The organism is Streptomyces sp. M-16 (assembly GCF_052114405.1).
In the GTDB taxonomy this organism is placed as follows: domain Bacteria; phylum Actinomycetota; class Actinomycetes; order Streptomycetales; family Streptomycetaceae; genus Streptomyces.
In genome coordinates, this window is record NZ_JBFRER010000053.1 from 1 (window position 1) to 45,925 (window position 45,925).

Below are 45,925 nucleotides of genomic sequence, written 5' to 3' on the forward strand. Positions count from 1 at the left end.
CCGCTGGCGGAGGCCGAGCTGGCGGCGGTCGCGGCGCTGCGCGGGTGAGCGGTGCCGCGGGGGGCGCGTCCCCCGCGGGTGGGCCGCGTCCGTGCGGGTGAGGGGCGTCCGGGTCAGACCGGCGGGACGAGCGTGAACCAGTGCGGGAGCAGGGCGGGATCCCCGGTGACGCGCGGTTCCCGGGCGGGCCTGCGCTGCCAGAGGTGGAGCAGCAGGTCCGAGGCGGTGGCGGCGAGCTCGACGTGCGCGGGGCCGTCGTCGCCGGGCTCCAGGCGGACCTCGTCACCCCGGAACTCCACCGTCCAGGTCTCGGGGCCGTCGGTGCGGCGGAAGCGGTAGCGCTCCCCGTCCCCGGCGGGGGCCGGCTTCCAGCCGCGCCGGGCGGGGGCCATCACCTCGAAGGTCTGGCTCACGGCGTCGGCCGCCAGGTCCGGATCGAAGGGGGCCGGTTCCCCGGTGACGTCCTCGGCGTCCCAGCGGTGGACGGCCTGTTCGATGGTCTGCATCCGCAGCCAGAAGCCACTGGTCCGCTCCGCCGACCAGCTCCACACGGGGACGTCGGGGCCGAGCCCGCCCAGTACCTCCGCCAGGCCGCGGGCGGCCTCCGCCGACCAGTCGAACAGTTCCCCGGGCACGGGGCCCAGGGTCGGGGTCCGGTCGGGCAGCGGCCAGGCGGCGCGGACCGCCGGGTCGGCGGGGAGTTCGTAGAGGGACGGGTCGGTGGGATCGGGTGGCGTGGTGAGCCGCTCGCGCAGGATGTGGGTGAGGAACCGCTGGACGCTGCCGAGGTGTCCGGCGAGGTCGGCGACCGACCAGCCGGGGCAGGCCGGGACCAGGGGCGGCCGACCGCCCGCGCCGGCCGCGCGCCGCAACGCCCGGTCGAAGGCGGCCGCTTCGGCCAGGAAGATTCCGATACTGGTGGAGTGATCCATACGGGCCACTGTGCCCGGCGGCGGGTCCCGCGGGCCCGGCTTGCGCCACGGGTGAACGCCCCGGACTCAGTGTCCGCCACGGGCGAACGCCGCGAGTGCGTCGGGCAGGCCGTTCAGGTCGGTGCCGAGCTTGCGGCAGATTGCGGACAGTTCGGGGCCCGGCGTCGGCCCGCCGCGGACGGCGTCCTCGGCGGCGCGCAGTTCCTCCGGGGTCGGCTCGTCCTCCCAGGAGGAACCGCAGGGCAGGGCGCCTCCGAGGGCGAGCAGCCGTTCGGCGGTGCTCGCCGCGAGTGCGTCGGCGCCGCAATCGCGGCTGGTGATCAGCGCCCGGGTGAGCAGTTCCCGGTCCCCGCGCTCGGCGCCCAGGGCTGCCAGGGCGCGGGCGAGTTCGTATCCGGCGGGCGAGCACGACAGCAGGGCGACGGCCTCCTCCAGGAGGGCCGCCCGCTCCCCCGGGGCGTCCGCCACCTCGGCGCGGACGCGCAGGGCCTGGCCGATGGCGGAGGGGGCGCCGAAGGCACGGGCACGGCCGAGGGCCTCGGTGGCGAGGGCGCGGGCCGCGGCGGGGTCCTCGGCGGCCACGGCGCGGGCCAGGTGGAGCTGCCAGGGGCACCAGGCCGGGTTCTGGATGCCGCGCGGGGTCAGCCGGCGGCCGACCGCTTCGAGTGCGGCGACCGCCGCCTTCGTCTCGCCCCGGGCCAGCAGCAGTTCGGCGTGCACGGTCTGCGAGTCGGGGAAGACGACGGCGGCGGGGAAGGGCTCGCCGTAGCCGTGCTCGCGCGCGAGCGCCCAGGCCTCGTCCACCCTGCCCCGGGCCACCAGGGTGGTGAGGAGGATGGCGATGGCGTACCAGTGCACCGGCGTACGGCGGCCCACGCGTTCGGCGAGGCGCAGGCCGGCGCGGGCCAGTTCCTCGGCCGCGGCGAGCTGCCCGCGCCGGTAGCGGATGTAGGCGCGCAGCCCGTACGCGAAGGACAGGTGGGCCCCGCGCCAGCCCTGCCGTTCGAACTCGGCGGTGCCGGCGGCGAAGAGCTCCTCGGCGCGGCCCGGCCGGTCGGCGTACATGTGGACCATCGCGGTCAGTACCGGGACCTCGAAGCCGCGGTCGGCGTAGGCCCAGCTGAAGGGTTCCCCGAGGACCCGGCGCGCGTGGTGCAGGACCGTCTCGACGCTCTCGCCGCGCAGGCAGGCGTCCCAGGCGCGCAGGCCGATGACGTACCGCTCGGTGAGGTCGCGGCCGCCGAGGCGGTCGGCCAGTTTGGCGAGCCGGCGCGAGCGGGCCGGGGAGTCGGCTTCGGCGGCGTCGAAGGCGTCCCACATGAACTGCTCGGACTGCAGGCGCAGCCGGGCGCGGGCGTCCGGGGTGTGGGGGATCTCGCGGGCGAGGAGTTCGGAGGCCTCGGAGAGGTGGTCGCTGTGGGCGAGGACCTGGGCGAGCCGGATCACGATGCCCTGGCGCAGGGCCGGGTCGTCGAAGGGTTCGGCGAGGGCGGCCCGCAGGTGGTTGACGGTGTTGGCGGGTTCGGTGAGCAGGGAGGCGCAGCCGAGTTCGTAGAGCACGGCTGCGCGTTCGTCGAAGTCCGGGGGTTCCTGGAGGGCGCGGTCGAGCTGGCGGCGGGCGGCCTCGGGGGCGCCGGCGCGCAGGTTCTCGGCGGCGGCCTCGCGCAGGGTGCGCACGACCCAGGGGTCGTTCTCGGGCTGGGTCTCCAGGAGGTGGCGGGCGGCGGCGGCGGGTCCGAGTCCGGCGTCGACGACTGCGGCCGCGGCCTTGCCGTGGAGGGCGACGCGCAGGGCGTCGGGGATGCCCCGGTAGATGCCGGTGGCGAGCAGCGGGTGGACGAACTCCAGTGGGGGGTCGCCCTCGGGGTCGCCGTCCTCGGCGGGCGCGGACAGGATGCGGGCGTCGCGCAGCCGGGCGGTGGCGTCGGCGGCCTCCTCGGCTCCGAGGCCGGCGACGCGTGCGGCGATCCGCTGCGGGATGGCGGTGCCGAGGACGGCGCAGGCCCAGGCGAAGCGGACGGTGGAGGGCCCGAGGCCGTGCAGGCGGGCGATGAGTCCGCTGCCGCGCTGGGCGGCGGCGAGGTCGCGCAGCAGGGGGGCGCTGGCCGAGGTGGGTTCGAGGCCCTTGGCCCGGACCCTGGCGGTGAGTTCCACGGCCTCGAAGGGGTTTCCGGTGGTGACGGCCCAGGCCTCGCGGCAGAAGGCCTCCTCGGCGTGTTCCCCGACCGTCTCGCGGACCAGGGTGGAGACGGCGGCCGTGCTGAGCGGGGCGAGGCTCAGCGGGCGGCGGCCTGCCCGGCCGGCCAGGCCGCGGAAGGCCTCGGCGTGGGCGGGCAGTTCGTCGGGACGGTAGGCGACGACGAGGAGCAGCGCGAGGTGTTCGGCGCGCGGGGCGAAGGCGGCGAGCCAGCCGAGGGACTCGGGGTCGCCCCAGTGGGCGTCGTCGAGGACGAGTACGACGGGGGCGCGCCGGACGGCGAGCCGGGTGAGCACCCAGTCGAGCCCGTCGCGCAGGCCCTGGGGGTCGGGCGGGGCGCCCTGCCCGGGGGCGCAGAGGCCGAGGGCGGGGCCGACGATCGGGTACCAGCCGCCGAGGGCGGCGCGCAGGGCGGCTTCGGAGCGGCCGGCCAGCCGGGGCTGGATGAGCTGGCGGGCGACGTGGAAGGGCTGGCTCTGTTCTTGTTCGCCGCCGCGGGCGGCGAGGAGGGTGCAGGAGCGGGCGAGCGCGCTGCGGCGCACTTCGGCGAGGAGGGAGGTCTTGCCGAGGCCGGCGGGGCCGGAGAGGGCGAGCAGTCCGCCGCCGGCGTCGGGTCCCGATCCGGTGAGCCGGTCGAGGGCCTCGTCGACGGCGACGAGTTCCGTTTCGCGTTCGAAGAGCGTGTGCCGCGTGCGGGCGTGACGATCCGTCATGGCTGGAACCCCCCTGGCCGGTTCGGGGCCTCAGCGTACGCCCGCCCGCCTGCGGAGGGGGTCCTCCGGCCGGGAAAGATCGATTTGTTTTACCGATTTCCCTGTTCCGCCGAACGTGCGGCCAGTTCTTCCAGTACGGAGACGGCTTCGGCAGCCCGGTCGGCGGCCACGAACAGGTGGTCGTGGTGGTATCCGGCGATCACGTTGCAGCCGAGTCCGCGCTCGGCCGGCGCGGCGGCGAAGGCTCCGGTGAGGCCCACGGCGTCGAGGGCGGAGTGGACGCGCAGGGTGATCCAGCCCGCGGTGTACGTGTAGGCGAGTCCGGCCGCGTCGGCCTCGTCCTGGCGCAGGACCAGGGTCAGTCCCTCGGCTTCGCGGACGGTGGCGACGGGCGCGAGCCCGGCGGGGACCGCCGCGGTGTCCGGGAGGGTGCAGAACACGTACCGGCCCTCGTTCAGCTCCGGGCGCATGCCGCTCAGCAGCTTCCGGAGGTCGCTCTCTGCGCTCATGGGCACACCCTGGCCGCCGCCCGGACAGGAGCGGTTCGACGGCTCCGCCCGGCGCGCGGCAGGCCGGCCGCGCGCCGGGGGGAGCGTCCCGTCAGGTCCCGTCAGGTCAGGCCGAACTTGCCGCCCCGTGCGCCCAGGACGAACTTGCGCCATCCGCCCGGCGCGAAGACCAGAGAAGGGCCGTCGGGGCGCTCGCCGCTGCGCATCGCGATGAACCCCTCCACGAAGGCGATCTGGACGTCGCCCACCCCCCGGCTGCCCGACCGCCAGTCCGCCCCGCTGAGATCGAGCTCGGGCTTTCCCCACACCGTGCTGCCGTTCGCCACGCGCGTGCTCCTCCCGGTACGTCGTCCGGGGGCCCAGGGTAGCCATCGCGACGGCCGCCGCACAGGCCCCGCCGGGCCGGCGGTGACCGGCCCGGCGCAGCCGCCCTCCCCGGCAACCCTCAGGACGCCGGGAGTTCGGCCCCGACCAGCCACATCGCGAAGAACTGCGCGCCGCCGCCGTAGGCGTGCCCCAGGGCCCGGCGGGCTCCGGGGACCTGGTGTTCCCCGGCCAGCCCCCGTACCTGGAGGGCGGCCTCCGCGAAACGGATCATGCCGGAGGCGCCGATCGGGTTGGTGGACAGCACTCCGCCGGAGGGGTTCACGGGGAGGTCCCCGTCGAGTTCGGTGACGCCGGCCTCGGTCATCTTCCAGCCCTCGCCCTCCTGCGCGAAGCCCAGGTTCTCCAGCCACATGGGCTCGTACCACGAGAAGGGGACGTACATCTCGACCGCGTCGATCTCCCGGCGCGGGTCGGTGATCCCGGCCTGCCGGTAGACGTCGGCGGCGCAGTCCTTGCCGGCCTGCGGGGAGACGAAGTCCTTGCCCGCGAACAGGGTCGGCTCGCTGCGCATCGCCCCGCCGTGCACCCAGGCGGGCGGCTTCGGCGAGCGGGCCGCACCGGCCCGGTCGGTGAGGACCATCGCGCAGGCCCCGTCCGAGGAGGGGCAGGTCTCGGAGTAGCGGATCGGGTCCCACAGCATCGGGGACGCCTGGACCTTCTCCAGGGTGATGTCGTGCTCGTGCAGGTGCGCGTACGGGTTCTTCAGGGCGTTGCGCCGGTCCTTGTACGCCACCATCGAGCCCACCGCGTCGGGGGCGCCGGTGCGCCGCATGTACGCGCGCACGTGCGGTGCGAAGAAGCCTCCGGCGCCGGCGAGCAGCGGCTGCTGGAAGGGGACGGGCAGGGAGAGCCCCCACATGGCGTTGGACTCCGACTGCTTCTCGAAGGCGAGGGTCAGCACGGTCCGGTGGACGCGGGCCGCGACCAGGTTGGCCGCGACCAGCGCGGTGGACCCGCCGACGGATCCCGCCGTGTGGACGCGGAGCATCGGCTTGCCCACCGCGCCGAGGGCGTCCGCCAGGTACAGCTCCGGCATCATCACACCCTCGAAGAAGTCGGGGGCCTTGCCGATGACGACGGCGTCGACGTCCGCCCAGGTCAGCTCGGCGTCGGCGAGGGCGCGGGCGGCGGCCTCGCGGACGAGGCCGGCGAGGGAGACGTCGTGCCGGGCGGCGACGTGCTTGGTCTGGCCGACTCCGACGACGGCCACGGGCTCCTTGCCGGATGTGCTCATGCCCGATCCCCTTCCAGGACGGCGACCAGGTTCTGCTGGAGGCAGGGGCCGGAGGTGGCGTGGGCGACCGCCCGGTCGGACGCGCCGCGGTGGATGCGGGCGGCGGCCTCGCCGATGCGGATCAGGCCCGCCGCCATGACGGGGTTGGCCGCGAGGGCCCCGCCGGAGGGGTTGACGGCGACCTCGTCGCCGAGACCGAGGGCCTTGCGCAGGACGACCTCCTGGGAGGAGAACGGCGCGTGCAGTTCCGCCGTGTCCACGGGCGCCTCGAAGAGCCCGGCGCGCTCGGCGGCGAGCCGGGTGGACGGGGAGTCGGTCAGGTCCCGCAGCCCCAGGCCGTGGGCCTCGATGCGGTGGTCGATGCCGGTGATCCAGGCGGGCCGTTCGCACAGCCGGCGGGCCGTGTCCCCGGCCGCGAGGACGACCGCGGCGGCGCCGTCGCCGATCGGCGGGCAGTCCCCGGTGCGCAGCGGTGCCACCTGGTACTCGCCCTGCGGGACGGCCCCGCGCAGCTGGGCGTGGGGGTTGTCCTCGGCGGCGGCCCTGCTGCGGGCGGCGACGCCGGCGAGTGCGGCCTCGTCGGTCTCGCCCGCGTCGATCAGTGCCCGGGCCTGGAGGGCGGCGAGGGCCACCGAGTCGGGCCAGAGGGGGGCGAGGTAGTACGGGTCGAGCTGGCGGGTGAGGACGTCGCGCACCGGTCCCGGGGAGGACTTCCCGTAGGAGTAGACGAGCGCGGTGTCGGCCTCACCGGTCTGGATCTTGACCCAGGCCTCGTACAGCGCCCAGGCGCCGTCCATCTCGACGTGCGACTCGGAGATCGGCGGCCAGGCGCCGACCCCGTCGAGGGTCATGGTGAAGGAGAAGGCGCGGCCGGCGAGGTAGTCGCTGGAGCCGGAGCAGGTGAAGCCGATCTCTCCGGCCTTCAGCCCGGTGGCGGCCAGCACCTCGTGCAGGACCGGCATGACCATCTCGACTTCGCTGAGTTCGTCGGTGCGGCGCAGGTGGTCGCTCTGCGCGAAGGCGACGACGGCCACGTCGCGTGCGTACCTGCTCGTCCTGGGCATCAGATGAGCTCCTTGTACGCGTCGTAGTCCGCGTCCGGCTCGCCGGTGGGCCGGTAGTGGTCGGGGTAGCGTCCGCCGTCGGTCCACACCGGTTCGACGCGCAGGCCCATGCGGACCTGGTCGTACGGGATGCCGCCGATCCGGCCGTGCAGGGCGAGGTCGGCGCCGTCGAGGGCGATGTGGGCGTAGACGTAGGGGACTTCGATGCCGTCGCTCATGGCGTTCCGGGCCTTGATGTTGACGATGCAGTACGTGGTGACGGTGCCGGCGGGGCCGACCTCGACCCGGTCCGTGGTGGCGACGCCGCAGGTGGGGCAGGCGCCGCGCGGGGGGACGTACACCTTGTGGCAGGACGGGCAGCGCTCGCCGACGGTCCGGCGTTCGGCGAGGGCGTTGATGTAGGCGCTCTGGGCGCGGCCGGGGCTGTAGGTGTAGTCCAGGCGGGCCTCCGCGACGATGCCGGTGACGGGGTCGGCGAAGGCCCCGTCGTGGGGGGCGGCCGGGCGGGCGGCCGGCTCCTCCCCTCCCCGCGCCTCCGGCTCGAAGCAGGCGATGTCGGTGATGGCGCCGGTGCGGTCGGCGGCCCAGCGGATCCGTACCCGCATGCCGGTGCGGACGGCGTCGGGGCCGGGGGCGTCGAGGGCGTGCAGGATCGCGGTGTCGGCGCCGTCGAGCCGGACCAGCACCCAGGCGAAGGGGGTCGCGAGGGGCTGCTGGGGGCGGGGGTCGCCGTTCCAGGCCCAGGTGGTGACGGTGCCGGCGGGGGCGACCTCGACGAGCTCGCGGATCTCCTCGGCGGTGACGGGGTCGTACTCGACGGGCGGCACCATCACCCGCCCGTCGCCGGTCCGGACGCCGAGCACGACGCGCTCGCGCAGGCCGGTGAGGAAGGCGCTCTGCACGGGGCCGAGGGAACGGGTGAAGGGGAACTCGACGACGAGGGGCGCGCGGAGCACCTGCGGTGGGGACGCGGCGGTCATGGTGGGTCTCCGATTCTCGCGAGGAACGGCTCCGGCGGCCGGGTGTCCGGCCGGGGGAAGTACGGGCGGGCCGGGAACGGGGTTCGGGGGTCCGGGGCGCGCGGCCCCGGTGAAGGGGGAAAGGGCGGGCGGGGGACCGCCCCGCGGGGCCGCCTCCGAGGCGGCCGCGGCTCCGCTCAGGCCCGCCGGTACACCGGCGCCCGCTTCTCCGCGAACGCCCGTGCCCCCTCCTTCGCGTCGGCGGTGTCGAAGACCGGCCATCCCCGCACCAGTTCCGCGGCGAGCCCCTCCGCCTCCGTCAGCCCGGCGGTCTCGTAGACGGACGCCTTCACCGCCTCGACGGCCAGCGGCCCGCACGCGTTGATCCGCTCCGCGGTCTCCAGCGCGGCGTCGAGGGCCGTCCCGTCGGGTACGACCCGGCCGACCAGCCCGATCCGCGCCGCCTCCTCGGCCGCGTACGGCCGTCCCGTCAGCAGCATCTCCAGGGCGTGCGTGCGCGGGATCTGGCGCGGCAGCCGCACCGTGGAGCCCCCGATGGGGAACAGCCCCCGCCTGACCTCGAACAGCCCGAAGGTGGCACCCTCCCCCGCGATCCGGATGTCGGTGCCCTGGAGGATCTCGGTGCCGCCCGCCACGCAGTACCCCTCCACCGCCGCGATCACCGGCTTGCGCGGGCGGTGGTGACGGAGCATCGCCTTCCAGTGGAGGTCGGGGTCGGCCTTGAGGCGGTCGCGGTACCGCTCGCCCTCCATGCCCTTCCCGGCCAGCGCCTTGAGGTCCATCCCGGCGCAGAAGTCCCCGCCCGCGCCCGTCAGGACCACCGACCGGACCGTGTCGTCCGCGTCGGCCTCCAGCCAGCCGTCGTAGAGCCCCACGAGCAGGGGAAGCGAGAGCGCGTTCTTCGCCTCCGGCCTGTTCATGGTGAGCACCAGCGTGGCGCCGTGGCGGTCCACGGTCAGGTGTTCCGTCCCACCCATTGCCGTCCTCCCGTCTCAAGACCTAGAACAGGTTGCAGGAGGGGAGGGTGCAGTTCAATAGTTTTCTGACACTCAGTCAGATTCTTTGGCCGGCACCCTTCCCAGTTGGGCCGGGCGCGGCTCTAATGACCGCCGAGCAGCCCAGCCATGGGATCTTTCGGGTCAGGAGGAACGGTGGAGTACAACCTTGCCGACCTGTTCGAGTCGGTCGTGGACGTGGTCCCGGACCGCGAGGCCCTGGTGTACGTGGACCACCCCGGAACCGGCGCCGAACGCCGCCTGACGTACGCGGAACTGGACGCGGCGGCCAACCGCCTCGCCCACCACCTGCTCGGCAGCGGGCTGGGGCCCGGCGACCACCTGGGACTGCACCTCTACAACGGCGTCGAGTACCTCCAGACCGTCCTGGCCTGCCTCAAGGCCCGCCTCGTTCCGGTGAACGTCAACTACCGCTACGTGGAGGAGGAGCTGGTCTACCTCTACAACGACGCCGATCTCGCGGCGCTCGTCTTCGAGGGCGAGTTCACGGAGCGGGTGGCCGCCGCGCTGCCGCAGACGCCGCGGCTGCGGCACCTGATCCGGGTCGGGCCGGCGCCCGAGGGCGCCCCGGAGCCGGCGCTCGCGCCGGTGGCGTACGAGGACGCCGAGGCCGCGGGCTCCGCGGAGCGCGGCTTCCCCGAGCGCAGCCCCGACGACCTGTTCATCATCTACACGGGCGGCACGACCGGCATGCCCAAGGGCGTCATGTGGCGGGCCGAGGACCTGTTCTTCGCCGGCCTGTTCGGCGGCGAGCCCTCGGGCGAGCCGGTGAAGCGGCCCGAGGAACTGGCCGAGCGGGTCGCGGCGCGGGGGGCGGGCCTGACCTTCTTCCCGGCTCCCCCGCTGATGCACGGGACCTCGACCCTGACCTCGTTCATCGCCTTCAACTACGGCCAGCGGGTGGTCATCCACCGCAAGTACGTGCCGGAGGAGGTGCTCCGTACGATCGAGAAGGAGAAGGTGTCGAGCGTCTCACTGGTGGGCGACGCAATGCTGCGGCCACTGATCGACGCCCTGAACGGCCCGCTCGCGGGGACCGACCTGTCCTCGCTGTTCAGCGTCTCCTCGTCCGGGGCGATCATGTCGGAGACGGTGCGCGCGGAGTTCCAGCGGCTCGTGCCGAACGTGGTGCTCCTGAACAACTTCGGCTCCTCCGAGTCCGGTTCCAACGGCCGGGCGACGGACGACTCCGGTCCGGAGAAGGGCTTCCGCCTCCAGGTCAACGACCGCACGCAGGTGGTGGACCCGGTGACGCACGAGCCGGTGGGGGTGGGCGTGCCCGGCCGGCTCGCCCAGCGCGGGCACGTACCGCTCGGGTACTACAACGACCCGGCGAAGACCGCGGAGACCTTCTTCCGGAAGGGCGCGGAGCGCTGGGTGCTGCTCGGCGACATGGCGACCGTGGACGAGCAGGGCATCGTCACCGTGCTGGGGCGCGGTTCGCAGTGCATCAACACGGGCGGCGAGAAGGTGTACCCGGAGGAAGTGGAGCAGGCGCTGAAGTCGCATCCGGACGTGTACGACGCCCTGGTGGCGGGCGTCGCGGACCCGACGTGGGGCAGCCACGTGGCGGCGGTGGTGCAGGTGCGCGAGGGTGCGCCGGAGCCGACGCTGGAGGAGATCCAGCGACACTGCCGCACCCGGCTGGCGGGGTACAAGATCCCCCGTCAGCTGGTGCTCGCGGACGCCATCCAGCGCTCCCCGAGCGGCAAGGCGGACTACCGCTGGGCCAGGACGGTGGCCGCGGAGGCGGACTCGGAGGCGGACTCGGCACGCTGAGCACCCCCGGGGCAGGGGGACCCGGGACGGCGGTTCCGGACCGGCCGGCGGCTTCCCGGGCACGCCTCAGCGCTGGGCCCTCAGTTCCGCCGCGAGGGTGCGGGCCCAGCCGGCCAGTTCGGTGCGGCTCGCGCTCCCGCCGAGGGCGTCGGCCTGCCCGTCTGTCATGCGGTGCGGGCCGGGGTCCTCCAGCAGGTGGGCCGCCTCGGCCAGCAGCGCGGACAGGCGTCGGGCGTCCGACGCGCTCAGTCGTACCGATACCGCCGGGTCGATGACGGACATCGCCGCCGCCTCCCTTCGCGCTCCTCGGCCGGGGGCGCCTCCTTCGACCGTACGCCTCCGGCGGGGCGGCCGCCGCTCAGCCGCCGGTGGCGAGGAAGCGCTCGACGCGCTCCGCGAACCGGGCGGGGTCGTCCAGCCACGGGAAGTGGCCGGCGCCCGGCTGGACGTCGACGGCGCCGTGCGGGAACAGCTCGGCGAGCCGGGCCGCCAGGGCCGGGGCCGGGTTGCCGTCCAGGCCGCCGGCGAGCACGAGCACCTCGCCCGCGACCTGCCGCAGGGCGGCCCGGGTGGCGGGCGGGTCGAAGGCGTCCGGATGGGCGTAGGCGCGGGCCGCCCGCTCGTTCTGCTGATCGGCGTTGGCCGCCCAGTGCGCGCGGGCCGCGTCGTCCCAGCGGCCGTAGAACAGCGGTGCGGCGAGGTCCCAGTCGGCGTCGGAGCCGTCACCGCCGGCGTCGCCCGCGAGGATCCGCGCGTAGGCCGTGATGGCGGTGTCGTACGGGGCGCCGCCCGCCCGGAGCCGGGCCGCCGCCATCCGCTGCTCGTCGGTGGCGGGGAGTTCCACCGCCCACGACGTGGGCGTGACCAGCACGATCCGGCGCGGCCTGTCGGGGTGGGCGGCCGCGTACAGCTGGGCGAGGTTACCGGCGGCCGAGTGGGCGAGGAGGTCGAAGCGTTCCAGTCCCAGGTGGAGGCGGAGGGCCTCGACGTCGGCGACCTGGTGGTCGACGCGGTACGTGGACTCGTCCGCCGGTATCGCGGAGTCGCCCGTACCGCGCAGGTCGAGGAGGACCAGGCGGCGCCCCGCGGTCAGGCCGCCGAGGTCGCCCAGGTACTCCGAGGCCCGCATGGCGCCGCCGGGCAGGCACAGCAGCGGCTCCCCCTCCCCGCGGACGTGGTAGGCGAGTTCGGTTCCGTCGTAGGTGGTGAAGGCAGGCATGGGCGCCATCACACCAGACGATCACTCGTTCGAGTCATTGATTTACGGGGCGGGGTCCGGCAGTCTACCGAATGAACGTTCGGTTGGCCCTGGATGAGGTGACGACGATGACGGCGTACGCGGATCTCCACGACGATGGCGAGCGGCTGAGCCCCGACGAGCTGGCGGCGCTCCAGCTCAAGCGGCTGCGGGCCACCCTGCACCGCGTGTACGACCGCGTGCCCTTCCACCGGCAGGCCTTCGACAAGGCGGGGGTGCATCCCGACGACTGCCGCTCGCTGGCCGACCTCTCCCTCTTCCCCTTCACCACCAAGACCGACCTGCGCGAGCAGTACCCCTTCGGGATGTTCGCCGTGCCCCGCCCCGAGGTGCGCCGCATCCACGCCTCCAGCGGCACCACCGGCCGGCCCACGGTGGTCGGGTACACCGAGGGAGACCTGTCCACCTGGGCCGACGTCGTCGCCCGGTCGCTGCGCGCGGCGGGCGCGCGGCCGGGCCAGATCGTGCACGTGGCGTACGGGTACGGGCTGTTCACCGGAGGCCTGGGAGCCCACTACGGCGCGGAGCGGCTGGGCTGTACGGTCGTGCCCGCCTCCGGGGGCATGACCGACCGGCAGGTCCGCCTGATCCAGGACTTCCGGCCGGAGGTGATCATGGTGACCCCGTCCTACATGCTCACGCTGCTGGACGAGATGGAACGCCAGGGCCTGGACCCCCGCTCGACCTCCCTGCGCACCGGGGTGTTCGGCGCGGAGCCGTGGACCGAGGAGATGCGCCGCGAGATCGAGGAGCGGCTCGGCATGGACGCCGTGGACATATACGGGCTGTCCGAGGTGATGGGGCCGGGGGTGGCGCAGGAGTTCGCCTCGCACAAGGACGGCCTGCACATCTGGGAGGACCACTTCTACCCGGAGGTGGTCGATCCGCTGACCGGGGCGGTGCTGCCGGACGGGGAGCTCGGGGAGCTGGTGTTCACCTCCCTCACCAAGGAGGCCATGCCGGTCGTGCGCTACCGCACCCGGGATCTGACCCGGCTGCTGCCGGGGACGGCGCGGCCCGCCTTCCGACGGATGGAGAAGGTGACGGGCCGCAGCGACGACATGATCATCCTGCGCGGGGTGAACCTCTACCCCACCCAGATCGAGGAGATACTCCTGCGCATCCCCGGGCTCGCCCCGCACTTCCAGTTGAGGCTGACCCGGGAGGGGCGGATGGACACCCTGACCGTGCGGGTGGAGGCCCGGCGGGAAACCGGTGCCGGGCGCAGGCGGGACGCGGCGGCGGAACTGGTGCGGGCCGTCAAGGAGTCCGTCGGGGTGTCGGTCGGCGTCGAAGTGGTGGAGCCGGAGAGCCTGGAGCGGTCGGTCGGCAAGATCAAGCGGGTGAAGGACCTCCGCGACGGCCGGGCGGGCTGAGTCCGGCCGCCGGGCGGCCGAAACGACCCCGTTCGGGCCCACTTCGGCGCCGCTTCCGGGAAACGGCGGGCCCGTACGGGTAGGGGATGGGGCGTGACCTCGTTCCTCCGGCAGCTCCACGACCGTCTCCAGAGCTCGCCCGCAGGGCTGGCCTGGAGCCGTGGCCGGGAGATCGAGCTGATGCACCGGGCGATGGGGTTCGCCGCCCTCGGGTTCCTCACGCTCGTGCCGCTGCTGGTCGTCGTCGCGGCGGCCGCGCCGGGCAGCGGCTCGGGCTTCGGCCGCTGGCTGGGCCAGGCCCTGGGGGTGACGGCGCCCTCGCGGGCCCGGGTGGAGCTGCTGTTCGGGGCGGCGGACCTGGCGCTGGAACGGACCACCGCCTTCGGCCTCGCGGCACTCGCGGTGTTCGGCCTGACCTTCGGCTCCGCCGTGCAGACCGGTTACGAGAAGGTGTGGGACCTGCCGACCGCCCGCTGGCACACCATGTGGCGGCACGTGATCTGGCTCGCCCTGCTGGTCTGTTACCTCGGGCTGCTCGTCGGGATCCCGACCCCCTCCCACGACTGGCTGGGCACGGCCCTGGGCACCGTCAGCGACATGACCGGCACCTGCCTGTTCTTCTGGACCTCGGGGCGGCTCCTGCTGGGCGGCCGGGTCCGCTGGCGCGCGCTGCTCCCGGGGGCCGTGGCCACCAGTCTCGGGCTGCTCGGCCTGAGGGTCTTCTCCCAGCTGGTGTTCTCCCCCCTGATCGCCTCGAACGCCGTCACCTACGGCCCCTTCGGCACCCTGCTGGTGGTCCAGTCCTGGCTGGTCGGTGTGGGGTTCGTGGTGTACGGCGGGGCCCTGGTGGGCCGTCTGGTGCACGAACACCTCACCTTGCGCCGCCTCCGCGCGAACGGCACCCTCCCCACCGAGCCGCCCCCGCCACCGCCCCCCGACCCGGGACCGGCCTGACGGGCCGGACGGGCGTCAGGGGCCTGCCGGGCCCCCCGACACCGCCCGCGCCACGGGGCTCAGGGAGCACGGGGCCGACCGGCCCGCCCACCGCCGAAGCCGGCGGACGGACGTGCCCACCCCGAGGGAGCCCTGCTGGATCCCGGAGCGAGCGCCTAGACTCGGCCCGGCCGCCAGGGTGTCGCGCACCCCTCGGCCGGCCGGACCGCACCCCGGCCGGCCGCACCGCCGCAGACCCAGGGAAGCCGTGTGACCACCAGCTACCGCCAGCCCGGCGTCGTCCTCACCGACCACCACTTCACGGTCCCCCTGGACCACGACGACCCCGGTGGCGAGCGGATCGGGCTCTACGCCCGCGAGGCCGTCGCCACCGGGAAGGACCCCGAGGGCCTGCCCTGGCTGCTCTACCTGGAGGGCGGCCCCGGCTTCGGCGCCCGCCGGTTCACCGGCCGTCAGGCATGGCTGGAGCGGGCCCTGCGCGACCACCGCGTGCTCCTCCTGGACCAGCGCGGCACCGGCCGTTCCACCCCCGCGAACCGGCAGACCCTGCCGCTGCGCGGTACGCCCGGCCGGCAGGCCGAGTACCTCTCGCACTTCCGCGCCGACTCCATCGTCCGCGACTGCGAGGCCATCCGGCCCGCCCTCACCGGCGGCGCCCCCTGGACGGTGCTCGGTCAGAGCTTCGGCGGATTCTGCACCACCCACTACCTCACCACCGCGCCCGAAGGTCTGCGGACCGCCCTGATCACCGGCGGCCTGCCGTCCCTCACCGCCACCGCCGACGAGGTGTACGCCGCCGCCCTCCCCCGCGTCGAACGCAAGAACCTCGCCCACTACGCCCGCTACCCCATGGATGTGGAACGCGCCCGCCGCATCGCCGCCCACCTCACCGAGCACCGCACCACCCTGCCCGGCGGGCACCGCCTGACACCCGAGGCGTTCCAGTCCCTCGGCATCCTCCTCGGCACCGGGGACGGCAGCCACCAGTTGCACTACCTGCTGGAGGACGCGTTCGTCCGCACCCCGGCCGGCCACGCGCTCTCCGACTCCTTCCTGGAGGCCGTCCGCGAACAGCTCTCCTTCGCCGGGCATCCGCTCTACGCCCTGCTCCACGAGGCCATCTACGCCCAGGACCCGGCCGCCCCCACCGGCTGGGCCGCCGAACGGGTCCGCGCCGCGCACCCCCGCTTCGACGCGGCCGGGGCGCTCGCCGGGGACGGACCCCTGTTCTTCACCGGCGAGAGCATCCACCCCTGGCACTTCACCACCGACCCGGCGCTCGAACCGCTCCGCGAGACCGCCGAACTGCTCGCCGCGCGCACCGGCTGGACCCCGCTCTACGACCCGGCCCGGCTGGCCGCCAACGAGGTACCGGTCGCCGCCGCCGTCTACCACGACGACATGTACGTCGACACGGCCCACTCGTTGGAGACCGCCCGGACCGTGCGCGGCCTGCGCACGTGGGTCACCGACGAATTCGAACACGACGGCGTCCGGGCGGGCGGCCCCCGCGTCCTGGACCGCCTCCTGGCGCTCGCCCACGACGACGCCGTCTGACCGGGCGGGCCGGGCCGGGCCGACCGGGTCAGTACGGACCGGACGGGAGTTCGCCGCCGTCTACAGCAGCCCGCTGCCCGGGCCGTTCGGACGGCCGAGCCGGCGGGTCCGAGCGGCGCGGGGTCCGACGCCGGCCTGGTCGAGTGGGACTGCGGCCGCTACGAGGGGCTGACCGCCGAGCGGATCCAGGAGCTCAAGCCGGGCCGGGAGTCGTGGCGCGACGGCGTCGACTCCGGCGAGGACCTCGGGCACGCGACCGTGCGGGTCGACGCCTTTCCCGGCCGGGTCCGGCCGGTTCTGGACGAGGGTGACGTGGCCGTTGTCGCGCACGGCCACCTGTCACGCATCCTCACCGCGCGCCCGCTCGGGCTCGACGCTCGTCCTCCTCCGGGACGACCTCGCCGTCAGCGATCGCGTACCGGTGCTCCACCCGCGCCTTCGTCACCGCATGGTCCGGGTCCCTCGACGCCTTCCAGGTCTTCAGCCGCTGGAAGGAGACGTCTCCTTCACGCAGCAGAACCGCGCAGGCCCTCGTGGGAGATGTCGTCGACCCCGCCCTCGGCCACCAGGAAGTCCGCCAGCTTGGTCAGGCTCCAGGTGCTGAACGGCAGGCCACGCTGCGCCGTCTGGACCGAGCGCGCCGACCGGGCGTGGATCCGGCCCGGCGCGTCGCCGACTGCGGGGCGAACGTTGTCTGACGCGGCCCTGGCTCCCCCCATCAGACCCCCGGCGGACCGCCGAGATCAGTCCGCCGGGCCGCTCCTCGGGCTGCGGCGGGGTGCCGATCGGGCGGCCGTAGGCGGCAGCGCGCTCGCGCAGGGTGTGGCTGTCGGCCTCCCAGCCGTGCCCGGCCAGCCAGCCCACCGGGTCGTCGGGCATCTCCGAGATCCACAGGGACGCCGCCGATCCCGGCGCCGCGTCCGCGCCGAAGCGCTCGATCACGCCGCGCGAGCCCAGTGTCAGCCCCATCCGACTGCCTGCCGCCGACCGCGTGCTGATCCGGGCCATCAGGAGCTCCACCGCGTCCTCGGGCAGATAGATCAGCAGTCCTTCGGCGATCCACGCCGTCGGCAGGGCCGGGTCATGCCCTGCGGCGGCCAGCGCACCTGGCCAGTCCTCATGGAGATCCACCGCGACGGTGATCCGCTCGCAGCGCGCGACGGCCCGCTCCCGGCGCAGCACCGAAGCCTTGAAGTCCAGTGGCTCGGCGGTGTCGACCTCGAACAGCCGCGTGCCCTCGGGCCAGTCCATCCGGAAAGCCCGGCTGTCCATGCCGGCGCCGAGCAGCACGACCTGCCGGACCCCGGACGCGGAGGCCTGCCGCAACAGGTCGTCGAGGAACTTCGTCCTGATGACGATGGAGAACGACACCGCCAGCCGGCGGCGTCGCGCGGCCTCGTCATCGGGCAGCGGCGGCGAGGAGGGCCACAGGCCGCCGGCGGTGGCGAAGGCCTGTGCCAGTGGGTCGCGGAACAGCGCGTTCTCCCGCTGGGTCTCCAGCGCCCGCACCCTGGCCACCCCCACCGCCGTGGCCCACACTCCCGACGGCTGCACCCGCTCCTGCTCATCAGTCACCGCGCCAGCCTAGGTGACCGATTCCATGGGCCTGCGACGGCTGCGGGCGCCCCTCCACGACCCGAAGTGGTCGGGAGATCCGTCCACGGCGTGCCGGTGCGGTACGTGAACGTGATCGCGTCGATCACCTGCCGGTGATCCCGCCACCGCCTACCCCGCCGAGGAGACCGGTCCGCTCGGATGATCCCAGGGAAACGGCCTGGGCCATGGCCGCCAGGGCAGTGGCATCGGCCGCTGCCGGGGCGGAGGCGGCGGAGGCGTAGGCGGCAGAGGCGTAGGCGGAGGCGGAGGCGGAGGCGGGTCAGCGCTCCGCGAAGCGGTCGCGGAGTTCCCGCTTGAGGATCTTCCCGCTGGCGTTGCACGGCAGGGCGTCCACGAAGACCACCCGCTTCGGGGCCTTGAAGTGCGCGAGCCGCTCGCGGGCGTACGCCACCAGCTCCGCCTCCGTGACCTCCCCGGACGGGACCACGACCGCCGTGACCGCCTCGATCCACCGCTGGTCGGGCAGTCCGACCACGGCCGCCTCGGCCACCCCCGGGTGGGTGTACAGCACGTCCTCGACCTGCCGGGAGGCGACGAGCACCCCGCCCGAGTTGATGACGTCCTTCACCCGGTCGACCACGGTGAAATAGCCCTCGGCGTCGCGGACCGCGAGGTCACCCGAGCGGAACCAGCCGCCCCGGAAGGCCTTCTCCGTGGCCCGCGCGTCGTTCCAGTAGCCCAGGCACAGCTGTGGCGAGCGGTACACCACCTCCCCCGCCGTGCCGTCCGGTACCGGGGCGCCGTCCTCGTCGACGACCTTCGCCTCCACGTGGCGCACGGGCCGGCCGCAGGAGTCCATGCGGCCCTCGTGTTCGTCCGGCCCCARCACGGTGGCCAGCGGGCCGATCTCGCTCTGCCCGAAACAGTTGTAGAACCCGAGCCCGGGCAACCGCCCCCGCAGCCGTTCCAGGACGGGCACCGGCATGACCGAGGCTCCGTAGTAGGCCTTGCGCAGTGCGCCCAGCTCCGCCGCCGCGAACCTCGGGTGGCCGGCGAGGGCGATCCACACCGTCGGCGGCGCGAACAGGCTGTCGGCGTCGCCCGCCTCCACCAGGTCGAGGAGCGCGTCGGGGGCCGGTGCGTCGAGGACGGTGTTGCACGCGCCGACCGCCAGGTAGGGCAGCAGGAACACGTGCATCTGCGCCGAGTGGTACAGCGGCAGGGCGTGGACGGGGCGGTCCGCCTCCGCGAGGTCCAGGGCGTCGATCGCGCTCTCGTACTCGTGCGCCAGGGCCCGGTGGGTCATCATCGCGCCCTTGGGCAGGGCGGTGGTCCCGGAGGTGTAGAGCAGCTGCACCACGGCCGACGGGTCGCCGGGCTCCCCCTCGTACGGGAGCGGTTCGGCGAGCTCGGCCAGGAAGGAGCCGGGGGCGTCGCGCAGCGGGCGGACGGCGTGTGCGGCGGGCACCCGCTCCGCCAGGTCCGGGTCGGCCAGGACCAGGGCGCTGCCGCAGTCGCCGAGGATGTGCGCGAGGTCCTCGCCGGTGAGGTTCTGGTTGACCGGCACGTGGGTGAGGCCGGCGCGGGCGCAGGCGAGGAAGGCGATGAGGTAGGCGTCGCTGTTGTGGGCGAAGGTCGCGACCCGGTCGCCCGCGGCCAGCCCGTAGCGCCCGCGCAGGACGGCGGCGCCGGTGGAGACGGCCCCGTCGAGTTGCCCGTAGGTCCAGGCACGGTCGCGGTAGCGGACCGCCACCCGGTCGGGGACCCGCCGCGCGCTGTCCCGTACGAGTCCGTCGACCGTGTTGTCCCGCACTGCCGTCATGGCGCGATCCTCGCCCCGCGGCGTGGCCGGGTCAAGATCGGCGCGCCAACCGGGCGCACCGAACGGGATGTTGACGGGACATCGGAACGACTGCATGAGCGTGGGGGCACGCTCGCACCACCCGTCCCACGGGCAACCCCGTCCGTGCACAGTTGGGAGGCATGCTGCGCTCGACCGAACGTCCCCGCCGCCGCGCCGGACCGCTCCTGCGCCGGTTGGCCGTCACGGGTTTGCTTATGGGAAGCGGGCGAGACGGCCGCGCAAGTCCGGGTCGAAGGGCTCCGCGAGGAGGCAGAGCGGGTGCTGGCCGAGCTTGCGCAGGCGGAGGCGGTGCTGGAGCGGCGGGCCATCGCCCCGCGTGGAGCTGGCCGAGGCCCTGGCCGGCTCGGAGCCGGAGGCCGACCACCCGCCGGAGTCGGCGACGGCCGTTGCCGAGGCCCCGGTGGCGGGGCCGGTGGTGCCGCACTGGCGGGTGGGCCTGACGTTGGAGGTGCTCGCGCCGGACTACCAGCGGCTGGTGGGCGTGCTGGAGGCGGAGGCGGGCGGGTCCGGTCTGCGGGCGCGGAGTTGGCCGGGCGGCTGAACCTGGAAGCGATGCCGGCGAAGGTCGAGGGCGTGCGGTAGAGGGGGAAGCGGCTGGTGGAGCGGGGCCGGCTGGCCGAGGAGCGGCCCGGGGTGTTCACGTCGAGGCGGGCTGCCGGGTGAGGTTTCGGCTCCGATGGCGGGGCGAGGCGGCGTCCCATGAGCGTGGTCATCGACCACAGGACGGCGGCTTCACCGCTTTCGGGCCGGGTCTCGTAGTCCCGGGCAAGGCGCCGCGAGCGCATCAGCCGGCTCAGCGTCCTCTCCACCACCCACCCGCGTGGAAGCACCACGAACCCGCTCATGTCGTCGGTGCGATTGACGATCTGAAGGGTGAACCGCCCTGGACGTCCCCTTGACCCGCACTTCCTTTCGTACGACCGTCTCCAATGGTGCGATGCGAGGGGAGAAGGCCGGATTCAGGGGTTATGTGGACGTCCGGGTCCGTCAGACGAGGTGGATCGTGAAGCGCCTCACCACCTTGGGGGTTGTGGCGATCGTGTCGGAGTGGACCCAGCCGCGAGCCTTCTTGTAGTCCCCGGTGCCGCCGGTGATCGCGTTGTCGAAGGGACCCTGGTCGAGGTAGTTGAAGTACATTCCCTGCACGGTGAGCTGGCCGCCCGGGAGGGTGTAGGTCACGACGCACTGCTCCGCTTCATCGGCGCCGCCCCGGGTGGTGGTGCAGGTGCCGTGGGTCTCGCCGACCTTGTTGTGCGCCTCGTCGAAGAGGTCCGAGCGGACGACGACTTGATCGCCCTGCGAGACGCTGCCGGGGGTGACGGGGAAGCGGGTCAGCTGCTGCACCTCGGCCAGGACTGTGAGGGTCCGGGCCTTGTCCCCGGCCTGGGCGGAACCGGTGTCCGTCGCGGCGGCCGCGACGGGGGTGCAGGCGAGGAGGGTGACCAGCGTGGCCGTGCCGAGGCAGGCCGCTCTGATGGGGCGCATCATGCGACTCCTGAGGTTGATGTTCGGGAATGACCGGATGACGAGCTTCCATCCGATTCCGTTCGATTCCCTTCATAGCCTCGACTCCCCCGCGCCGCGGAGCATCCCGGCACGAACCACCGGCACATCCAGCCGGTCGGACCAATTGCCTCCGACCTCGCGACTTCCGGCCCCACCGTGGCGGCTGTTCCCTGCCCTGTTCACCGTGGCGGCGACACCGGGTGGGGTGTGGGGATACCGCTCCTCCCCGATAGCTCACGCCTCGGCGTGGCCAAGGCCTGTCCGGCGGATCTTTGATCGGTATGGTCATAGGATCATGAAGGATCTGATCTTGCTGTTCGCTGACGGTCACATGATCCGCTGGACAGTGCCTAGCCCTGACGTACGTCGTTCCGACGGCATTGGTGGCCGCCGTCCCGCCCAGGCGCAAGGGCCCGCGGCCTGGTCCTCGGTGGGGTCGGCACCTTCGCGGCTCTGGTGTACGCGCACCTGGCGACCTTCGTGCTGTACGCGGTGGCCTTCGTGCTGCGGGCCTTTCGGGCGGTGCCTGAGAGACGGATCAACCCGCCCGTCGCGAAGGCCGGCAGTCTGCACCATTTGCTGTGCCGGTCCGAGCGGCGAATCTCCCGCACCGGCGAGAATGGGAAGGAACGGGGGTAACGGAAATGACGTACCTGGTAATCATGGGGGTCGGCCTCGCCTGGGGGCTCTTCCAGGCCTGGCGCGGCGACGCATTCGGCGGCAGGCCGTCGCAGAGGCAGCGGCGTTCTCGATCGTGGAAGAGCGACGGCGTCAGCTTCTCCTGCGGAGACGGTGCGTCCTGCGGTGGGGGCTCCTCCTGCGGTGGTGGCGGCGACTGACACCACGACTTCACCGGGGCCGGGCATTCGCCGAACTTCTCCGCACCGGCGCGGCTTCATGCTGACCCCATGGATCCGCCAGGCCGAGCAGGACGCACCGAGGCCGATCGGCGGATTCGCCGGCTTTCTGCGAGGCGACCTCGACGCCGTCACCGCCGGACTCACCTTGCACTGCCCGGTCAGCATCGGTGTCCGTACCTGCCCGGGCATCTCCCGTACGACGCAGAGCAGCTCGTCGGCGCCCGCCCCGTAGAGGCGTGCCTCATAGGTCACCGGCCTGGCGGCGGCGCCGAACTCGGCCTCGACGAGGTCCCACGTCTGGCGAGTACGACGGGCGGAGGAGCACACGACGAGCTCGGGAACGCAATCGGCATCGCGCAGCCAGCGGCCGGCCGCCGCTGCGTCGCGGTCGGGGGGGCAAGCGGCCGCTCGGCGTCGGCCACGTCCTGCGGCCAGGCGGACTTGGCGTGCCGCAGGACGACCGGGCGCCGGGCGTTGGGCGCCGTCATGGCGTCACCGGGTGTCGATGGCCGACCTCACGCGCGAGGTCGAGACCGAGGACTCGGTCGAGAAAGGCGAACGTCTCGAACTTGGCGCCGGCCGGAACGTCCGGGCGAATCGCCACCTGGGCCAGCATGTCCAGGACGGCGGGGACTCCGAGATCATCGGCCAGCGCGGCATGAGCCTGCCGAAGCACATCGGCGGGGATCGGCCTGGAGGGCTCCTGCGCCCATGCGGCCACCTGCTGCCGCCACTGCCCCAGTGTCCGTCGGGCCTCGGCGAGCGCGGCGCCGGTGACGGTGACCGGTGTGCGGTAGGCGTGGCGGACCAACAGCATCCTCACAGCCAGCGGATCGGTCCCCTCCGGGACGGGGAGATGACCACGGTCGGGGGCGCCCTCGTCGGGGAGTGCCGGGCTGACCTGGCCCACGTCGATCCAGACCCCGCCGACGGCGTCCTGTCCGGGGGTGCCGTACTCGGCGAGGTGCACATCGGCAGCGGCGCAGAGCGTCTCGGTCAGCCCGTGAACCCCGACGCCGGCAGGCGGGTGGATGCCGAGAGCGGACATGGCGCGATCGAGCGCCCGGGCTTGCTCAGGAGGCAGGTCCGGCGTGATGAGGACGGTGAGGACCTCCAGGCCGTGCAGCTCCGCGGTGCGGGCCAGTACGTCACCGACCAGAGGCACCCTCAGGTGCACCGCGCCGTCTCCGGTGCCGATGACCGGCAGGTGGACGCAAATGCGCAGCAGGTGGCGGTGGGCTGAGGGAACGTCCACGAAGCGTCCGGTGCGGGTGTCGGCGATACGCAGCATGATGCGGAGGCTAGTCCTGGAAACCTCCGGTACCGGGGAGGCAGGCTGGGTGAGGTCCTTCGCCCGTCTGCCCCGCTCCACACGACACCGTCCCGGCGGTAGGGCAACGTCGTGCGGAGTGCACAGATACCCCCTTCGCGAAGAGGCGCGCATGGACGAGGTCGAGCGGTACGAGCGCTACGTCGGCGGCAGCCCTGAGGCCGAGCGGCTGGTCTTCGAGCGACTCGCGGGTGAGCTCGTCCGGGTACAGCTCAAGGCGAAGAAACGCAGCCGCTCCCCCGCTCTCGAACGGACCTTCCACGCCAAGGCGGTCCTCGGCGTGGAGAACGCCCGTCTGAGGTTCCACGACGACCTCCCCGGGGCCCTGCGCACAGGTTTCGCCAGGCCCGGAGCCGAGTACCGGGTCACGGTCCGGCTTTCCAACGCGAGCGGCGTCCGTCAGCCCGACTTCGCGCCCGATCTGCGCGGGGCGGCGCTGCGGGTCGAGGTGGGCCCCGACGAGACCCACGATCTGCTGATGACGAGCTTCCCGGTCTCCCACGCCCGCAACGCGATGGAGTTCGTCGCCTTCGCGAAGGCCATGGCGGGCGCCGGCTCGCGGATCGGCAAAGGGTACGCCCTGTTCGTCAAGCTGCCCCTGGCGGTCGGCTGGTCCACGGCCGCCCGCATGCGGCGCAACGTCGTCGCGGGAACCAGCCGCACGGTGTCCAGCCTGGCACTGGAGACGTACTGGAGCCGTGGGGCGATCCTGTGGGGCGACGGCGGACCGGTGCGCTATCAGCTGCGGCCTGCCGCCGGCGCCTCACCGGCCGCCGCCCCGGCAACGCCGCGCTCCGATCCCGATCCCGATCCCGGCCCCGATCCCGATCACCTGCGGCGCGAGCTTTCACAGCGGCTGAGTCGGACGGATGTCGTCTTCGAGTTCTGCGTGCAGCGCTACGTGGACGCCCGGCGCACCTCCGTCGAGGACGGCGCGGCCGAGTGGAGGGAGGAGGACGCGCCCGTCCTGCCCGTGGCCACGCTGACCATCCCGCGCCAGGACATCCACACCGCCGAAGCGCGCACCTCCGCGTCGCAGGTCGACCTGCTGGCGTTCAACCCGTGGCACACCACGGAGGACTTCCGCCCCCTGGGCAACCTCAACCGTGCCCGCAAGCTCGCGTACGAGGCGAGCAGCGCCCACCGCCTGGGCCACCGCTTCCTGACCGTCGAGCCACGCCGCAACGCCCTGCTCGGGGCACCGCTCCGGGCCGCCTTCCGTACCGTGGACCGCTTCGTCCCGTGGCACCGGCTGCCCACCCCCCTCGGCCTGCTCAACCTCATGGCCTTTCGGCAGACATTGCGCCGGCACAACCTCATCGACACCGAAGTCCACGAGGCTCCGCCCCAGGCCGGGCCGGTGGAGGCCCCGCTCGACGAGGAACTGCTGGTCAGGCGCAGTTACGATGGCACGTACAACGATCTGTCGGCGCCGCGGATGGGCGCCGTCGGCGCGACCTTCGGCCGCACCATGCCCCCCGTCTACCGCCCGGACCAGTTCGACACGCCCAATCCGGTCGCCGTCAGCAGGCAACTGCTCCAGCGTGACGTGTTCATCCCCGCGACGTCGCTGAACATCATCGCCGCCGCGTGGATCCAGTTCCAAGTGCACGACTGGGTCAAGCACAAGAGGCTTCCGGTCGCCGCCAAGAGCATCGAGGTGCCGCTGCCGCCCGGCGAGACCTGGCAGAACACCCCGGGCGGACCACGGGAGAAGGTGATGCGCTTCGGTGCGGACGAGGCGGTGGATCCACCCGGCGGCGGGCGGCCGCCGATCGTGTTCGCCGGCGAGGTCTCGCACTGGTGGGACGGTTCGGAGCTCTACGGCGGCGACCTGTCCGTCGCGAACTCGCTTCGCGATCCCGATGGCGGCGCCGGGCTCCGGCTGGAGGAGGGGCACCTGCCCAGCGGCTCGAACGGCGTCCCGCGCACCGGATTCACGGACAACTGGTGGCTCGGCCTCAGCGCCATGCACACCCTGTTCGCCCGTGAGCACAACGCGGTGTGCGAAGCCCTGCGGCACGAATATCCGCGCATGAGCGAAGACCGGGTGTACCACACGGCGCGGCTGATCGTCTCCGCCCTGATCGCGAAGATCCACACGGTCGAATGGACTCCCGCGATCCTCGCCACCAAGACGCTCGACATCGGTATGAAGACCAACTGGCAGGGGCCCCCGAAGAACTGGCTCGACCAGCTGGGCGTCTGGCTGCTGGAGGCGAACGGGCAGAAGGGCATCCCCAAGACCCTGCCCGACCACCACGGTGCCCCGTACTCCCTCACGGAGGAGTTCGTCACCGTCTACCGGATGCACCCCCTGATCCCCGACGACTACGAGCTCATCGACCACCGGTTCGGCCGTCGGCTCGACACCCTGGGCTTCACCGAGGTCCAGGGCGCCGCTGCGGAGCCGCTGATGCGCAAGACCGGTCTGGTGAACACCCTGTACTCGCTGGGCATCGCCCACCCGGGGGCGATCACTTTGCACAACTTTCCGCGCGCCCTGCAGGCGTTCGAGCGGGACGGGGAGGTGATCGACCTCTCCGTGGTCGACCTGGTGCGCACCCGGCGCCGCGGCGTCGCGCGCTACAACGACTTCCGCGCCGGCCTGCACAAGCCGCGGATCCGGCGGTTCGAGGACCTCTCCGCCGATCCGGATACGGTCGCACGGCTTCGGGACGTGTACCCCTCGGTGGACGACATCGACACCATGGTGGGGCTCTTCGCCGAGAATCCGCCCGCGGGCTTCGGCTTCAGCGACACCGCCTTCCGCGTCTTCATCCTGATGGCCAGCAGACGGTTGCAGAGCGACCGTTTCCTCACCGTCGACTTCCGGCCAGAGGTCTACACGCCTCTCGGCATGGACTGGATCGATCGCAACGGTATGACGAGCGTCATCCTGCGGCACTGCCCCGAGCTGGCGGGCACCCTGCCGCGCGCGGCCAGCGCGTTCGCGCCCTGGCGCCCGGTCCAGCCCGTACGCAACGACAGCGGCCCCGGCCGCGGCCGCGGCTGAGCAGGAGATGGCCATGTCCGCACCCGACCATGCAGGCCACCACGCAGGCCACCCCGGCCTGGAAGACCTTCTTTCCCGTCCGCTGTGGGAGACGGTCTTCAAACGGCGCACCCACCGCGTCAGCAGGGGCGCGTCCGTGCCGGCCGGGTCGATGAGCTATCGATCCGAGCACCGGCCGGAGCCGCTGGGCGAGCTGGAGGAAGCGGTGCTCATCGCCCTCACCGGCTCCTCGGGACTCACCATGCCCGACCGCCCCTTCGAGGACCCACGCGATCACAAACCCATCATGGCCAAGCCGAACCTGAACATGACGGGGCGGACCGCGGGCAGCCCCGACAACGCGCAGGCCACCCACTTCTTCATGATCAACGACAGTGGCACGTACTACCTGAGGAAGCTGCCTCCCTCCCCGGACCATGCGTTCGATCCCGACACGCTGATCGAACGCGCACGCCAGTCGAAGGTGCGGGTACTGGACCGCCGCCTGGACGTCGCCGAGGGGATGCGCGACTTCCCGGCGTACCTCGACTCCAACCGGTTCCTGTCCAATCGCCCCGGCACCACGCTCTTCCTGCCGGTGGTCGATCTCTCCCATCAGTACATCAACGCGCTGATGTACCTGCTCACCCAGCCCGAGGGAGCTCGGCCCACGCTCGTCGACGACCGCAACTTCTACCGCCCGGCCGGGGTACGCAAGTGGGTGCGCAGTGGCTTCCTCAACCCCGCGATCAAGATGCCGCTCGGTTCTCTGGGACCGATGCGTACCCAGGTCGAAGCCGACCTGCTGCTCCAGAACATGATGCTGGTCGCGGACGCCATGGGACTCGGTGCCTGGATCCACGCGACGGTCAGCCCCCAGATCATGCTGGGCGACCCGAAGTTCTCGCGCACCTACGGACGCATGCTGGGCTTCGACTTCGTCACGCCGAAGTTCCGCCCTGCCGACATCCTTCGCTGGCAGGTGCCGCTACCGAAATACGCCGAGCTGCGCGCCCACCCGGTGGGGCTGCGGGCCGGCGGTGAACACCTCATCAAGGGCGCCTGCCCACCCAACTACCCGTCGATGCACGACGCCGTCGATTCCGTCGTCCGTTCCAAGTTCGGGGAGAACGGCATCTACGCGGACAAGGATCTGTTCGCCTGCATCTACAAGAACGACTACGCGCAGCGGTACCTCGCCGAGGCCAGTGAGTACGACCGGCAAGTGATCGAATGCGCGCGGGACATCTGCGTGTACATCCACGAGACCCACGGGCGGTTTCCGGCACACACCGACGCCATCCACGTGCCCGGCATCTGGCTGCAGGCGCACCACGTCGAATCCGAGTACTACGACCGGTTCTTCCAGGGCGGCCTGACGGAAGCGCACCGCCGGCACACCTCGCGCTGGGACCGATGAGGGAGACCCGATGAGAGTCTACGAGGCCATCGTCAAGGGGCTGGAAGGCATCGGGGTACGAGCGGCCTTCGGCGGTGCCGGGGAGAACGCGGCGGGGCTGATGCTGGCGCTGAAGCATTCGCGGCAGATCCGGCCGGTCATCACGCGACACGAGCAGGCCGCGTCCTTCATGGCCTGCGGCTATGCCATGTACACCAACCGGCTGGGCTTCTGCTTCGCGACGGCCGGGCCGGGCGCGTTCAACCTGTTCTCGGGGCTGGCCGTGGCCATGTCCGACTCCTATCCGGTCCTGGCCGTCTCGGGGTACGCCACCATGAAATGGCGCGGATGGGGCTCGCTCAACGAGACCTCGGGAGTGAACCGCACGCCCGATTCCCAGGCCATGTTCGCGGCCACGACCAAGAAGTCCTTCCTGCTCACCGACATCGCCGACACCTGCGACGTCCTTGAGGAAGCGGTCAACACCGCATTCGAGGGAAGGCCCGGGCCCGTGCACATCCACGTGCCCGAGGACCTGACCCACCACGGCGTCGACGTCACGAACTTCCGGCCGCTGAGGCTCGACGTGAAGCCGGTCCTGCCGGACCCGGCACGGGTGGCGGAGATCGCGGCCGTACTCGCGGACGCCCTGGCACGGGGGAAGCGGATCGTGGCGCTCGTCGGCTTCGGTGCGGTACGCAGCGGGGCGGGACCGGAGATCGAGCGGCTGATCGAGCGGTTCCAGATCCCACTGCTCACCACCCTGGACGGCAAGGGCATCGTGTCCGAAGGACACCCGCTCGCGGTCGGCGTCTTCGCCGACAGCGGCCACTCCAGTGCGTGGAAGGCCTTCCGCCAGGCCGACGTCGTGCTGTGCATCGGCAATTCCCTCAATCAGCACGCCACGTTCAATTACCGCGAGGACCTGTTCGAGAACAAGCTGCTCATCCATGTGAACATCTCCGAGGGCGAGTTCCGCAAGGCCTACCGGCCCGACCACACCCTGTTGTCCGACGCGCGTCCCGCAGTGGCCGCCCTGGCCGACGCGCTGGAGCGGATGGTCGGCGAAGTACCGGCGGTCGAGATCGACGGCCGGGACTACGAGGCCCGGAAGATCACCCACCTGACGGGAAAGATCCACCCCGGAGAACTCGCGCAGTCGATCGGGCGCATGCTGCCGCCCCGGGGTGTCCTGCTCGCGGACGCGGGCGCCCACGTGGCGTGGCTCGGATATTACGTGGAGCTCGAACAGGGGCAGAACTTCCGCAAGGCCGGCTCCTTCGGGCCGATGGCCGGACACGTGAACGGAGCCCTCGGAGTCAAGGTCGCCCACCCGGACCGGACCGTCGTCGTCGGCTGCGGCGACGGGTGCTACTCGCTGTCCGGTTTCGAGCTGATGACCGCCGTCGAGCACGAGATCCCCGTCATCTGGGTCATCTTCAACGACGGGGAGTTCAAGCTGATCAAACTCTTCCAGATGGTCACGTACGCCGAGTCGGGCCTTGTCGAGTTCCAGAACCCGGACTTCGCTTCGTACGCCCGTGCATGCGGCGCGGACGGCTACCGGGTGGAGACGCTCGAGGAATTCGAGGAGGCGTTCCGCGCGGCACTGGCCTCCGGCCGGCCCACGCTCATCGACGCCAGGATCACGCGATGGGCCGTGCCGCACTACAGCCCGTCACCGGACGGCGTGATCGACGGCCTCGTCGAGACCCTCGAAGCACGCTTCCGAGACTGACGGCCCCCGTCAGCGAGTCAGCCCCGCGCGAGCGCCGGCTGGCGCGCGGCGCCCGACCACGGACGCCCGGAACCGCGCCCATGCCCACACGCCGGGGAACCGCCGGGGGCTCCGCTGCGGATCACAGGCTGCGAGGAATGCCAGGCCGCAGGACGGGGCGACCGGGTTCACCTGCGGGTCTGCCTGACCTGCGGACACAACGGCTGCTGCGACGGCTCTCCGGGGGCCATGCGTGGAAGCACGCACAGGACACCGTCCACCCCATCGCGACCGCGGTGGAGAGCCCCGGGGCGTGGTGCCGCGTCGACGACGTCTTCCTCGTACCCGCCGAGACCGCACCGGGCTCCCAGCCCCCTCGCGCCAGGAGATCACTTCACAACGCATAGAATTCGGCAATGCCCTCATATGTACCGGTACCCAAAGCCGAGCTTCACCTTCACATCGAAGGCACCTTGGAACCGGACCTCGCCTTCGCTCTGGCCGAGCGCAACGGTGTCACCCTGACCCACGCGGACGCCCTCACGTTGCGCAACGCATACGCCTTCGAGGACCTCCAGTCGTTCCTCACCCTCTATTACGAGCTGATGTCCGTCCTCGTCACGGAGGACGATTTCGCAGCGCTGGCCGAGGCCTATCTGAAGCGCGCCGCCGAGCAGGGCGTACGGCACGCCGAGATCTTCTTCGACCCGCAGGCACACACGGCCCGCGGCGTATCCTTCGGGACCGTGATCCGCGGCCTGGACCGGGCGCTCGCCCGGTCCGAAGAGCGCCACGGCATCTCCACCCGCCTCATCATGAGCTTCCTGCGCGACCGGCCCGTCTCCTCCGCGCTCGATACCCTCGCCGAGGCGCAGCCGTACCTGGAACTGATCACCGGCGTCGGGCTCGACAGCGCCGAGGTCGGCTTCCCGCCGGAGCTCTTCACCGAGGTGTACGCGCGCGCCGCCGCACTGGGCCTGCGGCGCGTCGCCCATGCCGGCGAGGAGGGCGGCCCGGAATACGTCATCGGAGCCCTGGACGCCCTCGGCGTCGAGCGCATCGACCACGGACTGCGCGCCTTCGAGGATCCGGCGCTGACCGCGCGCCTGGTCCGCGACGCCGTGCCCCTGACCCTGTGCCCGCTCTCCAACGTCCGGCTCCGCACCGTCGGCACCCTGGAGGAGCACCCCCTCCCCGCGATGATGGCGGCCGGCTTGAAGTGCACGGTCAACTCCGACGACCCCTCGTATTTCGGGGGCTACGCGGACGACAACTACACGGCCGTACGCGACGCGCTGGGCCTGTCCTCCGAGGATCTGCGCACCCTCGCACGCAACTCCTTCGAAGCGGCCTTCCTGGAGGACGACGAACAGCTCCGCTCCCGCTACCTCGCAGAGGTGGCCGCACACCGCTTCTAGTGCTGTGACCGGAAAGTCCGCTCCCCGGGGGACCTCCCCGGCGGTCGGCGTGCATCCACCGGGGGGCCGGGCGCCGAAGGACAAGCGGGTGCGCGGTAGCCCGCCGCCTTCTCGAACAGCAGAAGGAGCGACAGCCGTGATCACTGTGGAACGCACCTTTCTCATCGAGGTTCCGCTCGACGCCCTGATGGCCTACCTGGAGGACTTCGGGCATGCCGAGGAATGGGACCCCGGCACGGTGCGCTGTCTCCGCGTCGACGAGGGGCCCGTGCGGCCCGGCTCCAGTTGGCAGAACACCTCGCGGTTCCGCGGGCGCACCACCGATCTGGTCTACCGCCTCGATTCCCGCGGGCCGCGCCAGCTGGTGTTCATCGGGGTGAACAAGACCGTGACGGCGAGGGACGTGATGCGCTTCGAGCCCCGTTCGGCGGCCTCGACGCGCCTCACCTACGTCGCCTCGCTACGGTTCCGGGGCTTGGCCAGACTGGCCGAGCCGTTCTTGAGACGGGAGTTCGAGGCGCTGGCGGACAAGGTGGCCGGACGTCTGCCGTCCGCGGTGCGGGCCCATCACCGCGAAGACTGACGCCCCGGCCCCGTCGAACCCGGCAGACGCCGCACGGCGCGTGTCATGCGCGGGTTGGCCTCTAGCAAGGTGCGGTGACGGTCCAGGAAGGACCAGGACCCGACGGTGTACGGGCACGCCCGTGCACCGGTTCGCTCCGTGGGCCTGTACGGGCAGCCCGCGCACAGGTCGCTCATGCGGTGGATGTGGGCGCCGCCCGAGGTGCAGGGCTTGGTGGTCATCAGTCCGCCGTCGGCGTACTGCGACATCCCCACCACGTTGGGCAGCATCACCCAGTCGTCGGCCGGGTGCCAGCCCTGCTGGAGGGCGGGACTGCCCAGGATCATCAGGCGCGGGATGTGGTGCGTCCATCCCGTGTCCCGGACCTGCGCCAGCACGGTGGACAGGCAGCGGACCTCCACGGCGTCGGCGTCCATGCGGGCGGACCAGTCGGGAACCGGCGTGTGGTGGCGCAGTCGTTGCGGTGGCTCCACCTGCTGGAGCAGTGCCTGCTGTGGCACGGTCGCGGCGATCGCGACTGGGGCGCCTCGCGGTTCTGCGAGCGGGACATCCTCGCCTCTCCGCAGCTGAGGGTGGTCTGGCCGCGCGAGCGGCGCCGAACCGGCCCGGCCGTGGTCACGGGCTGACGGCCAGGAACAGGTACGCGGCCAGGATCACGAGGTGCACTCCGCCCTGGAGGAGGGTCGCCCGGCCGGGCGCGATGGTGAGGGCGCTGACCACGACGGTCAGGGCGAGCAGCACCATGTGGATCGGCCCGAGGCCCAGCAGCAGCGGCCCGGAGAGCCAGATGGAGGCGAGCGCGATGGCCGGGATGGTCAGGCCGATGCTCGCGATGGCCGAGCCGTACCCCAGGTTGAGGCTGGTCTGGACGCGGTCGCGGCGGGCGGCGTTGACGGCGGCGARGGTCTCGGGGGCCAGCACCAGCAGGGCGATGATGACGCCGACGACGGCATTGGGCAGGCCGGCCTTGGCCACCCCCGCCTCGATGGCGGGCGAGACGGACTTGGCGTCGCCGACGACGGCGACGAGTGCGACGAGCAGCAGGCCGAGGCTGATCAGGGTGGCGCGGACGGTGGGCGGCGCGGCGTGGCCGGCGTCCCCGTCCGCGCCGGCCCCCTCGGCCCCCGTGCCCCCGGTGCCCCCGGTGCCCCCGGAGGAGCCGGCCCCGGTGGCCACGGGCAGGAAGTAGTCCCGGTGGCGGACCGTCTGGACGGCGATGAACAGCCCGTACAGGGCGAGCGAGGCGACCGCGGCGAAGGTCAGCTGGGCGGTGGAGAACTCCGGACCCGGCTTGCTGGTGGTGAACGTCGGCAGGACCAGGCTGAGGACGGCCAGGGTCGCCACGGTGGCCAGCGCCGCACCGGAGCCCTCGGCGTTGAAGACGGCGACCCGGTTGCGCAGGGCACCGACGAGCAGGGACAGGCCGACGATGCCGTTGCAGGTGATCATCACGGCGGCGAAGACCGTGTCCCGGGCGAGGGAGGCGGTCTTGTCGCCGCCGTCGGCCATCAGGGTGACGATCAGGGCCACTTCGATGACCGTGACGGCGACGGCGAGGACGAGCGAGCCGAAGGGTTCCCCCACCCGGTGCGCGACCACTTCGGCATGGTGCACGGCCGCCATCACCGCTCCCGCCAGACACAGGGCGACCAGGCCCACGGCGAATCCGGGCAGCTCCCGTCCCCAGCTGAAGACGAGCGCGATGAGCGCCACCACGGGGACGATGACGGTCCAGTCGGTCAGGGGTGATTTGCTCGTTGCCGTACTCATATCAGCCAACTTGCCAGAAGTGTGCTCCCGGTGCGGCGCATACCGCTTCCCGGGGGCGCTGACGTGGCACTTCTCACGCGGCCCCCGGGCGTGGCGGGCCGGTCAGACGGCGCGTTCCCGGCCCTCCCAGTAGGGGTCGCGCAGCCGGCGCTTGTAGAGCTTGCCGTTCGGGTCGCGGGGCATCACCTCGATGAAGTCGACGGACTTCGGGCGCTTGTAGCCGGCCAGGTGGCGCTCGCAGTGGCCCAGGATCTCGGCGGCCAGCGCCTCGCCCGCCTCGAAGCCCTCGGCGGGCTCGATGACGGCCTTGACCTCCTCGCCCCAGGAGTCGTGCGGGATGCCGAAGGCCGCGGCGTCCGCGACCGCCGGGTGGGTGAGCAGGGCGGATTCGATCTCCGCCGGATAGATGTTCACCCCGCCCGAGATGATCATGTCGATCTTGCGGTCGCGGAGGAAGAGGTAGCCCTCCTCGTCGAGCAGCCCGAGGTCGCCGACGGTGAAGAAGTCGCCGATGCGGTTCTTCCTGGTCTTGCCCTCGTCCTTGTGGTAGCTGAAGCCGCCGGTGTTCATCTTGATGTAGACGGTGCCGAGTTCGCCCGGGGGCAGCCGGTTGCCGTCGTCGTCGTGGATGGCGAGCTCGCTGATCGGCCAGGCCCTGCCGACGGTTCCCGGCTTCTTGAGCCAGTCCTCGGCGGTGGCGAAGGCCCCGCCGCCCTCGCTCGCCGCGTAGTACTCCTCCACGCAGCGGCCCCACCAGTCGATCATCGCCCGCTTGACGTGGTCGGGGCAGGGGGCGGCGCCGTGGATGGCGTGCCGCATGGAGGAGACGTCGTAGGCGTCCTTGGTGGCCTGCGGGAGGGCGAGCAGGCGGTGGAACTGGGTGGGGACCATGTGGGTGTGCGTGCAGGAGTGGCGGTCGATCAGGCGCAGCATCTCCTCGGGGCTCCACTTGTCCATCAGCACCAGCGGGTGCCCGATGTGCAGGGATGCGCCCGCGAACTGGAGGACGGCGGTGTGGTAGAGCGGCGAGCAGACGAGGTGGACGTTGTCGTCGAAGGGGCGGATGCCGAAGATCCCGAGGAAGCCGCCCAGGTACGTCTCCTCCGGGAGCTTGCCGGGCAGCGGGCGGCGGATCCCCCGAGGGCGTCCGGTGGTGCCCGAGGTGTAGTTCATGACCCAACCGAGGGTGCGGCCGTCCGGGGGCGTGGCGGGGTGCCCGTCGAGGAGTTCGGCGTACGGGCGGAAGCCGGGGACGGCGCCGACGGCGTAGCGGTGGTGCGCGGGCAGGCCGGCCTCGTCCGCCGCGGCGGTGGCGGGGTCGGCGAAGCGCTCGTGGGCGACGAGGACCTTGGCGCCGGAGTCGGAGACGATCCAGGCGATCTCGGGGCCGACGAGGTGGTGGTTGACCGGGACCAGGTAGAACCCGGCCTGTGAGGCAGCGAGGTAGGCGGTGAGGAACTCGACGCCGTTGGGCAGGACCACGGCGAGGACGTCACCGCGCTCCAGCCCGGCGGCCCGCAGGCCGTGGACCATCCGGTTGACGTCGGCGTGCAGCCGGCCGGCGGACCACGCCCCGCCGTCGGGGGTGACGAGGACGGTCCGGTCCGGGTCGGCGCCCGCCTGGGCCCAGAATCCGTTGGGGCGCTGTGGGTCGGTCATGACGGTGGCGTTCCTCTCTCAGGCCCGGCCGGCGATCCGGCTGACCCGGTCGACGGCGCGTTCGAAGCCGGCGGTGAGTTCGTCGAAGACGGCCCGGACGCTGCGCTCGCTGTTCATCCGGCCGACGATCTGGCCCACGGGGGTGCCGAGCAGCGCCTGGACCTCGTACTTCTGGATCCGGGAGACGGCTTCGGCGACGAGCAGGCCCTGGAGCGGCATGGGCAGCGGGCCGGGTCCGTCCGGGTCGTCCCAGGCGTCGGTCCACTCGGTGCGCAGCTGGCGCGCGGGCTTGCCGGTGAGGGCGCGGGAGCGGACGGTGTCGCCGGACCCGGCGGCGAGGAGCTTCTCGGTGAGGGCGCGGGAGTGCAGGTCGGCCTCGGTGGTGGTGAGCCAGAGGGAGCCGAGCCAGGCGCCCTCGGCGCCGAGGGCGAGGCCGGCGGCGATCTGCTCGCCGCTGCCGATGCCGCCGGCGGCCAGGACCGGCAGCGGGGCGACGGCTTCGACGATCTCCGGGACCAGGACCATGGTGGCGATGTCGCCGGTGTGGCCGCCGGCCTCGTACCCCTGGGCGACGACGATGTCGATGCCGGCCTCGGCGTGGCGGCGGGCGTGCTTGGCGCTGCCGGCGAGGGCGGCGACGAGGACGCCGTGTTCGTGGGCGCGGGCGATGACGTCGGCGGGCGGGGAACCCAGGGCGTTCGCGAGGAGTTTGACGGGATAGTCGAAGGCGACGTCGAGCTGGCTCCGGGCGACCTGTTCCATCCAGCCGGTGATCCGCCAGCCGGAGGCCTCGCCCTCCGGCAGTTCGGGCACGTGGTGTTTGGCGAGGGTGTCCCGGACGAAGGCGCGGTGCCCGGCCGGGATCATCGCCTCGATGTCCGCCTCGCCGATGCCGTCGACCGCCTTCTTGGCGGGCATGACCACGTCGAGCCCGTAGGGCTTGCCGTCGGTGTGCTCCTGCATCCAGTCGAGATCGCGCCTGAGGTCGTCGGGGGCGGTGTAGCGGACGGCGCCGAGGACGCCGAATCCACCCGCGCGGGTGATGGCCGCGGCGACCGCCGGGAAGGGCGTGAAGCCGAAGATGGCGTGTTCGACTCCCAGTTTCCTGCTCAGCTCCGTCTCCATGGCCGTGAGGATGCCGCAGGGCACCGTCCGAGGGAAGAGGTTTTCTGATGCAGTGTCAGATTCTTTGACGGCCGGTCGGTGCGGAGGGTGCGCGGCGGGCGGGCAGATAGCCAGTAGCGTGCGCGGGCAGGAACAGGAGGGCCGGACATGGGCGGTTCGGGTACGGGATCAGGGGCGGCCGGGAGCGGTGGCGCGATGAACCGCAGACGACTGGGGGCGCGGCTGCTGGCGCTGGGCGGGGTGCTGGTCCTGCACGCCGCGCTGCCCGGGCAGGGCGCGGGAGCGGCGGGCGGCGGCGCCGCCGAGCGGCGGGCCCTGCAGGGGCTGCGGCTGCGCTACGGCTCCGCCCGCCAGGCGGGGTTGCTGGAGCGGCACCTGGAGGGGGTCGCGGAGGAGGCCCGGCGTTTCCTCGGCCCCTCCCCCGAACACCCTTACTACGCCGGGGCCGTGGTCCTCGCGGGGCGCGGCCGTACGGTGGCGCTGCACCGTGCGATGGGCGACGCCGTCCGGTACGCCGACTACGACGGGCGCACCGACCGGCCGCGGGAGTTCCCCGCCGCCGAGCGGATCGCGATGGCCGAGGACACCGTCTTCGACCTCGCCTCGCTGAGCAAGCTCTTCACCTCCATCCTGGCCGTGCAGCAGATGGAACGGGGCCTGCTGGAGCTGGAGGCCCCGGTCGAGCGGTACCTCCGGGAGTTCACCGGCGGGGGCAAGGAGGCCATCACGGTCCGGCAGCTGCTCACGCACACCTCGGGGCTGCGCTCATGGGCGCCGTTCTACCAGGAGTCCACCCGGGCCGGACAGTTGAGGCTGCTGTGGTCGGTGCGCCCCCAGGACACCCCTGGGACCGTGTACCGCTACTCCGACCTGAACCTCATCACGTTGCAGCTGCTCCTGGAACGGATCACCGGTCACACCCTGGACGTCCTGCTCCAGGAGGAGATCGCCATCCCCCTCGGGATGCACCGCACCCGGTACAACCCGCCGCTGTCCTGGCGCCGGGTCACCGCCGCGACCGAGGTGCAGCGGCCGCCCTGGTCGGGCCTGGACCGGGGACTGGTGTGGGGCGAGGTCCACGACGAGAACGCCCACGCACTCGGCGGGGTCGCGGGCCACGCCGGGGTCTTCGGCACCGCCTGGGACCTGGCGGTCCTCTCCCGCACCCTGCTCGACGGCGGGGCCTACGCGGGCCGGCGCATCCTGCGCCCCGCCTCCGTCGAGCTGCTCTTCACCGACTTCAACACGGCCTTCCCCGGTGACGACCACGGCCTCGGCTTCGAGCTCTACCAGCACTGGTACATGGGCGCCATGGCCACCCCGCACTCGGCGGGACACACCGGGTTCACCGGCACCTCGCTGGTCCTGGACCCCTCCACCGACTCCTTCCTCGTCCTGCTGGGCAACTCCGTCCACCCGGTGCGGACCTGGCGGGCCGGCAGCGCGCCGCGGGTGGCGACCGGCAACCGGTTCGCCCGGGCGGTACCCGTCCGCACCCGGCACGGCGGGCCCGCCTGGTACTCGGGGATGGACACCGCGGGCTCCGGCACCCTGACCCTGCCTCCCCTCACCCCGGCGACCGCCTCGGCCCGGCTGCGCTGCGCCGTCTGGTGGGACACCGTGCCCGGTGGGGGCGCCTTCCACGTGGAGGCGTCCGCCGACGGGGCGGCGTGGGAGCCGCTGCCCTTCACCACCGTCCGCGCCACCGGCGGCACCCCCGAGTCCTGGCCGCAGGGCAGCGCGGGCGGCTGGTCGGGCCGCATCTGGCACCGTCTGGAGGCCCCGCTGCCCGGCTGGGCGGGCCGCGAGGTCAGGCTCCGCTTCCGCCACGCCGCGACCGGCCGCTACGTGGGGCGGGGGGTCTACGTGGACGTCGTCCGGGTGGCCGAACCGGCCCGGCTCCTGTTCTCCGAGGACCGGCCGGCGGACGCGGCCCGCGTGGAGGCCGTCGGCTGGACGCGCTCGGCGGACTGAGGGCGCCACCTGCGGGCCGAAGCCGCCCCGGCCCGCAGGCTCCGGCCCGTCGACACCCGACCCTCGACACCGGCCCGTCGACACCCGCCCCTCGACACCAGGCCGTCGACACCCGCCCCTCGACACCGGCCCGTCGACACCCGACCGCCGGCTCCGGCCCGTCAGCCCTGGACGAGGCAGAAGGGATGGCCCGCGGGATCGGAGAAGACGCGCCAGTCACGCTCGGGCGGCCCCTGTTCCAGGAGGCGCGCGCCGAGGGCGAGGACCTGCTCCTGGCCGCGGTCGAGGTCCGGGACGGCGAGGTCGAGGTGGAACTGCTGCGGCCGCTGCGGGCCGGGCCAGGTCGGCGGCCGGTGCCCGACGGCCCGCTGGAAGCACAGCACCTGCCCGTTCGGCGTGTGCAGCGTGGCCCAGTCCTCGTCCACGGACCAGCGCCGGTCCGGGCGGTTGACCTCCCCGCCCAGCAGGCCCGCGTAGAACTCGGCGAGCCCCAGGGGCTCCGGACAGTCCAGCACCACGCACTGCAGTTCGGCAATCATGGCCGCAGCCTACGGCGCGGCCAGCGCCGCATCGATCATGAGGCGGGCCGTGCGGGCCAGTTCGGCGGGATCCGGCGCCGGACGCGTTCCCGCCAGGGCGCCCGCGAGGCGGTCGTAGAGCAGTCCGTCCGTCCAGGCGGCCAGCAGCTCGGCCTGCGCCTGCGGCCGCTCGGCACCGAGCGCCCCGAGGAGTCCGGCGGCGCGCGCCCGGACGGCCAGGCCCGCGCGGAGCAGTTCGGGGGCCGCCTCCGGAGTGCGGGCGGCCTCCAGGCTCAGTTCGAAGCGGGCCAGCTGGCGCTCCCGCCCCTCGGTCAGCCACCGGTACAGGAGCGCGCCGAGCGCCCGCGCCGCCGCGTCCCGGTCCCACGGGCCGGGCGGGCGGGCGTCCTCCTCGAAATCGGCGAGGTCCAGCTCGGCCAGCCGCCGATAACAGGCTCCGACCAGTGCGGCACGGGTGCGGAAGTAGTACGAGGTGCTGCCCGCGGGCAGCCCCGCGGCTCCGTCGACGGCCCGGTGGGTCAGGCTCCGCAGTCCGCCGGCCGCGACCAGGCCGATCGCGGCGTCGGAGATCAGGGCGCGGCGGTCCGGGGCGGGCGCGGTCCGCGCGCCGGCCGGGCCGCCGGATTCGGGGGTGGACATGCCGCCACTCTACAGCTGTAGAGTTGCGGCGACACCCTCTACGGATGTAGAGGGTCGGAGCCGATATGGGGGAGGCCGCACCATGAACGAGAGTCCGCGTCACGCCGTCGTCGCGGGCGCGGGGATCGGGGGGCTCACCGCCGCCCTGGCCCTGCACCGCCACAGCTGGAAGGTCACCGTCTGCGAGCGGACGGCCGGGCCGGCCGTCGCGGGTGCGGGCATCGTGCTCGCGCCGAACGCTCTGCGGGCCCTGGAGGCGATCGGGTTCGACGCGGGACGGGCGGCGGGCCGCGCCGCCCCGGCCGCCATGGGGGTGCGCCGCCCCGACGGGTCGTGGCTGGTCCGCGCCGACACCGCCGCGCTCACCGCACGCTACGGCCGGCCCCCGCTCGCCGTGCACCGGGCGGCCTTCGCCGGCGCCCTGGCGGACTCGCTGCCCGCCGGTGCCCTGCGCTACGGCACCGCCGTCACCGGCGTGGACACGGCCGACGGGCGCACGGTGGTCCGTACGGACGCCGGGGACCTCCCCGCCGATCTGCTGGTCGCCGCCGACGGCATCCACAGCCCCTTGCGCCGCCGGTGCTTCCCCGATCACCCGGGCCTGCGCTACAGCGGGGAGACCGCCTGGCGCACCGTCCTGCCCGCCGGGGGACCCGCCCTGCCCGGAGCCTTCGAGACCTGGGGCCGCGGCCGGCGCTTCGGGGCGGTCCCGCTCTCCGACGGCCGCGTCTACGCCTACGCCACCGCCGTCGTCCCCGAGGGCCACCGCCCCGCCGACGTGCTCGGCGAACTCCTGGACCGCTTCGGCGACTGGCACGACCCGGTCCCGGCGCTGCTCGGGCGGTTCGACCCCGGGGCCGTCCTCCAGCACGACCTGCACGACCTGGCGGCCCCGCTCCCCCGCCTGCACGACGGCCGGACCGCCTGGATCGGCGACGCCGCCCACGCGATGACCCCCCACCTCGGCCAGGGCGGCTGCCAGGCGATCGAGGACGCCGTCGTCCTGGCCCGTCTGACGGCCGATGCAGACCAGGTGCCCACCGCGCTCGCCGCCTACACCCGGGCCCGCCTCGCCCGCACCGATGCGATCCGGCTCCGCGCCCGCCGGGCCGGCCGGCTCTCGATGCTCTCCAACCCCCTGGCCGTGGCCGCCCGCGACCTGGCCGTGCGCCTCCTGCCGGCCGGTGCCGCGCAGCGCGCCCTGGACGACCTGTACAACGGGTTCACCCTCCCGGAGCAGCCGGAATGAAGACCGTGCCCGTCGGCGTTCGCACTCGTTGTCGGGACTGCTGACCGTTCGACACGAAAGCAGGCGGAAAACACATGACGACCGAGATCGACTGGGAACACCCCACCGACCCGAGGGCCGGAAGCTGGCAGCTGGACCACGTCAGGCTCTACGTCGGCTCGAACGGGGCCGAGGGCCATCACTGGAACGGCACCCAGACCCTCCTCCTCACCACCGTGGGCCGGGTGTCCGGCAACCCGGTGCGCACGCCCCTCATCTACGGCGAGGCCGACGGCCGCTACCTCGTCGTCGCCTCCAAGGGCGGGGCGGACGAGGCCCCCCTGTGGTACCGGAACCTGACCGCCGACCCCCGGGTGCGCGTCCAGGTCGGCTCCGAGGTCCGCCAGGGGACCGCCCGCACCGCCACCCCCGAGGAGCGCGCCACGTACTGGCCGCTGATGGTCGGTCACTGGCCCGCGTACGACGAGTACCAGGCGAAGACCGACCGCGAGATCCCGGTCGTGGTGATCGAGCCGGTCTGACGGGGAGCGGGGCCGGGCCCGCGGGCGGGGCCCGGCCGGTGCCCCCGCGGTCAGTGCCCCAGCACCGCCATCGCCGCGTTGTGTCCGGGGACCCCGCTGACGCCGCCGCCGCGCACCGCGCCCGCGCCGCACAGCAGGACACCCCGGTGCGCGGTGGCCACGCCCCAGCGCCCGGCGGCGTCGGCCTCGGGGTCCGCGTAGGGCCAGGACAGGTCGCGGTGGAAGATGTGCCCGCCGGGCAGGCGCAGTTCGCGCTCCAGGTCCAGCGGGGTCTTGGCCTCGATGCAGGGGCGGTCGTCGGCGTCGAAGGCCAGGCAGTCGGTGAGCGGCTCGGCCAGGTGGGCGTCCAGCTGGGCCAGCGTGGCCGTCAGGAGCACCTCGCGGGCCTGCTGGTTGTCGTGGCCGAACAGCCGCGCCGGGGTGTGCAGTCCGAAGAGGGTGAGTGTCTGGCAGCCCCGCTCCGCGAGCTCCGGCCCGAGGATCGAGGGGTCGGTCAGCGAGTGGCAGTAGATCTCCGAGGGCGGTACGGACGGGAGTTCCCCTGCGGCGGCCTCCGCGTGGGCGCGGCGCAGCTGCTCGTACCCCTCGGCGATGTGGAAGGTGCCGCCGAAGGCCTCCCGGGGGTCCACCGAGGCGTCGCGCAGCCGGGGCAGCCGGCTCAGCAGCATGTTGACCTTGAACTGGGCCCCTTCCGGGGCCGGGACGGCCGGGTCCGGTTCCTCTCCGAGGAGTTCGGCCAGCGCCCGGGGTGAGGCGTTGACCAGGACGTGCCGTGCGACGACGGTGCCCTCCCCCGCCGCCGTGCGGAAGGTCACCTCGGCGGGCGCGGTCCCGTCGGTGTGGATCCGCAGCGCCTCGTGCCCGGTGACGATCTCGGCGCCGGCCGACCGGGCGGCGTCGGCGAGCGCGTCGGTCAGGGCGCCCATGCCGCCGACCGGTACGTCCCATTCGCCGGTTCCGCCGCCGATGACGTGGTAGAGGAAGCAGCGGTTCTGGACCAGCGTGGGGTCGTGGGCGTCGGCGAACGTGCCGATCAGCGCGTCGGTGAGGGCCACCCCGCGCACGAGGTCGTCGGCGAAGCGCTCCTCCAGCGCCACGCCGATGGGCTCTTCGAACAGGGTCCGCCAGGCCGTGGCGTCGCCGACCCGGTCCCGCAGCGCCGAACGGGTGGGCAGCGGTTCGGTCAGGGTGGGGAAGACCTTCCCGGCGACCTCGGCCGTCATGGCGTAGAAGGCGCGCCAGTTGTCGTACTCCCGCTCCGAGCCGGTGAGGCGGGCGAAGGACTCCCGGGTCCGGTCCTCGCCGCCGCCGACGAGGAGTCCGCCGGGGGCGCCGCCGCGGACGTGGGGGGTGTACGAGGACACCGTGCGCCGGCGGACCCGGAAGCGCAGGCCCAGCTCACGGACGATCTTCGCGGGGAGCAGGGAGACGAGGTAGGAGTAGCGCGAGAGGCGGGCGTCGACCCCGGCGAAGGGCCGGGTGGAGACGGCGGCCCCGCCGGTGCGCCCCAGCCGTTCCAGGACCAGCACCGAGCGGCCCGCGCGGGCCAGGTAGGCGGCGGCGACCAGGCCGTTGTGGCCTCCGCCCACGATCACCGCGTCGTACACCTCGTGCGCGAATCCCCGGGAGGCCCTCGTGGCTGTCATGGCTCTTGGTAGCACACCTGGCCGAGCCGCTCCAGACAGTGTGCCTCGTCGGCGTGGGCCAGGGCGGTGTCCGGGTGCTCGTCGCCCAGGGACCGTTCGCGGATGCCGGACAGGTCCCGGTAGATGGGCAGGGCCTCGTCCCAGCGGCCCAGGCGGCCCAGCCCCACCGCGAGTTCGCGCCGGCTGACCAGGGTGTCCGGGTGTTCGGCCCCCAGGGCCTTGGCGCGGGCGGCGCCGACCGCGCGGGCCTCGGCCACGGCCTCCTCCCAGCGGTCCAGCCGCCCGAGGTTGACGCCGAGGACGTGGCGGGCGCGCAGGGTCTCCGGGTCGGAGGCGCCGTAGGCCCGGGTGCGGTCGCGGACCAGGGAGCGGAACAGGTCGAGGGCCTCGGCGGCGCGGCCGGTGCGGCCGAGCGCGATGCCGGTCTCGTAGCGGGCGGCGAGGGAGTCGGGGTGGTCGCGGCCGAGTACGCGCTCCCGTACGGCGGCGACGTGGCGGAAGCCCGTCAGGGCCTCGCCCCAGCGGCCCAGCCGGCCGAGGGAGTAGGCGGCCTCGTAGCGGGTCCGCAGGGTGTCCGGGTGCTCGGCACCGAGGACGGCGGCCCGGTCGGCCGCCACCTCGGCCGCGGCGCCGTGGGCTTCGGCGTGCCGGCCCAGGGCGCTCAGGGCGCAGGCCAGGCTGTGGCGGCAGCGCAGGGTGTCGGGGTGGCGCGGGCCCGCGGTGCGGACGAGGGCGGCGAGCACCGCGCGGTAGGTCTCGTACGCCTCGCCGTGCCGGCCGAGCCGCCCCAGCTCGTACGCCTCCTCCTGGCGCGCCGCGAGGGTGTCGGGGTGGTCCGGGCCCAGGAGCCTCGCCCGCCCCTGGGCGACGGCCGCGTAGACGGAGAGGGCCTCCTCGGGGCGGCCGGCGCGGCTGAGGACGAACGCGCGGGTGTGCCCGGCGTCGAGCGCGTCGGGGCGGTCCGCACCGGGTGCGGCGGGGGTGGCTTCGAGCCCGCGGACGGGGGTGAGGCGCGGGTCCTCGGCGGGYGCGGGCCGCAGGATCCGCTGCTCCCCCGAAGCCGCGACCGGGCCCGTACCGGAACCCGTTCCGACGCCCCGGCCCCAGCCCGCGACCGGGCCAGGGCCCGTACCGGCGCCGGGGGCATGGCCCGTGGCGGGCGTCGCCGGGCGGGCCGCGGTCCAGGAGCCGGTGAGCACGGCCCACTCCCCGGACGCTGGCCGGGCGTCGATCCCGGCCTTGCGTCCGGCGGTCATCCCCGTGGCCCACGCGGGCAGCGGCGGGTGCGCGACAGTCGGCCCGCCGGCGCCGGAGCGGCCCTCGACGAGGCGCCGGTGCAGGTGGCGGGCGTCGCCGGGGCGGTCCTCGGGGCGCTTGGCGAGGAGTTCCAGGACCAGCTGCTCGAAGTGGGCGGGCAGCTCGGGGCGGTGGTCGCGCAGCGGTACGGGGACGTTGTCGCGGTGGCCGACGAGCACGGACCAGGAGTCGCCGAGGTCGAAGGGCGGGGCTCCGGTGGCGATCTCGTAGAGGACGCAGCCGAGGGAGTAGAGGTCGCTGAGGTGGTCGACCTCGCCGCCCGCGATCTGCTCCGGCGACATGTAGTGGGGGGTGCCCATGGCCATGCCGCCGCCGGTGAGCTTGGCGGTGAAGCCGATGTCGTGGGCCAGCCGCGCGATGCCGAAGTCACAGATCTTCACCGTGCCGTCGGTCAGCCGCATGATGTTCGCGGGCTTGAGGTCGCGGTGGACGACGCCCTGGTCGTGGGTGTAGCCGAGGGCGGCGGCCATCTGCTCGGCGATGTCGAGGACCACGTCGACGGGGAGCGGGCGCGCCTCGTTGTCCTCCATCAGCTGGCTGAGGTTGCGGCCTTCGAGCAGTTCCATGACGAGGTAGAGGGGACCGCCCGCCGCGCTGTCGTCGCCGAAGTCGTGGACGACGGTGACGCCCCGGTGCTGGAGCGAGGCCGCGACCCGGGCCTCGCGGCGGAAGCGCTCGCGCAGGACCTGGGTGAAGTGGGCGTCCTGCTCGGGCCCGATGGGCTTGAGGCACTTCACCGCGACCTGACGGCCGAGCGATTCGTCGCGGGCGCGCCACACCTCGCCCATGCCGCCGCGCCCGATCAGATCGAGTGACCGGTACCGGCCCTGGATCAGTCTGGACTCCGCCATGTCTTAAAGCCGCCCCCGTCGTCGTGCCGCGCCCTCCTCGGCCGGTCCAGTATGGCCGCTGGTGTACGCAGTGTGTACGCGGAGGGGCGGCTCCCGGGGCCCAGCCGGCGCATCGCTTTCAAGATGTGACCTGGAGGCAGCCGCCAGCGTAGACCTGCGGGAATGCTGCGCAACACGCGACCCGTGAGGCGCAGGCGCCGGGTGACGTCGCGCGGGGGCGGAGCGTTGCGCCCGTAGAGCCGGTGCGCCCAGTCGGGGAGGGTCCCGTAGGCGATTCCGGCGAGCGGTCTCCACAGCAGGTTTCGGCCAGGGACGAGGAGGGGGTGTACGGGTGGGGCGCGCAGGAAGTCGTCGACGGCGCGGGCGTCGGCCCCGGCCGCGAGGCGGGGGCGGACCTCCTCGAAGTACGCGGCGAGCGCGGCGGTGTCGGCGGGCACGTCGGCCGGGTCGAGGCCGACGAGGCGGGCGTTCACCCGGTTCTCGTCCACGTAGCGGTCGGCCTGGTCCGGGGTGAGGGGGACGCCGGAGCGGAGCAGGACGTGGAGGAAGCTGTCGATCTGCGCGCAGTGCACCCACAGCAGCAGTTCGGGGTCGTCGACGCGGAAGCGCTCCCCCGTGTCCGGGTCGGTGGCGGACAGCCGGCCGTGGAGCGCCCGGACCCGGGCTCCGGCCCCCTCGGCGTTCTCGGTGGTGCCGTAGGTGAGGGTGCCGACGAAGTCGGCGGTGCGCAGCAGCCGGCCCCAGGCGTCCCGGTGGAAGGAGCTGTTCGCCATCACCCCGCGCACGGCGCGCGGGTGGAGGGCCTGGAGGTAGAGCGCGCGGACGCCGGCGATCCACATGACCGGGTCGCCGTGGCACTGCCAGGTGACGGACCCGGGCCCGTAGAGCCCCGGGTCCGCACCCCCGTACGGAGCTGCGTTCATGGCCCGCCTCCCGCCGGGGAGCCTACCCGGGCGGGGACCGGCCCACCCGTGAGCCGGGGTACCGGCGGATCCGCAGGGTGGCGGGGCCCTCCCCCCGGTCGTCGCGGCCGTGTGGTGGCGTCAGGCCCGCAGGGCGGCCATCCAGGCCTCGACCTCGTCCGACCTGCGCGGCAGGGCCGCCGAGAGGTTCTCGTTGCCGTCCTCGGTGACGAGGATGTCGTCCTCGATCCGGACCCCGATGCCGCGGTACTCCTCGGGCACGGTCAGGTCGTCGGCCTGGAAGTACAGGCCGGGCTCGACGGTGAGCACGACGCCGGGTTCGAGGACGCCGTCGGCGTACGTCTCGGCGCGGGCGGCGGCGCAGTCGTGGACGTCGAGGCCGAGCATGTGGCCGGTGCCGTGCAGGGTCCAGCGGCGCTGCAGGCCCAGCTCCAGGACGCGCTCGACGGGGCCCTCGACCAGGCCCCACTCGACGAGCTTCTCGGCGAGCACGCGCTGGGAGGCGTCGTGGAAGTCGCGGAACTTCG

General features: G+C 73.3%; 37 protein-coding genes and 5 pseudogenes. 16 read left to right on the forward strand and 26 right to left on the reverse strand.

All coding sequences use genetic code 11. From position 1 onward, the window contains the following. Window positions 1–113 precede the first annotated feature (113 nt). From AB4039_RS23540 to AB4039_RS23575, 8 genes are all read right to left on the reverse strand, one after another. Window positions 114–932: a maleylpyruvate isomerase family mycothiol-dependent enzyme gene (locus AB4039_RS23540; protein ID WP_266836839.1), complete on the reverse strand. Its 819-nt coding sequence runs from the start codon at window positions 930–932 to the stop codon at window positions 114–116. Between the two features lie 66 nt (window positions 933–998). Further along, complete coding sequence (locus AB4039_RS23545; protein WP_442271746.1) at window positions 999–3,842, reverse strand: ATP-binding protein; 2,844 nt, start codon at window positions 3,840–3,842, stop codon at window positions 999–1,001. Between the two features lie 89 nt (window positions 3,843–3,931). Continuing rightward, window positions 3,932–4,351: an ACT domain-containing protein gene (locus tag AB4039_RS23550; RefSeq protein WP_266836843.1), complete on the reverse strand. Its 420-nt coding sequence runs from the start codon at window positions 4,349–4,351 to the stop codon at window positions 3,932–3,934. 101 nt (window positions 4,352–4,452) lie between these two features. Further along, complete coding sequence (locus tag AB4039_RS23555) at window positions 4,453–4,677, reverse strand: DUF397 domain-containing protein (protein ID WP_442271747.1); 225 nt, start codon at window positions 4,675–4,677, stop codon at window positions 4,453–4,455. Between the two features lie 119 nt (window positions 4,678–4,796). Next, a complete protein-coding gene (locus tag AB4039_RS23560; RefSeq protein WP_266836847.1) occupies window positions 4,797–5,972 on the reverse strand; it encodes a thiolase domain-containing protein in 1,176 nt (391 codons plus the stop codon). Next, window positions 5,969–7,036: a thiolase domain-containing protein gene (locus tag AB4039_RS23565; protein WP_266836849.1), complete on the reverse strand. Its 1,068-nt coding sequence runs from the start codon at window positions 7,034–7,036 to the stop codon at window positions 5,969–5,971. Before AB4039_RS23565 ends, AB4039_RS23560 begins: the two co-directional genes overlap by 4 nt. Next, complete coding sequence (locus AB4039_RS23570; RefSeq protein ID WP_442271748.1) at window positions 7,036–8,016, reverse strand: Zn-ribbon domain-containing OB-fold protein; 981 nt, start codon at window positions 8,014–8,016, stop codon at window positions 7,036–7,038. Before AB4039_RS23570 ends, AB4039_RS23565 begins: the two co-directional genes overlap by 1 nt. 176 nt (window positions 8,017–8,192) lie before the next feature. Then, window positions 8,193–8,993 carry a crotonase/enoyl-CoA hydratase family protein gene (locus AB4039_RS23575; protein ID WP_266836853.1) on the reverse strand — a complete coding sequence of 267 codons (801 nt, stop codon included), beginning with the start codon at window positions 8,991–8,993 and terminating at the stop codon, window positions 8,193–8,195. Between the two features lie 174 nt (window positions 8,994–9,167). Here AB4039_RS23575 and AB4039_RS23580 point away from each other — a divergent pair, with 174 nt between their 5' ends. Beyond that, window positions 9,168–10,811: an acyl-CoA synthetase gene (locus tag AB4039_RS23580; RefSeq protein ID WP_266836855.1), complete on the forward strand. Its 1,644-nt coding sequence runs from the start codon at window positions 9,168–9,170 to the stop codon at window positions 10,809–10,811. A 66-nt stretch (window positions 10,812–10,877) separates the two neighbouring features. Here the strand turns inward: AB4039_RS23580 and AB4039_RS23585 are convergent, their stop codons facing one another. Next, window positions 10,878–11,093, reverse strand: a complete 216-nt coding sequence (locus AB4039_RS23585) for a hypothetical protein (RefSeq protein WP_442271749.1) — start codon at window positions 11,091–11,093, stop codon at window positions 10,878–10,880. A gap of 76 nt (window positions 11,094–11,169) precedes the next feature. After that, the gene (locus AB4039_RS23590; RefSeq protein ID WP_442271750.1) at window positions 11,170–12,030 is read right to left on the reverse strand and encodes an alpha/beta fold hydrolase; all 861 of its coding nucleotides are present in this window, start codon (window positions 12,028–12,030) and stop codon (window positions 11,170–11,172) included. A gap of 107 nt (window positions 12,031–12,137) precedes the next feature. On the opposite strand from AB4039_RS23590, the gene paaK reads away from it, so the two are divergent. From paaK to AB4039_RS23610, 4 genes and pseudogenes are all read left to right on the forward strand, one after another. Beyond that, complete coding sequence (gene paaK, locus AB4039_RS23595) at window positions 12,138–13,445, forward strand: phenylacetate--CoA ligase PaaK (RefSeq protein WP_266836861.1); 1,308 nt, start codon at window positions 12,138–12,140, stop codon at window positions 13,443–13,445. Window positions 13,446–13,538: 93 nt separating this feature from the next. Next, the gene (locus AB4039_RS23600; protein ID WP_266836863.1) at window positions 13,539–14,399 is read left to right on the forward strand and encodes a YhjD/YihY/BrkB family envelope integrity protein; all 861 of its coding nucleotides are present in this window, start codon (window positions 13,539–13,541) and stop codon (window positions 14,397–14,399) included. 249 nt (window positions 14,400–14,648) lie between these two features. Further along, window positions 14,649–15,956, forward strand: a complete 1,308-nt coding sequence (locus tag AB4039_RS23605) for an alpha/beta fold hydrolase (protein ID WP_266836865.1) — start codon at window positions 14,649–14,651, stop codon at window positions 15,954–15,956. A gap of 129 nt (window positions 15,957–16,085) precedes the next feature. Further along, window positions 16,086–16,274 (forward strand): annotated as a pseudogene (locus AB4039_RS23610) (histidine phosphatase family protein); the annotation flags it as partial. Between the two features lie 58 nt (window positions 16,275–16,332). On the opposite strand, the pseudogene AB4039_RS23615 reads toward AB4039_RS23610, so the two are convergent. The 4 genes and pseudogenes from AB4039_RS23615 to AB4039_RS23630 all read right to left on the reverse strand — a co-directional run. After that, window positions 16,333–16,579 (reverse strand): annotated as a pseudogene (locus AB4039_RS23615) (IS630 family transposase); the annotation flags it as partial. A 103-nt stretch (window positions 16,580–16,682) separates the two neighbouring features. Continuing rightward, a pseudogene (locus tag AB4039_RS23620) lies at window positions 16,683–17,495 on the reverse strand (class I SAM-dependent methyltransferase); the annotation flags it as partial. A 95-nt stretch (window positions 17,496–17,590) separates the two neighbouring features. Beyond that, window positions 17,591–17,689 (reverse strand): annotated as a pseudogene (locus AB4039_RS23625) (transposase); the annotation flags it as partial. A gap of 143 nt (window positions 17,690–17,832) precedes the next feature. Then, window positions 17,833–19,335, reverse strand: a complete 1,503-nt coding sequence (locus AB4039_RS23630) for a fatty acyl-CoA synthetase (RefSeq protein WP_442271751.1) — start codon at window positions 19,333–19,335, stop codon at window positions 17,833–17,835. A gap of 358 nt (window positions 19,336–19,693) precedes the next feature. Between AB4039_RS23630 and AB4039_RS23635 the strand changes: the two genes are divergently transcribed. Beyond that, window positions 19,694–19,918: a hypothetical protein gene (locus AB4039_RS23635; RefSeq protein WP_442271752.1), complete on the forward strand. Its 225-nt coding sequence runs from the start codon at window positions 19,694–19,696 to the stop codon at window positions 19,916–19,918. A gap of 446 nt (window positions 19,919–20,364) precedes the next feature. Here AB4039_RS23635 and AB4039_RS23640 read toward each other — a convergent pair whose 3' ends face one another. Further along, the gene (locus tag AB4039_RS23640) at window positions 20,365–20,862 is read right to left on the reverse strand and encodes an allene oxide cyclase barrel-like domain-containing protein (RefSeq protein WP_442271753.1); all 498 of its coding nucleotides are present in this window, start codon (window positions 20,860–20,862) and stop codon (window positions 20,365–20,367) included. A gap of 665 nt (window positions 20,863–21,527) precedes the next feature. Here AB4039_RS23640 and AB4039_RS23645 point away from each other — a divergent pair. Together AB4039_RS23645 and AB4039_RS23650 are read left to right on the forward strand one after the other, a co-directional pair. Beyond that, the gene (locus tag AB4039_RS23645; RefSeq protein ID WP_442271754.1) at window positions 21,528–21,722 is read left to right on the forward strand and encodes a hypothetical protein; all 195 of its coding nucleotides are present in this window, start codon (window positions 21,528–21,530) and stop codon (window positions 21,720–21,722) included. Between the two features lie 58 nt (window positions 21,723–21,780). Continuing rightward, window positions 21,781–21,975 carry a hypothetical protein gene (locus AB4039_RS23650; RefSeq protein ID WP_442271755.1) on the forward strand — a complete coding sequence of 65 codons (195 nt, stop codon included), beginning with the start codon at window positions 21,781–21,783 and terminating at the stop codon, window positions 21,973–21,975. A 252-nt stretch (window positions 21,976–22,227) separates the two neighbouring features. On the opposite strand, the gene AB4039_RS23655 is transcribed toward AB4039_RS23650, so the two are convergent. Next, window positions 22,228–23,034 carry a hypothetical protein gene (locus AB4039_RS23655; RefSeq protein ID WP_266836875.1) on the reverse strand — a complete coding sequence of 269 codons (807 nt, stop codon included), beginning with the start codon at window positions 23,032–23,034 and terminating at the stop codon, window positions 22,228–22,230. A gap of 151 nt (window positions 23,035–23,185) precedes the next feature. Here AB4039_RS23655 and AB4039_RS23660 point away from each other — a divergent pair, with 151 nt between their 5' ends. From AB4039_RS23660 to AB4039_RS23680, 5 genes are all read left to right on the forward strand, one after another. After that, entirely contained in the window at window positions 23,186–26,089 is a 2,904-nt protein-coding gene (locus AB4039_RS23660; protein WP_442271756.1) for a peroxidase family protein, read from the forward strand. Window positions 26,090–26,102: 13 nt separating this feature from the next. Further along, the gene (locus tag AB4039_RS23665) at window positions 26,103–27,488 is read left to right on the forward strand and encodes a hypothetical protein (protein ID WP_266836879.1); all 1,386 of its coding nucleotides are present in this window, start codon (window positions 26,103–26,105) and stop codon (window positions 27,486–27,488) included. Between the two features lie 10 nt (window positions 27,489–27,498). Then, window positions 27,499–29,205, forward strand: a complete 1,707-nt coding sequence (locus AB4039_RS23670) for a thiamine pyrophosphate-binding protein (RefSeq protein WP_266836881.1) — start codon at window positions 27,499–27,501, stop codon at window positions 29,203–29,205. A 395-nt stretch (window positions 29,206–29,600) separates the two neighbouring features. Continuing rightward, on the forward strand, window positions 29,601–30,602 hold the full coding sequence (locus tag AB4039_RS23675; RefSeq protein ID WP_266836883.1) for an adenosine deaminase: 1,002 nt from the start codon (window positions 29,601–29,603) through the stop codon (window positions 30,600–30,602). Window positions 30,603–30,738: 136 nt separating this feature from the next. Then, the gene (locus AB4039_RS23680; RefSeq protein ID WP_266836885.1) at window positions 30,739–31,185 is read left to right on the forward strand and encodes an SRPBCC family protein; all 447 of its coding nucleotides are present in this window, start codon (window positions 30,739–30,741) and stop codon (window positions 31,183–31,185) included. A gap of 23 nt (window positions 31,186–31,208) precedes the next feature. On the opposite strand, the pseudogene AB4039_RS23685 reads toward AB4039_RS23680, so the two are convergent. From AB4039_RS23685 to AB4039_RS23700, 4 genes and pseudogenes are all read right to left on the reverse strand, one after another. After that, window positions 31,209–31,640, reverse strand: a pseudogene (locus AB4039_RS23685) (cryptochrome/photolyase family protein); the annotation flags it as partial. A gap of 160 nt (window positions 31,641–31,800) precedes the next feature. Beyond that, window positions 31,801–32,955: a calcium:proton antiporter gene (locus tag AB4039_RS23690; protein WP_442271757.1), complete on the reverse strand. Its 1,155-nt coding sequence runs from the start codon at window positions 32,953–32,955 to the stop codon at window positions 31,801–31,803. Between the two features lie 102 nt (window positions 32,956–33,057). Further along, window positions 33,058–34,614: an acyl-CoA synthetase gene (locus AB4039_RS23695; protein ID WP_442271758.1), complete on the reverse strand. Its 1,557-nt coding sequence runs from the start codon at window positions 34,612–34,614 to the stop codon at window positions 33,058–33,060. A gap of 18 nt (window positions 34,615–34,632) precedes the next feature. Then, a complete protein-coding gene (locus AB4039_RS23700) occupies window positions 34,633–35,739 on the reverse strand; it encodes an NAD(P)H-dependent flavin oxidoreductase (protein WP_266836891.1) in 1,107 nt (368 codons plus the stop codon). A 147-nt stretch (window positions 35,740–35,886) separates the two neighbouring features. Here AB4039_RS23700 and AB4039_RS23705 point away from each other — a divergent pair, with 147 nt between their 5' ends. After that, entirely contained in the window at window positions 35,887–37,713 is a 1,827-nt protein-coding gene (locus AB4039_RS23705) for a serine hydrolase (RefSeq protein WP_266836893.1), read from the forward strand. A 161-nt stretch (window positions 37,714–37,874) separates the two neighbouring features. On the opposite strand, the gene AB4039_RS23710 is transcribed toward AB4039_RS23705, so the two are convergent. Both AB4039_RS23710 and AB4039_RS23715 read right to left on the reverse strand, forming a co-directional pair. After that, window positions 37,875–38,252 (reverse strand): VOC family protein, encoded by a 378-nt coding sequence (locus AB4039_RS23710; RefSeq protein WP_266836895.1) that lies wholly within the window; start codon window positions 38,250–38,252, stop codon window positions 37,875–37,877. Window positions 38,253–38,261: 9 nt separating this feature from the next. Then, window positions 38,262–38,891, reverse strand: a complete 630-nt coding sequence (locus tag AB4039_RS23715; protein WP_266836897.1) for a TetR/AcrR family transcriptional regulator — start codon at window positions 38,889–38,891, stop codon at window positions 38,262–38,264. An 82-nt stretch (window positions 38,892–38,973) separates the two neighbouring features. Between AB4039_RS23715 and AB4039_RS23720 the strand changes: the two genes are divergently transcribed. Then, window positions 38,974–40,140: an FAD-dependent monooxygenase gene (locus AB4039_RS23720; protein WP_442271759.1), complete on the forward strand. Its 1,167-nt coding sequence runs from the start codon at window positions 38,974–38,976 to the stop codon at window positions 40,138–40,140. Between the two features lie 74 nt (window positions 40,141–40,214). Beyond that, window positions 40,215–40,661, forward strand: a complete 447-nt coding sequence (locus AB4039_RS23725) for a nitroreductase family deazaflavin-dependent oxidoreductase (protein WP_442271760.1) — start codon at window positions 40,215–40,217, stop codon at window positions 40,659–40,661. Between the two features lie 50 nt (window positions 40,662–40,711). Here AB4039_RS23725 and AB4039_RS23730 read toward each other — a convergent pair whose 3' ends face one another. The 4 genes from AB4039_RS23730 to AB4039_RS23745 all read right to left on the reverse strand — a co-directional run. Then, window positions 40,712–42,307, reverse strand: a complete 1,596-nt coding sequence (locus tag AB4039_RS23730) for a phytoene desaturase family protein (RefSeq protein WP_442271761.1) — start codon at window positions 42,305–42,307, stop codon at window positions 40,712–40,714. Then, window positions 42,304–44,475 (reverse strand): serine/threonine-protein kinase, encoded by a 2,172-nt coding sequence (locus AB4039_RS23735; protein ID WP_266836903.1) that lies wholly within the window; start codon window positions 44,473–44,475, stop codon window positions 42,304–42,306. Before AB4039_RS23735 ends, AB4039_RS23730 begins: the two co-directional genes overlap by 4 nt. Further along, window positions 44,457–45,398: an oxygenase MpaB family protein gene (locus AB4039_RS23740; RefSeq protein ID WP_442271762.1), complete on the reverse strand. Its 942-nt coding sequence runs from the start codon at window positions 45,396–45,398 to the stop codon at window positions 44,457–44,459. Before AB4039_RS23740 ends, AB4039_RS23735 begins: the two co-directional genes overlap by 19 nt. Window positions 45,399–45,518: 120 nt before the next feature. Continuing rightward, window positions 45,519–45,925: M24 family metallopeptidase (locus tag AB4039_RS23745; RefSeq protein WP_442271763.1), on the reverse strand; the 407-nt coding region annotated here is incomplete at its 5' end.

Coding starts and splice junctions, on each gene's coding strand:
- AB4039_RS23540 (WP_266836839.1), bottom strand. CDS start 932: ATGGATCACTCCACCAGTATCGGAATCTTCCTGGCCGAAGCGGCCGCC.
- AB4039_RS23545 (WP_442271746.1), bottom strand. CDS start 3,842: ATGACGGATCGTCACGCCCGCACGCGGCACACGCTCTTCGAACGCGAA.
- AB4039_RS23550 (WP_266836843.1), bottom strand. CDS start 4,351: ATGAGCGCAGAGAGCGACCTCCGGAAGCTGCTGAGCGGCATGCGCCCG.
- AB4039_RS23560 (WP_266836847.1), bottom strand. CDS start 5,972: ATGAGCACATCCGGCAAGGAGCCCGTGGCCGTCGTCGGAGTCGGCCAG.
- AB4039_RS23565 (WP_266836849.1), bottom strand. CDS start 7,036: ATGCCCAGGACGAGCAGGTACGCACGCGACGTGGCCGTCGTCGCCTTC.
- AB4039_RS23570 (WP_442271748.1), bottom strand. CDS start 8,016: ATGACCGCCGCGTCCCCACCGCAGGTGCTCCGCGCGCCCCTCGTCGTC.
- AB4039_RS23575 (WP_266836853.1), bottom strand. CDS start 8,993: ATGGGTGGGACGGAACACCTGACCGTGGACCGCCACGGCGCCACGCTG.
- AB4039_RS23585 (WP_442271749.1), bottom strand. CDS start 11,093: ATGTCCGTCATCGACCCGGCGGTATCGGTACGACTGAGCGCGTCGGAC.
- AB4039_RS23590 (WP_442271750.1), bottom strand. CDS start 12,030: ATGCCTGCCTTCACCACCTACGACGGAACCGAACTCGCCTACCACGTC.
- paaK (WP_266836861.1), top strand. CDS start 12,138: ATGACGGCGTACGCGGATCTCCACGACGATGGCGAGCGGCTGAGCCCC.
- AB4039_RS23640 (WP_442271753.1), bottom strand. CDS start 20,862: ATGCGCCCCATCAGAGCGGCCTGCCTCGGCACGGCCACGCTGGTCACC.
- AB4039_RS23645 (WP_442271754.1), top strand. CDS start 21,528: ATGACGTACCTGGTAATCATGGGGGTCGGCCTCGCCTGGGGGCTCTTC.
- AB4039_RS23650 (WP_442271755.1), top strand. CDS start 21,781: ATGCTGACCCCATGGATCCGCCAGGCCGAGCAGGACGCACCGAGGCCG.
- AB4039_RS23655 (WP_266836875.1), bottom strand. CDS start 23,034: ATGCTGCGTATCGCCGACACCCGCACCGGACGCTTCGTGGACGTTCCC.
- AB4039_RS23660 (WP_442271756.1), top strand. CDS start 23,186: ATGGACGAGGTCGAGCGGTACGAGCGCTACGTCGGCGGCAGCCCTGAG.
- AB4039_RS23665 (WP_266836879.1), top strand. CDS start 26,103: ATGTCCGCACCCGACCATGCAGGCCACCACGCAGGCCACCCCGGCCTG.
- AB4039_RS23670 (WP_266836881.1), top strand. CDS start 27,499: ATGAGAGTCTACGAGGCCATCGTCAAGGGGCTGGAAGGCATCGGGGTA.
- AB4039_RS23675 (WP_266836883.1), top strand. CDS start 29,601: ATGCCCTCATATGTACCGGTACCCAAAGCCGAGCTTCACCTTCACATC.
- AB4039_RS23695 (WP_442271758.1), bottom strand. CDS start 34,614: ATGACCGACCCACAGCGCCCCAACGGATTCTGGGCCCAGGCGGGCGCC.
- AB4039_RS23700 (WP_266836891.1), bottom strand. CDS start 35,739: ATGGAGACGGAGCTGAGCAGGAAACTGGGAGTCGAACACGCCATCTTC.
- AB4039_RS23705 (WP_266836893.1), top strand. CDS start 35,887: ATGGGCGGTTCGGGTACGGGATCAGGGGCGGCCGGGAGCGGTGGCGCG.
- AB4039_RS23710 (WP_266836895.1), bottom strand. CDS start 38,252: ATGATTGCCGAACTGCAGTGCGTGGTGCTGGACTGTCCGGAGCCCCTG.
- AB4039_RS23715 (WP_266836897.1), bottom strand. CDS start 38,891: ATGTCCACCCCCGAATCCGGCGGCCCGGCCGGCGCGCGGACCGCGCCC.
- AB4039_RS23720 (WP_442271759.1), top strand. CDS start 38,974: ATGAACGAGAGTCCGCGTCACGCCGTCGTCGCGGGCGCGGGGATCGGG.
- AB4039_RS23725 (WP_442271760.1), top strand. CDS start 40,215: ATGACGACCGAGATCGACTGGGAACACCCCACCGACCCGAGGGCCGGA.
- AB4039_RS23730 (WP_442271761.1), bottom strand. CDS start 42,307: ATGACAGCCACGAGGGCCTCCCGGGGATTCGCGCACGAGGTGTACGAC.
- AB4039_RS23740 (WP_442271762.1), bottom strand. CDS start 45,398: ATGAACGCAGCTCCGTACGGGGGTGCGGACCCGGGGCTCTACGGGCCC.